The sequence below is a fragment of the Bacillus sp. LQ01 genome, assembly GCF_057624735.1.
Window position 1 is genome coordinate 2247270 of record NZ_JBYEZL010000001.1, and the last position, 57671, is coordinate 2304940.

Annotated in this window: 40 protein-coding genes and 8 pseudogenes (2 of these 48 cut by a window edge); 10 read left to right on the forward strand and 38 right to left on the reverse strand. The window is 32.9% G+C overall.

Going from position 1 to position 57671, the window contains the following annotated elements:
• On the reverse strand, nucleotides 1–509 hold the start of the coding sequence (gene aspA, locus AC22L0_RS11755; RefSeq protein WP_454430105.1) for an aspartate ammonia-lyase. It extends 922 nt beyond the left edge of the window; 509 of the gene's 1431 nt are visible here — the first part of the coding sequence; the start codon lies at nucleotides 507–509; its stop codon lies off the left edge, out of view.
• 53 nt (nucleotides 510–562) lie between these two features.
• Nucleotides 563–1567 (reverse strand): asparaginase, encoded by a 1005-nt coding sequence (ansA, locus tag AC22L0_RS11760; protein WP_000722296.1) that lies wholly within the window; start codon nucleotides 1565–1567, stop codon nucleotides 563–565.
• Nucleotides 1568–1751: 184 nt separating this feature from the next.
• Between ansA and ansR the strand changes: the two genes are divergently transcribed.
• From ansR to AC22L0_RS11775, 3 genes and pseudogenes are all read left to right on the forward strand, one after another.
• Nucleotides 1752–2129 (forward strand): HTH-type transcriptional regulator AnsR, encoded by a 378-nt coding sequence (ansR, locus tag AC22L0_RS11765; RefSeq protein WP_487272270.1) that lies wholly within the window; start codon nucleotides 1752–1754, stop codon nucleotides 2127–2129.
• 66 nt (nucleotides 2130–2195) lie between these two features.
• Nucleotides 2196–2401, forward strand: a pseudogene (locus AC22L0_RS11770) (DUF1304 domain-containing protein); the annotation flags it as partial.
• Nucleotides 2402–2504: 103 nt separating this feature from the next.
• Nucleotides 2505–2591 (forward strand): annotated as a pseudogene (locus AC22L0_RS11775) (IS3 family transposase); the annotation flags it as partial.
• Between the two features lie 125 nt (nucleotides 2592–2716).
• Here AC22L0_RS11775 and AC22L0_RS11780 read toward each other — a convergent pair.
• The 10 genes and pseudogenes from AC22L0_RS11780 to AC22L0_RS11825 form a co-directional block, all read right to left on the reverse strand.
• Nucleotides 2717–2847, reverse strand: a pseudogene (locus AC22L0_RS11780) (excinuclease ABC subunit C); the annotation flags it as partial.
• 146 nt (nucleotides 2848–2993) lie between these two features.
• The gene (locus tag AC22L0_RS11785) at nucleotides 2994–4073 is read right to left on the reverse strand and encodes a Ger(x)C family spore germination protein (protein WP_087965166.1); all 1080 of its coding nucleotides are present in this window, start codon (nucleotides 4071–4073) and stop codon (nucleotides 2994–2996) included.
• Between the two features lie 2 nt (nucleotides 4074–4075).
• Nucleotides 4076–5158 carry a GerAB/ArcD/ProY family transporter gene (locus tag AC22L0_RS11790; RefSeq protein WP_000809694.1) on the reverse strand — a complete coding sequence of 361 codons (1083 nt, stop codon included), beginning with the start codon at nucleotides 5156–5158 and terminating at the stop codon, nucleotides 4076–4078.
• Between the two features lie 20 nt (nucleotides 5159–5178).
• Nucleotides 5179–6678, reverse strand: a complete 1500-nt coding sequence (locus AC22L0_RS11795) for a spore germination protein (protein WP_000802290.1) — start codon at nucleotides 6676–6678, stop codon at nucleotides 5179–5181.
• 360 nt (nucleotides 6679–7038) lie between these two features.
• Nucleotides 7039–9444 (reverse strand): PAS domain S-box protein, encoded by a 2406-nt coding sequence (locus tag AC22L0_RS11800; protein ID WP_087965164.1) that lies wholly within the window; start codon nucleotides 9442–9444, stop codon nucleotides 7039–7041.
• A gap of 693 nt (nucleotides 9445–10137) precedes the next feature.
• The gene (gene hblB / locus AC22L0_RS11805; protein WP_000976141.1) at nucleotides 10138–11538 is read right to left on the reverse strand and encodes a hemolysin BL regulatory component HblB; all 1401 of its coding nucleotides are present in this window, start codon (nucleotides 11536–11538) and stop codon (nucleotides 10138–10140) included.
• A gap of 375 nt (nucleotides 11539–11913) precedes the next feature.
• Nucleotides 11914–13041 (reverse strand): hemolysin BL binding component B, encoded by a 1128-nt coding sequence (gene hblA, locus AC22L0_RS11810; protein WP_487272271.1) that lies wholly within the window; start codon nucleotides 13039–13041, stop codon nucleotides 11914–11916.
• Nucleotides 13042–13077: 36 nt separating this feature from the next.
• On the reverse strand, nucleotides 13078–14298 hold the full coding sequence (hblD, locus tag AC22L0_RS11815) for a hemolytic enterotoxin HBL lytic component L1 (RefSeq protein ID WP_000714435.1): 1221 nt from the start codon (nucleotides 14296–14298) through the stop codon (nucleotides 13078–13080).
• A 61-nt stretch (nucleotides 14299–14359) separates the two neighbouring features.
• Complete coding sequence (gene hblC / locus AC22L0_RS11820) at nucleotides 14360–15679, reverse strand: hemolytic enterotoxin HBL lytic component L2 (RefSeq protein WP_000850227.1); 1320 nt, start codon at nucleotides 15677–15679, stop codon at nucleotides 14360–14362.
• A gap of 1650 nt (nucleotides 15680–17329) precedes the next feature.
• Complete coding sequence (locus tag AC22L0_RS11825) at nucleotides 17330–18559, reverse strand: helix-turn-helix domain-containing protein (protein ID WP_087875534.1); 1230 nt, start codon at nucleotides 18557–18559, stop codon at nucleotides 17330–17332.
• Between the two features lie 429 nt (nucleotides 18560–18988).
• Here AC22L0_RS11825 and AC22L0_RS11830 point away from each other — a divergent pair, with 429 nt between their 5' ends.
• Nucleotides 18989–19117 carry a hypothetical protein gene (locus AC22L0_RS11830; RefSeq protein WP_000939299.1) on the forward strand — a complete coding sequence of 43 codons (129 nt, stop codon included), beginning with the start codon at nucleotides 18989–18991 and terminating at the stop codon, nucleotides 19115–19117.
• A 746-nt stretch (nucleotides 19118–19863) separates the two neighbouring features.
• Here AC22L0_RS11830 and AC22L0_RS11835 read toward each other — a convergent pair.
• The 11 genes and pseudogenes from AC22L0_RS11835 to AC22L0_RS11885 all read right to left on the reverse strand — a co-directional run bounded on the left by AC22L0_RS11835 (nucleotide 19864) and on the right by AC22L0_RS11885 (nucleotide 33331).
• Nucleotides 19864–20094 carry an alpha/beta-type small acid-soluble spore protein gene (locus AC22L0_RS11835; RefSeq protein ID WP_000897397.1) on the reverse strand — a complete coding sequence of 77 codons (231 nt, stop codon included), beginning with the start codon at nucleotides 20092–20094 and terminating at the stop codon, nucleotides 19864–19866.
• 166 nt (nucleotides 20095–20260) lie between these two features.
• Complete coding sequence (locus AC22L0_RS11840) at nucleotides 20261–20902, reverse strand: GIY-YIG nuclease family protein (RefSeq protein ID WP_087965159.1); 642 nt, start codon at nucleotides 20900–20902, stop codon at nucleotides 20261–20263.
• Nucleotides 20903–21067: 165 nt separating this feature from the next.
• Nucleotides 21068–22484, reverse strand: a pseudogene (locus tag AC22L0_RS11845) (amino acid permease).
• A 133-nt stretch (nucleotides 22485–22617) separates the two neighbouring features.
• The gene (proC, locus tag AC22L0_RS11850; RefSeq protein ID WP_048568447.1) at nucleotides 22618–23436 is read right to left on the reverse strand and encodes a pyrroline-5-carboxylate reductase; all 819 of its coding nucleotides are present in this window, start codon (nucleotides 23434–23436) and stop codon (nucleotides 22618–22620) included.
• Between the two features lie 324 nt (nucleotides 23437–23760).
• A complete protein-coding gene (locus tag AC22L0_RS11855) occupies nucleotides 23761–24954 on the reverse strand; it encodes a Ger(x)C family spore germination protein (RefSeq protein WP_000790799.1) in 1194 nt (397 codons plus the stop codon).
• A complete protein-coding gene (locus AC22L0_RS11860) occupies nucleotides 24951–26042 on the reverse strand; it encodes a spore germination protein (RefSeq protein WP_000628929.1) in 1092 nt (363 codons plus the stop codon). The genes AC22L0_RS11855 and AC22L0_RS11860 overlap by 4 nt, the downstream gene beginning before the upstream one ends.
• 26 nt (nucleotides 26043–26068) lie before the next feature.
• Nucleotides 26069–27643, reverse strand: a complete 1575-nt coding sequence (locus AC22L0_RS11865; protein ID WP_000119228.1) for a spore germination protein — start codon at nucleotides 27641–27643, stop codon at nucleotides 26069–26071.
• A 659-nt stretch (nucleotides 27644–28302) separates the two neighbouring features.
• Nucleotides 28303–29247 (reverse strand): response regulator, encoded by a 945-nt coding sequence (locus AC22L0_RS11870; protein ID WP_044584615.1) that lies wholly within the window; start codon nucleotides 29245–29247, stop codon nucleotides 28303–28305.
• A gap of 4 nt (nucleotides 29248–29251) precedes the next feature.
• Complete coding sequence (locus AC22L0_RS11875) at nucleotides 29252–30568, reverse strand: sensor histidine kinase (RefSeq protein WP_000584794.1); 1317 nt, start codon at nucleotides 30566–30568, stop codon at nucleotides 29252–29254.
• A 233-nt stretch (nucleotides 30569–30801) separates the two neighbouring features.
• A complete protein-coding gene (gene glsA, locus AC22L0_RS11880) occupies nucleotides 30802–31782 on the reverse strand; it encodes a glutaminase GlsA (protein ID WP_000588648.1) in 981 nt (326 codons plus the stop codon).
• A 124-nt stretch (nucleotides 31783–31906) separates the two neighbouring features.
• Nucleotides 31907–33331, reverse strand: a complete 1425-nt coding sequence (locus tag AC22L0_RS11885) for an alanine/glycine:cation symporter family protein (RefSeq protein WP_087965153.1) — start codon at nucleotides 33329–33331, stop codon at nucleotides 31907–31909.
• A gap of 958 nt (nucleotides 33332–34289) precedes the next feature.
• Here AC22L0_RS11885 and AC22L0_RS11890 point away from each other — a divergent pair.
• Complete coding sequence (locus tag AC22L0_RS11890) at nucleotides 34290–35441, forward strand: anion transporter (protein ID WP_000659287.1); 1152 nt, start codon at nucleotides 34290–34292, stop codon at nucleotides 35439–35441.
• Nucleotides 35442–35906: 465 nt separating this feature from the next.
• On the opposite strand, the gene AC22L0_RS11895 is transcribed toward AC22L0_RS11890, so the two are convergent.
• The 3 genes from AC22L0_RS11895 to AC22L0_RS11905 form a co-directional block, all read right to left on the reverse strand.
• Nucleotides 35907–37064 carry a serine hydrolase domain-containing protein gene (locus AC22L0_RS11895; RefSeq protein WP_070756674.1) on the reverse strand — a complete coding sequence of 386 codons (1158 nt, stop codon included), beginning with the start codon at nucleotides 37062–37064 and terminating at the stop codon, nucleotides 35907–35909.
• A 386-nt stretch (nucleotides 37065–37450) separates the two neighbouring features.
• A complete protein-coding gene (locus tag AC22L0_RS11900; RefSeq protein WP_087965151.1) occupies nucleotides 37451–39040 on the reverse strand; it encodes a bifunctional metallophosphatase/5'-nucleotidase in 1590 nt (529 codons plus the stop codon).
• Nucleotides 39041–39424: 384 nt separating this feature from the next.
• Nucleotides 39425–40261, reverse strand: coding sequence for a bromoperoxidase (locus AC22L0_RS11905; protein WP_001074330.1), 837 nt, complete (start codon nucleotides 40259–40261; stop codon nucleotides 39425–39427).
• Between the two features lie 502 nt (nucleotides 40262–40763).
• On the opposite strand from AC22L0_RS11905, the gene ycaC reads away from it, so the two are divergent.
• From ycaC to AC22L0_RS11925, 4 genes are all read left to right on the forward strand, one after another.
• A complete protein-coding gene (ycaC, locus tag AC22L0_RS11910; RefSeq protein WP_000131214.1) occupies nucleotides 40764–41408 on the forward strand; it encodes an isochorismate family cysteine hydrolase YcaC in 645 nt (214 codons plus the stop codon).
• Between the two features lie 310 nt (nucleotides 41409–41718).
• Nucleotides 41719–42363, forward strand: a complete 645-nt coding sequence (locus AC22L0_RS11915) for a hydrolase (protein WP_000067163.1) — start codon at nucleotides 41719–41721, stop codon at nucleotides 42361–42363.
• A complete protein-coding gene (locus AC22L0_RS11920; RefSeq protein ID WP_087965149.1) occupies nucleotides 42360–42953 on the forward strand; it encodes an antibiotic biosynthesis monooxygenase in 594 nt (197 codons plus the stop codon). The genes AC22L0_RS11915 and AC22L0_RS11920 overlap by 4 nt, the downstream gene beginning before the upstream one ends.
• 13 nt (nucleotides 42954–42966) lie before the next feature.
• Nucleotides 42967–44802, forward strand: a complete 1836-nt coding sequence (locus AC22L0_RS11925; RefSeq protein WP_061654882.1) for an amidohydrolase — start codon at nucleotides 42967–42969, stop codon at nucleotides 44800–44802.
• Nucleotides 44803–45091: 289 nt separating this feature from the next.
• On the opposite strand, the gene AC22L0_RS11930 is transcribed toward AC22L0_RS11925, so the two are convergent.
• The 3 genes and pseudogenes from AC22L0_RS11930 to AC22L0_RS11940 all read right to left on the reverse strand — a co-directional run.
• A complete protein-coding gene (locus tag AC22L0_RS11930; RefSeq protein WP_000423205.1) occupies nucleotides 45092–45970 on the reverse strand; it encodes a LysR family transcriptional regulator in 879 nt (292 codons plus the stop codon).
• 218 nt (nucleotides 45971–46188) lie between these two features.
• Nucleotides 46189–46551: pseudogene (locus AC22L0_RS11935) on the reverse strand (MarR family transcriptional regulator).
• 389 nt (nucleotides 46552–46940) lie between these two features.
• A pseudogene (locus tag AC22L0_RS11940) lies at nucleotides 46941–47126 on the reverse strand (MFS transporter); the annotation flags it as partial.
• Between AC22L0_RS11940 and AC22L0_RS11945 the strand changes: the two are divergent.
• A pseudogene (locus AC22L0_RS11945) lies at nucleotides 47114–47353 on the forward strand (TetR-like C-terminal domain-containing protein); the annotation flags it as partial. The pseudogenes AC22L0_RS11940 and AC22L0_RS11945 overlap by 13 nt on opposite strands.
• Nucleotides 47354–47772: 419 nt before the next feature.
• On the opposite strand, the gene colA reads toward AC22L0_RS11945, so the two are convergent.
• The 9 genes and pseudogenes from colA to AC22L0_RS11990 all read right to left on the reverse strand — a co-directional run.
• Nucleotides 47773–50655, reverse strand: a complete 2883-nt coding sequence (gene colA / locus AC22L0_RS11950) for a collagenase ColA (RefSeq protein WP_487272272.1) — start codon at nucleotides 50653–50655, stop codon at nucleotides 47773–47775.
• 159 nt (nucleotides 50656–50814) lie between these two features.
• A pseudogene (locus AC22L0_RS11955) lies at nucleotides 50815–50961 on the reverse strand (IS4 family transposase); the annotation flags it as partial.
• Nucleotides 50962–51071: 110 nt separating this feature from the next.
• A complete protein-coding gene (locus tag AC22L0_RS11960; RefSeq protein WP_000483298.1) occupies nucleotides 51072–51872 on the reverse strand; it encodes a hypothetical protein in 801 nt (266 codons plus the stop codon).
• A 120-nt stretch (nucleotides 51873–51992) separates the two neighbouring features.
• Complete coding sequence (locus AC22L0_RS11965) at nucleotides 51993–53372, reverse strand: alpha/beta hydrolase family protein (protein WP_487272273.1); 1380 nt, start codon at nucleotides 53370–53372, stop codon at nucleotides 51993–51995.
• A gap of 438 nt (nucleotides 53373–53810) precedes the next feature.
• Complete coding sequence (locus tag AC22L0_RS11970; RefSeq protein ID WP_249268305.1) at nucleotides 53811–54368, reverse strand: TetR/AcrR family transcriptional regulator; 558 nt, start codon at nucleotides 54366–54368, stop codon at nucleotides 53811–53813.
• A 301-nt stretch (nucleotides 54369–54669) separates the two neighbouring features.
• Nucleotides 54670–55620, reverse strand: a complete 951-nt coding sequence (locus AC22L0_RS11975; protein WP_487272274.1) for a magnesium transporter CorA family protein — start codon at nucleotides 55618–55620, stop codon at nucleotides 54670–54672.
• A gap of 294 nt (nucleotides 55621–55914) precedes the next feature.
• Nucleotides 55915–56940 carry a ParM/StbA family protein gene (locus tag AC22L0_RS11980; RefSeq protein ID WP_087965137.1) on the reverse strand — a complete coding sequence of 342 codons (1026 nt, stop codon included), beginning with the start codon at nucleotides 56938–56940 and terminating at the stop codon, nucleotides 55915–55917.
• Between the two features lie 35 nt (nucleotides 56941–56975).
• Nucleotides 56976–57377 carry a hypothetical protein gene (locus AC22L0_RS11985; protein WP_000683210.1) on the reverse strand — a complete coding sequence of 134 codons (402 nt, stop codon included), beginning with the start codon at nucleotides 57375–57377 and terminating at the stop codon, nucleotides 56976–56978.
• 85 nt (nucleotides 57378–57462) lie between these two features.
• Nucleotides 57463–57671 carry the 3' portion of a YflT domain-containing protein gene (locus AC22L0_RS11990; RefSeq protein ID WP_000549439.1) on the reverse strand. 178 nt of this gene lie beyond the right edge of the window, so 209 of the gene's 387 nt are visible here — the last part of the coding sequence; its start codon lies off the right edge, out of view; it ends in the stop codon at nucleotides 57463–57465.

Consider the following 57671-nt stretch of genomic DNA (forward strand, 5'->3'; position numbering starts at 1 on the left):
ATATAACCCATCGTTTGTAATAAGCCTTCTAATGCATTTAACGTTGCGATATGAATCGCCGTTGGGAATGCATCATTTGTTGATTGGGCCATATTTACATGACTATTTGGACTAATATAATGATAGTCTCCCTTTTCCATTCCTAATAATTCAAGAGCACGATTGGCAATGACTTCATTTGCATTCATGTTCATTGAAGTACCCGCTCCACCCTGAATTGGATCGACGATGAAATGATCGTGCCATTTTCCATCAAGAATTTCTTGAGCAGCTTCTGCGATCGCGCCACCCTTGTTCAATTCCAATCTTCCTACATCTGTATTAGCAAGCGCTGCTGCTTTTTTTACAATTGCGAACGCTCTAATTAAACTTTCATGAATTTTATACCCTGTAATCGGGAAATTTTCAACAGCGCGTAAAGTCTGAATTCCGTAATATGCCTCAATAGGTAATTCCTTTCCTCCCAAAAAATCATTCTCTACTCGCATATTCTTGTTTGTCATTGCCATTTTAATTTCTCCCCCATATTAAATGTAAAACCTAAATAAATCATATGAAGTCATTACCAATCCTTATCAGATTTTATTGTTAAATCGTAGACTAAAGGCTCTTCAATAATTTTTTTAATCTCTTCTAATTTATTAGTTTTCCCAAGCGCCCACATCAATTTTGCTATGATGGCTTCCGTATTCATATCTCCAGACAATATTACTTGATGTTGTGCCACTTTCCGTCCTACTTCATAGAGAAGTATGTCTTCTCCTTCTTCCAGGCATTGAGTAGTAATCACTACAGCAATCCCCATTTCAGTCAACTCTTGAATTTTCGAAAGCAAGTTCCTTCCTTCAAAAGGTAATCCACCGTTTCCAAAACTTTCAATAATAATTCCTTTATACAAATCTTTTAAGCAATCAAATATCTCTGGCTTTGTACCTGGATACAATTTCATAAGAAAAACATCCGTACATAAATTAGTATTTATTGAAAGTTCATTATGGGGGGACGTTGGCTTCCAATGATATTTCACTTCATCTTCATTTACCTCAGCAACATATGGATAATTCACACTTTCAAATGCATCATAACTTTTTGTTCGCATTTTAACTGCTCTCGTCCCAATAATCACCCTACTATCAAAAACAATAAACACACCGCCAACATCCTCACAGGCAAATCTAAGAGCATCAGCTACATTTTTCTTTGCATCTGTCTTTTTAAAACTAATAGGTACTTGTGAGCCTGTTAAAACAACTGGTTTTCTTAAACCTTGCAGCATATAAGATAACGCGGAAGATGTATAAGCTAACGTATCCGTTCCATGTGTAATCACAAACCCGTCATAGTCATCATAGTGATTAAAAACAGCATTAGCTATTTCTTTCCAGTGCTCAGGTTGCATATTGGTACTATCAATATTCATTAAGATTTTGCAATCTATTTCTAAGTTTCGAGAAGACTTCGAAAAATAATTCAATAATTCCTCAGCAGACAATCCTGGAACAAGCCCCTCATTCCCCTCCACAGATGCAATTGTCCCACCAGTTGCAAGTAATAAAATTTTCTTCATACACAACCCCTCCATAAAATAAACAACGATATATCGTTCGCGTAATGCGTATTTATATTTATCATTATAGAACTTAATTTGAATTAATCAAGATTTTGTATTCAATACGCGTACTTTTTTTCTATTCTTGATTCTTTTTCTATGCTATAATTAATTTAATAAAATTAGATGGGGTATGAGACGAATGCTGGAACGTTTATCTAAATTAAGAAAAAATCAAAAATGGTCCTTACAAGAGACAGCAGATCGACTTGGGATTGCGAAAAGCACCTATGCTGGTTATGAAAATGGTTATAGATTACCTTCATTACAATCTTTATCTAAAATAGCCGATTTATTTGATACATCTGTAGATTATATATTAGGTCGAATTGAACATTCACATCAAAACAAAGATGTAATTGATATTACAAGACTCCTAAACGATCCAGATGCAACACTTTTAGTAGATGGAGAATCACTGTCAACAGAAGAGATAATAGATTTTATTGCTTTTGTGAGAAGTAAACGAGAACTAAGTTCCAAGAGAATAGAAAATATTGAACCAACATGTAAAAGTTAATTCAATAAAAAACGAAGACACTGCACTCTTTAAACTTAGAAATACTTAGACAATTAATTTGTAAACGGTTTATATAATGGATTCTTAGCAGCTGGCCTCATTTGGGGACTTATACTTGGAAACAATCCCATTGGTTATATGATTCAATTATTTTTCATCATTTGTGTGGGGTAGCAGCTATTTTCGGAGGTCTCACATCCAATAAATCAATTATCATGAAACAAGGACTTCTCGCTATTTTAGCGTTGCTTGCCCTTTTATCTGTCATATAGAACTAAAGCTTTTCAATAAAGGAACTCACTTTTGAAGAATACGCCATTCTTTCTGTAGATTTATAAGAAAGAATGGCGTTTTTGTATGTCTATTTCTGTATCGAGAGAATTTGAAAGTATAACAGAATTCAAACAAGAATTAGCAAAGTATATAAAGTACTATAATCATGAAAGAATCAAGGAAAAATAAAAGGGAATGAATCCGGTATTGTACTAGGCTCATTCCCTAGAGGCTACTTAACAAACCGACCTTTCTAACTTTCGGGGACACAGTCTAGTTGAAGTGCTACAAGCAACGAATTTACTATTTTAAAGTTAAGTATTTAACCTTGAAGTACTTAATTCTTTTTTCCAGACAAAGCATACATTATATCTTGATGCTTTATTGTCCTCTTATAATTATGTGGTATCGGGAATTTGTTTCGTTGTTCTTTTATTATAATTATGATTACTATAAGTGATAAAGCTACAGGTATAAAAACGATTAACAAAGCATCTTAATGTTTATGAAATTCTTTGTTAATCGTTTCTCTTCTCCCTAATCTCCTGCGAGACTATATTTTTTATTAAAATTTCCCATATCTTATTTGATTTATTCTGTGACACCAGATTGGGTTACTCTTACATCAGCTGTTACACGAAAACGTAAATCTTTATAGGATTCTTCCCATTCTTGACTGTTCCATTTTCTTACGTGAGTTCTACCAAGCTTTCTAAGTCCTATAGGATCTGTGTCTTTTTTAATAAATCTCTTTATCAATGTAGTTGCTTTTTTTTCTATTTCTTTTTCCATAATTTTTTCTAATTTTTTTATTTCTTTAGGATTATCTAGATTTTTTGTTTTTGTAAATTCTTGAATTTCAGCTTTAACTTGAATATGAGCATTTACGAATGGATGCTTACTATTCCCCTCCATCTTATATTTTGTTCTAGCTTTTATATTCTCTATCGTAGCGTAAGTATTTGAAGAACCAGGTAGTTTGAATTGGTATGTACCTTGTTTAAAATTATCTGTCAACAATTTAAATACAAATAAATCTTTAGGGTTCACTTTATCAACCATTTTACATCTTTTAAAAAGTGCTATTCCATCTAACTCCAACACGTTACCTTTTTTAGATATTATCGGTAAATAGGAATCTCTCGCATCATCATTAAGTTGGTTTAAAAACATAAAAAAATTTGTTTTGGGCTGCGTTCCATTGTCCATATTTTGCTCCAGTAAAGAGGATAGATAGGAAGCAATTTCTTTTTCTTTAGAATAGTCCCCCTTTAATAGTGATTCCCCTTTTACATTTGTAATTGCTAAATAAATTGCATTTCCTACACTAGGATTTCGGTTCAAAGTCTCTAAAATTTCCTGCATTCCCTTTTCAATTATTTTTTCATTAAATATAATAACACGCAATTGCCCCAACTCTAGAGGTCCAGAAGATTTTTCGGATGCTCTTGCAAGAACTTCTCTACCAGTCTGGCCTGATGCTGAATAGATTTTTGTTTCACCTTCCCCGCCTCCTTTATAAGCTGAAATCGCAAAGGTTCCTTTTAGCTTACCTTCTGCTTCGGTATCATATGCCGCAACTTGAACTAAGTCAATGTCATCCACAATTTTCGTTTTAGCACAACCTATTAAGAAGACACTTAATATAAGGAAAAGTATCCATCGCTTCATGTTTATCTCCTTAACTTTATTTTAGCCGTTTGAATTAGCCATAGTACAGGTAGGTATACATATATATATACAAAGCCCATTTGACCTGTCCAAGTATTTAATAAGTTAATTTTATTACGATTATTCAAGAAAAATGATAAAACAAAGATGAATAGGATGATAACTGGCAAAACATATTTTTGCTTTATTCCCAGTGCCTCTTTTATACCACGACTTACTCCCCATAATGTAAAGGAAACATTGGGTAATATAAAAAAAGCCCAAACAGAAACAATAATGTATTCAAACCGCTCTATAAAGGGAAATTGTATAATTTTAATCATGCTTAAATATGCCCATATCGCACTCGCTAGTTGTTTTTCACTAAAAAATGCAAGAGTTAAAATCATAAGGTATGTGTAGACAATAGTCGTTACTAAATTTGCATAGTGCGCATATTTTTGAGACGTTTTTGCCTTTTTAATAAATGGGTAGTACAGCAATAACATTTCAAATCCAAAAAAACTAAACATATTTCCTTTCATTCCTTTCATAATTTCTAGGAATGAATGCTGTGCAATTGGAAATAAATTCTGGAAATCTGCATACTGCAAAGGATAAAAAAATGTGAAGATTAGAATGCTTGGGATAACGATTCCAAAGAAGCCGATTCCGGCAACTACACGAAATCCTCCAGTAACAATGTAATAACATAGACCCAAAAAAGCCCCTGCTATAACCCAAGATGAAATTGAAGGAAACATCCAAACATGTACTACTTCGATATAAGTATGTAGTGTTGTTGCACCTAACAATACAATATAGGATAAAAAAATGAAGTTGAGCAATCCACCAATCCATTTTCCAAGTACGTTTTGATTGATTGCAATGATGTCTCCATTACCCTGATTTAAAATCTGATATATGATCCAAATCATAACATTAACAGATATTCCAAAAAGTAGCGTGCTAATCCACGCATCATTTCCAACTAATTTTGCACTAATCCTTTCAAAACCAAGCATACCAACTCCCAACTGTATAGTAATAATTAAAAAAAATACCATATATGGCGAGACTTGATACTCAATTGGGATCTGTTTCATAATGCTCCTCCCTGTTAAATTCAATCATCAAAATCATTTCGTGATATGATTTTATTTTTCTCTACCTCTTCTGGATTAAAGCGAAAACGCTGTTTAGACCTTGAAAAAATAGGACGTCGAAACATCGCTGAGATTGGCATACGTATAATGCTGTCTTTCCAATCTGTAGGACGTGTAGGATAAAAAGGGAACAAATAAGGACGTCTTAATGATTCTGTACGTAATAAGCGTACTAAAAGGAAAGAACTTGTTAAAACAATTCCTAATAAGCCCAATAGGTGTGCAGATATTATAAAAGGAAAACGAATTACTCGAATTGTATTACCAATTCGATATATTGGTGCTGTAAATGAACTAAGAGCTGAAAGTGCAACAATGATAATAAGTACGTTACTTGTAAGACTTGCTTCTACCGATGCTTGTCCAATTACAATACCACCTACGATACCGACAGTTAAACCCACTTTAGTTGGTAAACGTGCCCCTGCTTCTCTCAGTAATTCAATCGTTATTTCTAAAAAAAGTGCTTCAATTAATGGAGGAAAAGGTACTTTACTTCTCGATATGATTAACGTTTCAAGAAGTTCTTTTGGGATAAGCTCGTAATGATATGTTAAGATCGAGACATATAATGGCGTCGTTAAGACAGAAAATATAAAAGCAAAAAGCCTTAATAGACGAAAAAAAGAGGCTATAATCCAAGGCATGGTGTAATCTTCTGTCGTAGAAAAAAAATCAATTAATGTTGTTGGAAGAGTGATGGCATAAGGCGAGCCATCTACAAAAAGTGCAATTTTCCCTTCTGCTAATACAGCTGCCACACGGTCCGGACGTTCTGTATTCAAAAATTGAGGGAATATAGAATTCGGGTTGTCTGCAATTAACTGCATCAAATAAGTACTATCCAAAACATGGTCTGTTTTTATTTGACTTACCCTTTTTATAATTTCTTGTAGATTTTGATCATTTACAATTCCCTCAATAAATACAATCGCAACAGTTGTGTTAGAGAGAGAGCCTACTTTCAATTCCTTCATTTGTAAATAAGGTGTTGGGAGCTTTCTACGTACTAAATTTAAATTTACATCTAAATCTTCGACAAATGCGATTTGCGGACCCACAATATTGTATTCAATTTCAGCTTTTGTAATATCCCTTTTTTCTTTCTTTGACACATTTACTAACAAACAATTTAGTTTATCTGTATCGAACTGAATAAGTATATAGCCATTTAAAATACTATCCTGAATATCTTCAATTTGATTTGTTATTTTTGAATTTTCAAAGGGTAAGACAGACCGAATATCTTGTAATGAATCGCAGCTCTTCTCTTTTATATAAGTTAAAACCTCTTCATGAAATATATTTACATCGATTAAGGTTCTAAAATATGAAATGACTATAGAGGATTTGTTTGAAGCGATCTCCAACGTTATAAAATCTTTAGATTTTTTTAGTAATTGCATTAATTCCTGCAAAGATTTTATAGAGTGAACAGGTACTTTTTCATGTGGTTTCAATTGATAATACCCTTCCTTTCAAAAAGAACCTATATATAGTTTTTAGAAATTTCTATTTTAAAAATGAGGGATATTTATATGTCAATATGCTCATTAAAAATAATGCCTTTTTAACTAACTTAACCAAAATTAGTTAAAAAATGTATTACAAGTAAAAATTTGAAATATCCCCAAGAAAAATTACAATATTAAAAACATCCTTTCTTTTGGTTCTAAAGAAAGGATGTTTTTATAACAGGCTTTTTCAAGTGTCTATTCTATAGGGTACATTTACCAGTGTTCTTCTCTTTATTATTTCATTAAGTAACATTATCATTACATTCTGTATGGTTTCTTAAAAAATTTCAGTAAAAGAACATATTAATTTTGAAGTGTACAAATAGGGAGAGTGACTTCAACTGTAGTTCCCTTATTCACTTCACTCTCAATAAATACCTTTCCCTGATGTGTTTCAATGATTTTATAACAGATCATTAACCCTAAGCCAATCCCCTCTTCTTTAATACTATAAAAAGGTTCTCCAAGGTATGGTATACGTTCTTTTGGAATCCCACACCCTTGATCGATAAAACGAATACTTAATTGATTATTATCAAGTATATTTAATTGAATGAGAATTTCTCCTCCCATCGGCATAGATTCAATTGCATTTTTTAATATATTAACAAATACTTGCTTTAATTGATTTCCTTCACATGAAATCAATGGAATACCAGGGTTAAGATCGATTCTAATTTTTATATTATTCATCATTGCTTGAGGTTGTAGTAGCATTAAAACTTGATCCATTAGCACACTAATATCATTAGGTTTTATTTTTACCACCTGTGGTTTGGCTACCGCCATAAATTCAGTTGTAATACTCTCTATACGCTCAATCTCTGACGATACTATATTTATATAACCTTGATTATTTTCATTTTCCGTTGATTTTAGTAATTGCATGAACCCTTTCATTGCAGTTAATGGATTATTAATCTCATGAGCCATTACAGTCGCTAATTGTCCTACAACAGCAAGTTTTTCAGATTTTCGTAATAATTCTTCTGTTTTTAGCCGTTCAGTGATATCACGAGAAATACTTAGGAAAACTTTTTTACCATTTAAGTTAAAAACACGAACACTAAACTCAGTTGTTATTACTTTTCCTGTTGGAAAAACATATTCATCTTGCAAAGTGAAGGAAGTTTGTCCCTTTTTAATTTTTTCTAATAACCTTACGATTATTTGAGAATCTTGTGGTACTATATTTGAAAATGATAATGAGAGCAACTCTTCTCTACTATATCCAAATCTTCTACACCCAACAGGGTTTACCTCAATAAATCGACTTGGAGCATTATCTTCATTCAGCTCTACTACATATACCGCATCAGTTGCTTGTTCAATTAGTGCACGGTACTTCATTTCACTATCTCTTAATTGCTGGTGTAATCGATGTCGTTCTCTTTCTGCTTGTTTTCTTTCAGAGATGTCTCTACATATTGCTGATAAAGCTATCACATTTCCTCTTACATCTAGTATAGGAGAAACTGTCAGACTGACATCAAGAAGACTCCCATCGCTCCTTTGTCTAACAGTTTCTAATCTAGTAACCACAGATTCGCCTGTTAGAATTTTCTGAATATTTTTAAGCGATTCTTCCATTAAAAAATCTGGTACACAAGGTAATCTCTTACCTATGATTTCTTGTGATGACCACCCAAATATCTTTTCATAAGCTTTATTCGCTTGTAAAATATGCCCTTCTCGATCAGAAATGGTAATAGCATCTAGATTGTGCTTTATAAATGATTCCAATAATTCTTTGGTAGCGCTTAATTCTGATTCTACCTTTTTCCTTTCGGTTATATCAACTGTAGAACCAACAACTTCAATAACTTGTCCATTTCGTTTAATCGGCCTAAGCGCAATAAGAATAATAGTTTTATCATTTGGCCAAGGTAATTCAAATATAATTTCTTTTCCTTCCCATGCCTGAAGATAGTACTTCATCAATTGTGGAACTAAATGTGGAGGAACAATAGAAGCATCAATAGTACGTAAGCTTTTTCCTACCACCTGTTCAGAATAAAATCCGTTTTGATAATAAAACTGTCCATCACATAAAGTGTGTATAAAGTGCTTACCCACTTTTTTAAATTTAAAAATTCCTCCTTGAAGCTCATGTACGGTATCTGCAAGTTCTTGCTTCGATTTTTTTAATTCTCGATTCATTTTAGATAAGTCCTGTGTTAAATAATACAATCTCTGGTAGGCTTCCATAAGAAATAGCCCAATTAAAAGCCCTAACGCTATATATAATAAGCCTCCTGTGTAAAGTAATGTAGTATTAAATAATACGCCAACTAACCACTTTATTCCAATAAAAACAGAAAAATATAACGATGCACTTTTAAAAGGATGTAGTTTTTTAAAATAAGTTTTAAAGGTAGAAAATAGAATCCCCATACCTAAATAAGCAATCACAGGAGGTTCCCAGTACCCTCCTGTGTAAAAGATACGCATTACAATTATGCTAATTAACGTAATCCAACCAGCAATACGACCAAAGTAAATAAAAGATAGAATAAGAGGAACAACTCGAAGATCGTAGGAAAATCCCATGTATGGAAAAGAAAAGAACATTAACGTAACTGCAATAATCCCTCCATAGAGCTTTTCAAAATATCGACTAGAATTAATTGTAAACACTTGAATAAATATTGCTGCGCTAACTAATAAAGAAAAAATAGAAAGGTTGATGAAATAATCTTTAATAATCATGTAATGTCCCTCCTTGCATTAAGTGTATTCGACAAAAAAGCTAAAAATCCTACAAATTGTATAAACAGTTCAAATGCATAAATTTTAAACTAGGATAAAATCTAGAAAAGTAAATAAGGGGCACAGCAGATGAGATATTTTAATGAAAAATAGTTCAAAAAAGATAATAGTAACCGTTGACTACTATTATCTTTTTTCTTTAATTTATCGTAATATGTCTGAAACTCTAAGGGACGTGGTATGTCATTTCATCAAACAATGATTATATGCTGAGTGATGAATATAGAAATTTCAGCAGTAATTTTTGAAAAATAACATAAAAAACAAAACTATCTTTAAAAATGGAAAAAAACTATATAAATGTCAACTAATCTATGTACAAAAACGTTCACTTAATTTTGCATAAAATCACTCAACTTAGGAAGCTAAGTAGTTCTTCAAGGTCGATAAGAACACCTGTAGATGCTTCAGGATAACTACATAATTGTATGAGTAATGTACTTGAAACCTTTCGGTAAAACCATACACATAAGACAACTAACTCCTTGGTTCAATATTTACTTTTTCGCTGAACAAATTCTTTTTCTTGAGCAAATTATTCTAGGATATAAGGAGATATATGCCATTGCAATTTTTCAATTAACTTGGTGTCTAGTTTATTCTCCAGCTCCAATTACTTCGTTACTTTCAGATTCAGTTCATTATATTTTGTACTTTGTCTTTATACACAACATATTCTTTACCATCCACTACTGCTACTACCGCAAATTCATCATTTGGATTGAATGAAAGCCAATCAGCCCACATGTTAGTATTAGCCCCTCCACTCCACATATTATGAACAGTGTTTTTAGTTAAATTCATAACTTTATAAGACGCATTTGGCGCATTTGTTCCAGTCTTTATTTCAAAAGTGTATGCGTTATGAATTTTTTTATAAAAGTAGAAAACGTTTGATGGACGAAGCTGATTCAAAAAATCCTGTTCTTTTTTCTCTGCAATTTTTATCCCTTCTTGCAAAGTGACAACATCTGTTTTTAATGTTTTCCAACTGTTTTTCGCTGCATTCAAGCTAGGGGTTAAGAATTTATATTTATTTTGATCAGCTTTTTGATCAGCTTTATCAATATGTCCCAGTACACCCGAATATTGAGAATCTAAATCCTCCCATTGCGTAGACATATAAGTAAGAGCAGTGATAGCACTATCAAGCATACTATGCATATCACTAATATTATGAAATGCAACTCCAACTACACGATTCAATGTTATTTTATAATCTACAGTCTGACGCAATTTTGCTAATTCAGGTTCTAGCCAACCTAACTTACCTCTTGCATCACCTATCATTATGCCACCAGCAATCAAGGTTGGAATAAAGGGGATTTTCACCATGTCTAAGCCCTTAGATTCTATGTCTTTCTGATATTTTACTTGTCCTAAAAGGTCCTCTAGACGCTTTTGGTCAGCCTCCACATCAGCACCTTGGTTTTTTAAAATCGATTGCAATGTCTCTTTATGACTTCCAAATGTTCTAACATCTTCTCCAATAGCATTTTTTAATTGAATTAATTCTTCTTTTAATGCTTTTGCAGACTTTTGATTTTGTTGAATTCCTCCCTGTAAATCTGTAATCCCTTTTTTTAAAGTATCTCCATTTCCAGTATTGATCGCCTCTACTAAGGTTTCATAATAATTTTCAAATTTTGTATCGTATTCTATAATGCCTGTCAATGTATCAAAAAGCTGTTTTTTTACTTGTGTATTCCATGTAACAGCATGTGCTCTTGCATTCTTTTGATCTTGTACAATTTTACTAGGTAAATCTGCATTTCCATTAATAGTTATTCCTTCAAAACTCACATCTGGATTATTAATTAGCAAATAAGAATATTCATTCATAGCTTTTGCAAATAAACCAGCATCTTGCAAAGCTTTTTTCATCTGTTCTTCATTTGCTGAAAGAGACATATTTTCAGTGTTCGTTTGTTCAATTTCAATTGCAAAAGTTTCTAGTGGTATGACTGCATAAGTAGTTGTTATAGTTAAAAACGCTGATACAGCGAGTAGTTTATGAGGGATTTTTTTCATCATTTCGTATTCCTCCTATATAAGGTATGGTTTCAAGTTCTAATCTTATTAAAAAGCGATGTCTTTCAAAATGAGTTCTACATCTTTTATCAGTATCGTTTGAACTTTCTTTAGCAGCCTTCAAATCATTAAGTATTAAAGAAAATGTATATAATCTGCTTCAAATTAACCGATTCTGTTGCAAATTTTAAAAAAGCAATTAAACTACAAGGTTATTTTTTATTCGAATCATACTTATATATAATTGAAAGGCGAAGTCTTTAATGAGACTCCGCCTTTCTGTTATATAAGGATTTATTAATTATTACTTTTCTGTTTAACAGTGTAATCATAGACTTTCTATGTTTTAGTTCACTTTACAACAGAATTAATATTTCCCTATTTTTGTGGAGTAACAGTTTCCACTTTTAATTCCTTTATTCCTTCTTTTAATGTAACAGCATCTGTTCGTAATGTTTTCCAACTGTCTTTCGCTGCATTTAAATTAGGTTTTAAGAATTTAAATTTATTTTGATCGGCTTTTTGAGCTGCATTCTCAATATGCCCTAGAACGCCCGAATATTGAGAATCTAAATCATGCCACTGTGTGGACATATAAGTAAGAGCGTTAATAGCATCATCAAGCGCCTTGTGCATTTCATTAATATTACTGTAAGCAACTCCAACTACACGATTTAAGGTTACTTTATAATCCACGGTCTGACGTAATTCTGCTAATAAAGGCTCTAACTTACCTAAATTATCCCTTGCTACTCCCACTATGATACCGCCAATTATTGGTAGACCCAAAATAGCACCCTTCATTACATTAAACCCATCAGATTCTAATTGTTTATAATAGTTTACTGATTCTAATACTTCTTCTAGACGCTTTTGATCGGCATCAACATCTGCACCTTGATTTTTTAAAATTGACTGCAAGAGCTCTTTATTACTTCCAAATGCTCTAACATCGTGTCCAATAGAGTCTCTTAATTTAGTTAATTCTTCTATTAGTTGTTGTGCATACTTTTGGTTTTGTTGAATTTCACCTCGTAAATCTGTAATCCCTTCTTTTAAAGTTTCTCCATCCCCTGTATTAATCGCCTCTATCATTGTTTCATAATAATTATCAAATGTTGTATCGTATTCAACAATACCATTCAATGTATCTAAAAGCTGTTTTTTTACTTTCGTATCCCAAGTAACGGCATGTGCCCTTGCATTCTTTTGATCTTGTACGATTCTACCAGGTAAATCTACATACCCATTAATGGTAATTCCCTCAAAATTCACATCAGGATTCTTAATTAACATATAAGAATAGGCATTCATAGATTTTGCAAATAATCCAGCCTTTTGCAAGGTCTCTTTCATTCTCGCTTCATTTGCAGAAAGTGCTGTATCTTCATTGTTCGTTTGTTCAATTTCACTTGCAAAAGTTGTTACTGGTGAAACTACATTAGCAGTTGTAATAGTTAATAACGTCGATACAGCGAGTAATTTGTAAGGGATTTTTTTTATCATTTCATTTTCCTCCAATTTAGGTTTTAAATTTCAGTTCTACTCCTGTTTAAAAGCAATATCTTTTGAAATGAATTCTGCATCTTTATGAATATCATTCCAACTTTCTTTAGCGGCTTTTAAATCATCTGGTATTAAAGAGAATTTGTGGTCTTGCATAGAATCGATATTATCCAATAAATCTGTATAATTTGCACCCATTGTATTCCATTGCTTTTGAATATTTGTTAGAGACAATATCGCTTGATCTACAGTCTGATATAGATATGCCAATGTTTCTTTCGCGTTAGTAAGCGAAAGAACTGCTTGATTAGCACGATCTGCTTTCATACTTAATTCTCCGATTTTGTTAGAAATTTCATTATAGGAGTCCATATGCTTAGATGCTGTGACACCAGCCGCTGTTCCTAGACCGATACCAGCTGCACCAAGAGCCGAGAGTCCACCAACAACAGCCGGTGTTGCTGTACCGCCAGTTACAACAATAACTACCGCTCCTCCAATAGCTGCAATAACTAAAATAGCTGCTCCCAATCCACCACCAATTGACCATGCTAATACATCATCAAAATGTTTTTTCTGAGTAGAACGAAGTTGCTCAATTTCAGCTTGAAGTTGTGGAATCGTTGCCTGTTGACCTGCTAATATTGCAGTTAATCCACCTTTCCCATCCGGACCACCAACATTATTTTTAAAATCTGTAGAATTTTGATATAGTTTCCCTTTGAAGTCTTGTAGCATCTTAATCACATCTGTAACTTCTTTTGAATTTGTATTGATTGTAGTAATTAAATCATTTATACCCTCTTTTAGACCTGCCTTATCTTTCTTTTGTACAGTTTCTACTAATGTGTCGTAATAATTTTGAAATTGTTCATCGTAATTTACAATATTACGAGCAGTTTTTTGAATCTGTGGCTTCGCTGTATCTAACCAGTAATTCGCATTGATTCGTGACAGCTCTTGATTAAGGTGAATATTTTTGAGCAACTCTCCCCCCTCTGAGCCTAAATCGATATTAGATAAATTTACATTTGGTTGCTTAATCATTGTTTTTGCGTATAAATCCATTACTAGAATATGAGACCCTGTTTCAGCTAATGCTTTCTTCAGTCCTTCGGGGCCTAATGCATAATTGCCTACTTTTTGTTCTTGAGCGGTCGTTTCTTGTGCAAATGCATGAATAGTGTTACCGGTAGTAGCAGTTATAACTGTTGCTAATGTAGCTAAAGTTAATACTTTGAATGGAAATTTTTTCATGACTATTCTCCTTCTTTCGCTAAATGCTTATAATCTTTATGAATTACCAAAAAACGCAATATTAAAATTTATATACTTGTTCTTCAAGGTAACTTATTACATTTTTTAATTGTCTTAATGTATCTTTTTGAGACTGCTCGTTAGTTGTATCAACATTAGTGGATAATTTTGTAATACTATTTTTTATTAGATTTAAATCTTCTTTATAGCGCTTTAGTAGATCCAGTTCTACATCTACTTGATTTGCAAACGTATGCAAATCATTTTGTGTAAGAAGAAGCATTGATTTTTGTAAATCAGCTATTGATAATTTCGTTGTTAAATCATATATTTTTTGATTTTGTTTCTCTAAATCATCTAAATATGCTCGCTGTTCTGCTGTTAATTTATTTACTTCAGCAAAAACGCCAAATGTTTTCTTAATCTTTTCGGTATCAATGACCTTCATCAGGTCATACTCTTGTGTTTTTGCTGCGGCTGCGGCTGCTATTTCACCTTGTTTGCTTTTCTCAATTGCTTCACGAGCTGCTTTTTTTGCTGCTTCAATCTCTAGAGCAGTTTTACCTTGTTCTGTCGCTTCTTGCGCCGCTTTTTTCTCCGCTTCTAAAATAGAGTTGTTAATTTCTTTTCCTTTGTTATACGCTGCCACCCCTGCTTGAGCAGCCGGTTCAATAATTTCTTTTGAAAGACTATAAACTTCTTTGAATATAGCAAATCCCTGTTCATTTAAAGCCCCTGGTATTAATGCAATTTGCTGTAAATCATTTTGAATTGCTTTTTTGGTATTTAATATTTCATTTTTTAACTGATCTATTTTTCCTGTTCCATCTGTACTTAGTATGCCTTGCGCAGTTGCCACATTAGTATCAAAATCTTTTAATTTTTTATCAAGCTGTAATTTAAGATCTGTTAATTCATTGATTTGTCGTTGCGCATTTTCTTGATTCGTCATAGCCATTTCTTGAAGTACTTCAAGTCTATCCGAAAACCCTTCTCTATCTTCTTTATTGTCTACAAACGATTTTAATGTCGGGTAATAACTATTAAATTTTGTTACAAATCCTTTACTTTTTGAATTTAATAGAATTAACTGTGGATAGAGTTCCGATGACCATTCCTTCATATCTTGTTTGATTAGGAATTGATTGGTATTTAAAGCTGGGACTTCCTCTAGCTGTACATTAGGACTCATTAAAGATTGATCAATATACGTTTGGACTAATTTGGAATGCGCACCTAATTTTCGTAATGATGAAGAAATATCCATGTTTTCTTGTTGAGTTTCTGCTTGAACGATTGGTGTTGCGAGAGTATTGATAGGAATAGTTGCTCCAGTTACAATGGATGTTATTAAAAATCCTGTCATTATTTTAGTTTTCATTCCGTACACTCCTTTACCATTGTTTTTATAACTTAATTCATATAACTTGTACGACCGCTCTCTTTGTAAACTGGATAAGAAGGAGAAATCTTTCAGATACGTTAATATCGTTGTTTTTTACTTCTAATAGGATATAAGGATTTTATTTATCTCTCATTTCGATACTCTATTTTTTAAAATATAAATAACAAAAATTTATTAACTATATTTGAATCAGGCACCTTATGAGTAGTAAATTATTAATTCTTTCCTAAAGTTGCGGTTTAACTTACAGAATCGTGAGGATCAATAAACCAATGCTTACAGTTAATCTTGTCATAACATTGTTTAATTTCAATTTGATAATATCCCTCTTAGTTTTGTCAGCAAACTCCTTACTAGACAACAAAAGATGAAATTATACTGTACATTGCTTATACTTTTATTGCGGAATAACTTCACTTTTGTTACGCAGAAACTTAGAACACGTTTATTACCAATTTGATTCTTGACCTCTTGTAAACGAATTGACTATTTAGAAAATTATTAAAGACATAATGTTACTTACAACTTCACTATAATTCCTATTAGCGTAACCTTCTCCTTTCTGTCTGGTCATACCAGTTATGTTGTTCATTAAAACATTAAATTTTTAATGCGTAAATAGAAAAATTTTGTCGATTAAGCTCGATAATTTACTGTTAAATAAAAATATGAACCGAAAAAAATTATATAAATATAGTTATTTGTAAATTTCATTTCTGTAATTGTAATGATTACAAATTAATGTGTATACGGTTAAAAATAACTATTTTAGCTCAGCCAAGAAATTTTATTTTAGAAAAAATACTTATAGAATAATATAATAGGTCTTTTTATACTTTTTTACCTTTATTTAGTTATGTATAATTGCATAAAATGTAGATATATTTAGTAATATATGTTATATTGTTGATTTTTTACAAAACATCCTAATATCATTATTAATAAATATCTAATATGAAGATATTAGTCTATAAACTTATCTTCGTTATAAACGTAGGTTTTAAATTACAAAAAAGCTGCAAAGCTTCCTTGGAACACTTTGCAGCCTTCTGTATTTTTATTCCCTTTAGCAAAATAACGGTTAGTGTATTTTTTCAAATTAACAATATGGTACAAAGATTTCCATTGAGCTTTTACTCACATATGTGTTTATAAAGTCTTCAAGAGCTATTTGTTTGAGCTGACATCAGACTAGTTTATCTGATTCAGAACTATACCGATAAAGTGCAACTTTAATCAGTGGGGGTTTTGTTCATCCCCACTGATTATTAGCCCACACCAATCGGGCTTTTACGGGCAGCCCGCCCCCCACCTAACTTCTTTGCTTTCGCTGAATTTTTAGATGGAGGTCTTACTGCCCGGCAAATAGCGGGATAAATTCAGCACATGATTGTTATTAAAAAAATAGATATACTTTGTTTCTCCATTATTTTTCTAACTCCTAAAAATTGAAACTGTTCCGCTAACAAGATAATATCTGGTTAATCTCATACGTCTATTTGAATACAAGTTCTTTTTCTAGACAAATCACAAACTCTTTCTAGAGTAATAAGTCCAGTATTTTCATCTTTTGGGATACTTACACCCATGTTTAAGTCTTTACATTGGAGACAGCAAATAACAAGCTTATATTATTGTATATTTTTCACGGTACTGCCTAGGAGTCATGCTAGTGATTTTTTTGAAAACTCTTATAAAATAACTTTGGTCATTAAAGTTAAGCCAAGCACAGATATCTGATAACGAATAAGTAGTGAGGGTTAATAATTTCTTTGCTTCTTCCACTCGTTCCCTTTGAATATATTCGCTTAAAGTAATTCCCATTTCTTTTTTAAATAGTTTAGACAGATAAGTAGGCGTAATTTCTAAATGATTAGCAAGTTCATTCAGAGATATTCCATCGTAAACATTTTTATTAATATGTTTTATACATGTAGTAACCGCGTAAGAATACTTTTTTGCATTGTATTCTTTCACACGATCTGCAAAGGTACGTAAAGCGTCCCCTGATAATCGCTTTACAGATGCTACATTATCTAATTGTTCTAGGGTTTGTATATATAAAATACTATGGGCAAAAGCAATATCTGGTGGCAGATTTCCTTCTATTGCATATCGAGTGGCTAAGGTAATCGCAATAATTCCAAGGTTTTTTTGATTCCTGAGCGGATCCTCTACTAGCATAAGTTCAACATCTTCTTGCGAAACCGCATACATATACTGTATTAACTTTTTTTTATTTCCTTCTTTGATAGTCGAAAAGAAATCATTTACTAATGCCATATTGTGCGTTTTAGGTTTATTTTGTCGACGTTTTAAAATATATAAATCAGGTTTCACATTTTTATTAGGAGTTTCCTCTAGTACTTTATTTTTTTCCAAGACAATATCTACATCTAACTTTTCATTGAAAATCATGTAATGTAATAAAATTCCCATATCAATTAATGTAGTTTTTTTAATCTCAGATAAACACTGATAATAGGCAAGTCTTTCTTGAATGTTATCATTTGATTTAAATTCTTTCTGAAATTTTATGATCATATCATCTGAATCTTTTGAATGTATAGTAGGACCGATTATAATAGTCCCTTTAATATCATCATGATTTTCTATATGAATTAGAACAAAATTTTCAAGATAGTTGTTGCTTCGAAAAAGTGGCAAGTTACAGGGATCGTTTTCTTGATAAATATCACTAAGATGTTCTTCTTTTGAAGAATAAAAAGGACTACAAACATTATCAGATGTAGAATGATATAAAATTTTTCTGTCTGCAGATAAAATATGTACAGGGGCATTAAATGCTTTATGTGCAAGATCACACAAGTGTTGTATATCGATAGAAGTATTCATTACATTCTCCTTTATAGATCCATAAAATATATTTTGTTATATATAATTCACGACAAATAATACTATAAAATATCAAATTAGTACAATTCACAACAAAATATTACTATATCTTTTTTATAAAAATCATATATTATTTAATTGTAGTTAGCATCTAAATATCAGAGTAGATAAGTAAAGGAAATACACTAAGTTCTTTTCTTAATTCTACAAAATATAATTATTGAACTTGAGAAAACAGTGAAGTACTTCAAAATACAGTGGTAGTCAATGCGAGGACCAAGCTGGAAAAAGATTTAAAATAAAGCGAAAGTAACAGGAGATACTGTACCACCGTAAGAAACAACAGTCAAAGTTCCAATTCAATCATTTATACAAATTGAATTCAAAAAATAAATACTGCTAATTTAAATGTGAAACTGAAAAACTATTTTGCTCCAAATTTTAGAAAAAGATAATAAAGAAGTTGTGAAATTGGAAACAGATGAAAGCGATACGGCTATTTTTGAAGCACTATGCTTTGAAAAGTACAAGGTGGAGGAAATTCAAGTACTCAATTAAATATTTAATTGAGAGAAAGGTCTTTTCATCAACTAAAAATAAAAAACGAATGGAATATTCAAAAACATGACACTATATTACTGGTCGTAACAATAGTTTTACTTTCCACAAAAGAGGAAAAATATATAGACTTTACAAATACTAAGAATAGCAAACTAGATAGTTTTATTACCGCATCACATAAAGTGAAACTTTAATCAGTGGGGGTTTTGTTCATCCCCCACTGATTATTAGCTCTCACCAATCGGGCTTTTACGGGCAGCCCGCCCCCCACCTAACTTCTTTGCTTCCGCTGAATTTTGAGGTGGAGGTCTTACTGCCCGGCAAATAGCGGGATAAACTTATTATTAATTTCCAAATACAATAGTTGTTAATCAACAAAAAAACTTCAATAATTAAGGTGCACAGTAAATTGACCTCAAAACAGTAATTACTACAATATCAGTTTTTACTTATTCTATAAAAAAGAAATATCACTTAATAATTATTACTTTATATCAATTTAGACATAAAACATTTTATTATATCGGCTTAAGTATTATGAAATTAAAATTACAAATAACACCAAAACTCTTTTAAGGGCCCATACATCGTTCGTATCGGGTTGATTATCTTTTGATACCTATGTCATTAATACAACTAAAAAAGTTTATTACAAAGGAATCTGAGAGGTTTTTTCGATTTCAAAATTTATTTTTTTGTAAATTAAAGGAAAAATAATCCATATACATATACGGATTATTTTCTTAGTGTACTCTGTATTGACCTGTTAACTGTTTTTCAGCCATTCGAACTAAGCGTTTTGTAATCTCTCCACCGATCCGAACCATTTGCAGATGATGTGATGTATCAGGTCCCAGTGTGACTCCTAGTTCAAAAGCAATTTCATACTTCATTTGCTCAATAGTACTTGTAGTAGCAGAAATAAGAATTTCATTTGTATTACTTTCGCATCTTTGAATATTTATAAATAACATGTACCTAATTATGCTATTTATGCATGAGCAACCTAATTTATTCCAGTATTTTTATAGGAACCCTTTCCCTCCCCTTATTCCACCAATTAAATTTGAAACACAAATGTACATTGCATTTCAATATAACAATAAAAGCTACAAAAGCAACGAATTTACTATTTTAAAGTTAAGTGTTTAACCTTGAAGTACTTAAATTCTTTTTTCCAGATAAAGCATACATTATATCTTGATGTTTTATTGTCCTCTTATAATTATGTGGTATCGGGAATTTATTTCGGTGTTCTTTTATTATAATTAAAGTTTGAAGTTCTATGTTCAATACTTTTGCGAGGACATGATAGTTATATCCATTGTTTAACAGAGAAATTATGTCATAAAACATAGTTTTTCCACCCACTAATTTTACTAATTTATTCTTTAACTCATCCCCTTTTTCTTTAGCTTCATCAATTTCTAACAACATAAATTTTTTATTTGTCTGCTTAATGTATTGAGTATACAACTCTGGGAATTCTTTTTGTACTTCTTTGTTTAATACTGGTTTATATTTAATCATATAAGTAACTTGTAACAATGAGCGTTTTAACAAACTATCTTCAATGAGATACGCTACTTTATTAAATAAATGGACATATTCCTCAATATTGGAATAACTATTAAAATGAGCTAATACTCTACTTTTTATACTAAAAGCCTTGCCTACATAAATAATATTGTCATTATAATCTTTAATGAAATAAATACCACTGTCAGATTTTTTCAATTTATTATCTAATTCTTCTATACTCATAAAATGCAATTCACTCATACTTCTCTCTCCTTAGCAGTTTTAAATCGTAAAAAACAAGCAAGGTTTCTAAAAAAGTACTTAGCTGCCCTAGCATCTCTTATTTTATCTCTTGCTAAATGTCAAAAAACTGTTTCTATGTTCCTCAACTATCAATATGATTATTAATAAAATTTTCTATCGTTATTATCTCGCAATTTTATCATGTAATTTCGAGATCGTTTCCTCATTTAAATTACTGTGTTTTATCGAATAAAGGAAATATATTACTACCCCAATAGTAATCCAAATACTAAAGTACACCCATGTCCTTAACGGTAAATTTAGCATTAAAAAACACACAGCATACAATTGCAACGCATGGTAATACAGGTACAAAAGGTACCATAAATCCACGTTTTAAATTTGGGTGTGATTTACGTAGAATAATAACTGATAGACAAACTAACGCAAACGTCACCAAACTACCGATATTAACTAAATTAACTAATTCTTTCAAATCAATAAACCTAGCTATTATAGAGCTCCCTATTCCTGCCAATCCAGTTATAAAAGTGGGTGCTCCAGTTTTCTTATTAACTTTCGCAAATGATTTCGGTAACAATCCATCACGACTCATTGCAAAGAATACTCGTGTTGCCGCATACATATTGGAAAAAATAACAGCCATAAGGCCAATTACAGCACCTGCAGCAATTGCACCAGCGACTTTTCCTTGTCCTACAACTTCCATTACATAAGCCATCGCCTCAGGAACATTTAATTCTTTATAGGAAACCATTCCTGTCATAACAAGACATACCATAACATAAATAATTGTACATATGATTAATGATGCAATAATACCGATCGGAAGATTACGTTTCGGATCTTTTACTTCTTCTGCTGAAGTTGCTAATATATCAAAACCCGTAAAAGCGAATAAAATAGCTGCTCCACCCGTAAAAACTCCACTTAAACCGTATGGTGCAATTGGTATCCAGTTCATTGGTTTTACATAGAATATACCAACCGTAATAAACAACAAAATCATTCCAATTTTAATCAATACCATTGTATTATTGATTCGTTTACTTTCCCTCGTACCACGGGATAACATCCATGCTAATATCAATGTAATGATTACTGCTGGTAGATTCACAATACCACCATGCGAAGGAATCGTTACTAGAGCTTTAGGTATCTCTAATCCAAATCCCTTTATTAAATTGTGGAAATAGCCTGTCCATCCAGCAGCGACAGCCGCTGTTGCCACGATATATATTAATAGCAATGACCAACCTACTAGATGAGCAACAAACTCACCAATTGTTGCATATGAGTATGTATATACACTACCAGACGCCGGGAGTGTATAAGCAATTTCCGCGTAACATAATGCTATAAATCCACATATAATTGCTGCAAGTATAAATGAAAAAACAACTGCTGGGCCAGCATTTCTTGCTGCTACTAATCCAGTTAACACAAGAACGCCCGTTCCAACTATCGAGCCTACCCCTAACATAATTAAATCAAATGCTCCTAATGTTTTCGTTAAAGTCTTGCTTTGATTATGCTCTAACAATTGTGTAACGGATTTCTTTTTTAGTAAATTACTCATATTTTCTGTATCCCCTTTAAAATAAGGTTTATTCTTCTCGTTAGTGTTGTATATAAATTTACTTAGTTATTAACTAGCCTCATAATATTTCTTTTACATTAAATAGATTTAAAATATTATATAAATTCGCTTCTCACTTACTAGTTAAACTAGACATTTCCATAGATTTTTGCGTACAACGTTTCATAGCTGAAATGATAGCTGTTCTTAAACCTTTTTCTTCTAGCGTTACTACAGCCTCTATCGTCGTTCCACCTGGAGAACAAACCATATCCTTCAATTCACCTGGATGTATTCCTGTTTCCAATACCATTTTTGCAGAACCTAATACAGCCTGAGCAGCAAATTTATAAGCTTGTTTTCTCGACATACCGCCAAGTACAGCAGCATCTGCCATGGCTTCTATAAACATATACACATATGCTGGAGAAGAACCACTAATAGATGTAACAACATCCATTAGTTTTTCATTTATAACCTCCGTCTGGCCGAAAATATTAAATATGTTCAGTACCTCTTTTATATCTTTTTCTGTAACCATTTCATTAAAACATAACGCAGACATTCCTTCTCCAACAAGTGCCGGTGTATTAGGCATTACTCTAACAACTTTTAACTTTCTACCAAATTCATTCTCAGTGCTCTTAATACTTTTTCCTGCAGCAATAGTTACAACGATTACATCATTTTTTATTTGATCTTTTATTTGGTTAATTACCGATGAGTATAAATCTGGTTTGATTGATAAAATTAAAATGTCAGCGCTGTTAGCGACTTCATTGTTGTTAGTAGTTATAGTTATGCCATATTCATTACTAGCATTTTTTAAATTAATAACATTTAAATCTGAACAAATTATTTGATCTGGAGAAACTATATTTTTTTTAATCATCCCACCTATCATAGCAATACCCATGTTTCCACATCCGATGAATCCTATTTGTTTATTCATAATAATTTGCTCTTGCTCCTTCTACTCTAAATTTTATTGATTTTGAAATTATTATTCTAAATAAGGGCTATTACAATTACTTGGTTTATCAATAGAATTTCAAAATTCTCCTTCCTATATAGAGCTTACATATACCTCTAATAACTTCTTTGCTTTCGCTGAATTTTGAGGTGTGGGTCTTACTGCCCGGCAAATAGCGGGATAAAATCATTTCTTTAATCTATAATAAGAAGGACATAAAAAAACAAAAAGTTACAAAAATTTTCAAATTAAAACTTTTATAACTTTTTGTTTTGATGTAAATATAATTTCAATTAATGTATCTCACCGTTTTAAACTTGACGCTCCATAATCTTGTATAGTTACATTTATATGATATTTAATCGGTACTTTACTAAATGTTTGATCCCAATCTTTTTTGACTTTCTCCCATGTTCTCGGGTGTTTAATTCTTAATTGGTTGCCAAAACCCGCAATATCGACTTGGTATTCTTTTTGTATTTTTTTTGTAACATGATGTACTAAGTGCTTTACTTCTTTTTCAATAGCTTTTTCTTCCCTTTTTAAAAATTCATTTTCAAAATCTTTTCCTGATTGCATCCAATTTTCAGACAAACGCCCTTCTGATTCAATGTTTACATCAAAGGAAATATTATTTCCGTTAACATGTGGTATGATTTTGCTTTTTATTGACTTTATTTCGTATATAATGAGTTTCTTTGATTCTTTATCAAAAGTTTTTACCACACCACCATTCCTTTTTCCATTTATCCATACTACTCCTTCCAATTCCTGTTCATTTAAAAAGCCCATCAACTTTTTTGTCTTCCCTTTAATTACAGCAGCTCCTGCAAATTTTGTTTCCCCTTTTATCGAGATTACATTTTGCAAAAGAAAACTGGACCCTGACCGCATCTTTCCTTCCAATTTAGCGAGCGAGACAGGAGGTAAAATCCTTGTTGTTCTATTTCTATTATCTGCAATTCCAGACAAACGAAATGCTGGGATTTCTCCTTTTTTGTTTGATTCCAGTACCTCCTTCGCTAGACCCTTGCTAATTAAGAGCATACAGCTAAGCCGAACTTCATTGTCACGGAGATACTGTTCAAGTAATTGTTCTAAACTGAATGTACGTACAAGACTATCACTAATAACAATGTTTTTTAAATGTGGGCTGAACATTGTGCTCTCTCTTTTCAATGAAAACTCACGAACAATTTGATGAATGGAATCACCGGTCTCAGAAACATTTATATAACGTTTTTGTTGTCCATTTCCTTTACTTTGTGCTTGCGAACTAACAATTTGATAAGTAGCTGTTATAAGATTTCTTTTAGGATAACCTCCTTCCTCATCCTCTTTCTCAATTGTTGAATCCTTCCCTTTATCTAGTGCTATACCTGCAGTTAAACTCAACTCTTCTACTTCTTTACTGCTCCAACATCCTGTTAAAAATAGAAGCAAAAGCGTCCATAACAAAGCCAAATAGAACCGCATATAATTAAATTTATTTTTCACACTACTCCTCCTTTTAATCGCGTAATAATAAGAAGAAGCAGTGGCAGTAAACCAAATAAAAATAAAGCAGCATTACCGAGCATATCCCCCAATTTAAGCAAGTCATTTATATTTTTCGAAGTCATAGCAATGATGTAAATGATTGGAATCAAAGCAAAAATAAACGGATGAATTCCCTTTTTAAAGAGTTGTGCTAATCCTAATGCAGCTGCATAATAACTAATCGTATAGGTAGCAAATATTTGCATAATCCATATTACAAGCAATAAAGATTCAAAACGTTCAAATATCAATCCAGAAATTTCAAAACTGCGCATAAGATCAATTGTCGGCCATGTTCTTGTTACAACCCCATCAATTGATAATGCACCAATGACCATTACAACAGTTATTACATAAAAGATTAACGGAATAGAAATTCCAACTAAAATAGCTTTTACTGCTTTATTTCGTTGTTCCATAAATACCAAAAGAATTAACATAATTTCAGGACCTGTATATGCGAGAGACGTTGTTTTTATCCCATCTAACACTGGTTTAATCCCCAAACCCAATACGGGACGGAGATTATCTATCTCGAATATTCCGATGCTCATAAAGGAAATGATTAAAAAAATAAAAACAGTAATAGGAAATATTATTTCAAACATCCGTGCAATTGAATTAATACCACTCATAATCAAATAGAGACCTATCCACATAAAAGGCATAACAATAGCCCATGTGGGGGTTCCTTCGAGCAAAAAAAAGCTTATTACTTCTGCCATTGAACGAATTTGAAATGCTGAAGTTGTAAGAAAATACCCTATAATAAGAAAACTAAGCAACCTGCCTATCCATTTCCCTACAATATCTTGACTGTATTGGTAAAATGTTTTTTCTGGAAACTGCTGACTTAATTTGACCATAATTACTCCTGAAACCATTGCCAGTATTCCACCTAATATCACACTTAGCCATACATCTGGTGTTTTCACTTTTTCCACAGATGCTCTGGGCAAAGTGAGGATTCCTGTCCCAAGTATGTAATTTACAATAATAACAACTGCTTGCGAAGTTGTTATTCGGTCTTTAAGTTTAGTAATCACTGAAGGCCACTTCCTTTCGTCATCAGCTACCTTTTGCGGATATTTTTTTTGGTATGCATTATTTTTGGTCGACGTCTCATTATTTTTAATGGCATGCGAACCATAAAATCTTTCCAGTCACTAAATCGATATGGAACAGCAGGACTGGTATAAGGAACGCCAAAACTTTTCAGTTTCACTAAATGACTGCAAAGTAAAAGAAAGAAGAGAATAACTCCATACAAGCCAAATATCGCAGCACAAAACATAGCTATAAAACGAAGAATGCGTAACGTAATTCCCACACTATATTGCGGAATAGTAAAAGAAGAAATAGCTGTTACCGCAACAACGATAACCATTATTGGACTAACAATTCCTGCTTCTACGGCAGCCTGACCAATTATTAAACCACCCACAATTCCCATTGCAGGCCCAATCGGTTTAGGCAGACGTAAACCTGCTTCTCGCAAAACTTCGATAGCTACTTCCATAATTAACGCTTCTATTAAAGCGGGAAAAGGAACTCCTTCTCGCGATCCGATAATAGAAATAGCGAGCTTAGTGGGAATTAATCCTGGATGAAATGAAATAAAAGAAATATATAGTGCTGGGGCAAATAATGAAACAAAAGCTGTCATGAAGCGTAATAAGCGGAGAAGCGTACCAGGAAGCCACCTTTCATAATAATCTTCTGGTGATTGCAGCAGCATACTAAATGTAACTGGAGCAATTAAAACAAATGGTGTTCCATCTAACAAAATAGCTACTCGACCTTCCATTAAAGCACTAATAACACGATCAGGTCGTTCTGTATTTTGAATCTGCGGAAAAGGACTGAGATAATTATCTTCAATAAGTTGCTCTATATAACCAGATTCGAGTACACTGTCTATGTCAATTTTCTGAATTCTGTTTTTTATTTCATCCACCAATTCTGTACTAGCAAGATCTTTAATAAATGCGACAACTAACTCTTTCTTTGCACGTTCTCCTACTGGTAGCTTTACTAATGATAAGTTCTCATCCGCACAGTGTCGTCGCAAAAGTGAGGTATTATCACTCAATACTTCAGTAAAACCGACCCGTGGCCCTCTGACTAATGCCTCCGATACTGGTTCTTCAATATTTCGTTTATTTGCTTTTGTTGTACCAAGAATAAACACATCTGCTAAACCATCAATTAAAAGAGCTGTTGAACCTATCAATACTTTGGGTATTAAATCTTTTATGTAATGGACTTCTGCTACTTCACTAATTGTAAGAACTTTATTTTTAATATATTCTTTTGAAACAGTCCCCTCCACATAAGAAGATTCATTTTTATATTCATCAGAAAAATCATCCATTAGTAATTTCATAATATGTTTGTCAATTATCTCTTTATCTGATAGACCATCAACAAAAACGATCCCAGCTTGAATATCTGTGCGTCCAATATTAAACTTCCGAAAGCGAACATCAGAATTATGTCCGATTTGTTGCTTTATAAGTTCTAAGTTAGAGGCAAAATCATTTGTGAAATGAACGTTTGCATTTTGAGATGGTTTATGCTCTTGTTTCGTTTTACTTTGAATATTATTTTTTTTCACTTGTTTGTCTCTTGACTTCCACCAACTCATTCTTCCCACTCTTTCTCTGACATACGAACCCAATGAAAAAATCTTGAGATAGTATACGGAATTAAAAACAAGATAAAAGCTTGTACAAAGACTTTCCAATCTGGAAGATAAGAAGTAATTATGTTCCACATTTTTATCACCCAATTTATATACTCTGCTAGGATTGAGATTTCTAAAAAACGATATGTACTTAATAAAAAATAACTATAAGATTAAAGAGCAGAAAAGCGAGACATTATGCTTATTTAGTACAAATAACCTAATTAGTATAAAAACATTTCTGACCTAAAATACCATTTCCAATTATAATTTGTTAAATATTATCTCCTTTTCCCTTATTTATATGCCCGCATTTGAATTTCAAATAATATAAGGATCAATGATATTTCCTCTTAAAGAAAAAAAGATGCTAGAAGATAGCATCTTTTTTTAAATTCAACTTACTATGTAGTTATATTTTATTTTGGAAATACTCGTTTTTTTAATGAATATTAATGTTTAAAAAAATAAAAAATACATATTCTTTTGTTCTAAGTTCATGCACTTCTACCAAATCGATACGGAATTTTCTGATTTTAAAACTAATATGAAATAAAGGAGAATAAAAAGAAAAATTATTATCAATCTATCAATTGAAAATAATACTTAACAAGAGTTTATCATCTTAACTCCAAGTGTATTCGTTTTGCTTCAAAATAAAGAACTTGAATAAATTTTTTCGTATCAATACGAGCAGGTAATGTTGGTTCATTATTCAATTCTGTCATCTTTCTCCTTACGGTAGTAAAATCAAAAAATCTAGAAGCATAATTTTCGAACTTCGGGTTTAAAAAATCAGTAAGTCCAAGGGATGCTAAATGGTTTAATGATTGATAAATTGCTCTCCGAATCCGTTGTTTGGAAGCTTCTATGAACCTTTTTAATTCGGCATCTTCAGCTGAATCCCCAAGTTTTTTTTGAGCCAAATTCATAAAAATCTCTTTTAGTGAGGGAAAGCCTTGTTCCAACGTGTTATCTTGTTCATATTTATATAAATAATCTAGCATATCCATTAAATCTTTACTTCCACTTTCACTGGCTATTCCTAATTCAGACAAAAGAAAATGAATGGAATTTTGAAAATGATTAAAAGTATTTAAATGTTTTTCATTACGGTATTTTTCTTGCGTACTTGAATTACTATCCAATTTTAGTACCATATTAAGCGATTCTTGAATGTTTTTTATCGATTTTTCCAAACGAATTCGTTCAATGACTTTCCGAACAACTGTTAATACTTCAATCCGGTTAATTGGCTTAATAATATAGTATTCAACACCAAGCGAATAAGCTTCAGCAATTAATTCTTTTGATTCTACTTGAGAGACCATGATGATTTTCCCTTTAAACGAAGGTTTTATTTGACGGATTGTTTTTATTCCATCTTGAATCGGCATTAACAAATCGATAAATAAAATGTCTATATTTTTAAGGATTAGCATTTGTTGCTCTAAAGATAAACCATCCTCAGCTTCTCCTATAACCTCCCCAAGGTCTTCATCCTCGATAATTTGAGCCAACATTGAGCGAACCGCTTTTTCATCATCTACTATATAAAAATACATAGAATCACCCTTTCGAAATTATATGATCAATCCCTAATCTAATTATAAAAATTGATCCTTTTCCTTCGGTTCTGTCCTCAAGCGTAACATCACCTTCAAGTTGTTCGACCATTTCTTTAACATACGATAATCCGATACCTGTCGATGGGTTGCCTAAATCATCATATTTAGAAGTAAACCCAGGCTCAAAAATTGAATCTTTATATTTTGAAGAAATACCAGGACCATTATCGCCTATTTGAAATTCAACAAAATGGTGGTCTTTATTAATGTCAATTGTGATGGTTCCCATACCTTGGATAGCTTCTACAGCGTTTGTAACGATATTATTTATAATAGATAAGATTGTGTAAATATGATAATGAGAATGCACACCATCAATTTTATACACAAATTGGATGTCTTTCTCTAGCAACCGTGCATATTTCGTATTTGCCCGTATAATGATATTTACTAGTTCATGTACAGACATATAATCTGTAAAACTTTCATCAGAAATTAGTTTTGAAAGTCCAGCAAAAATACGTTGGTTATCCTTTTTAACGTCATGGACCTCACCAGCAATTTGTAATGCCTGTTGCCTTAAATCCCCAAACTGAAAATCCATCTGTTTGTGCTCAAAAGAGTCTAAGGTTTTATATAAATCATAGGATTTTTTTGTTATATTCTCAGCATCTTGTAATGTTTTTTTTAAATGAACAGCATCTTCATATAAATTAGAGATAAGCATGAGCATGTGTTCATTTTGCTTCTTTATATGTCTCTCCCTTGATTGCGCTTCATACAATTTCATCATATTGAAAAAGCTTAGAACTATAAAACTATGGGAACATGCGATAACAATAATCTCATTTATTGCCTCGGATGTGATCGATGTTTTTAATACGAAATATTGAATCATTAATTCCACACAGTCTGACAGTATTTCAATCATGCAACCAATAAAACCAATCATTAGTGGTTGATGATAAAAACGTTTGATTTTTGCTAAATGAAAGAGATACGAATAAGTAAAATAAAAGAAAAAACTAGGATAGTGAGTATGAAAAGCGGCTAGCCAATCCATATTTCCCTTTATAATGACATCCATTGAGATACGAAATACTACAACGACTATCGCTGTTAAAAAACCCGGTAAAAATGCTGGAATTCGTCGAAACAATAACAAAAAAAAGAAAAATGTTGGTGCGCCAAAGCTCATTCTAAATGTTTCATTTAAAGGAAATGACTTTATTTCACCTACTAAGGGTACTGTAAGTATCATTAAAACGAGAATATAGATGTCTTTTTTTACTAAATTACTAAGATTCAAAATAATCACTTCTCACTTTCGCCTAACAGTCAGTATACAAACCTATTTGCATTAATACAATACTTACTCTATTTTTTTCAAAAACTGATAAATAAGATATAAACGAAAGCATTATAGATTGTGAGTATTCATTACACCCTTCTACTTTAGAAAGATACTTTATAACTCAAAAATGTTCAGACACAATATAAGGTCTGAACACTTTTGGACTCGCTCTAACACCAAAATATCTGTGCTCCTTTTTAAAATATACTTAAATCCCATTCTTTTGCAATATGTTCTAACAACATAATTCCTGGTAAACTATTCCCATATTCATCAATGGCTGGTCCGTAAATACCAATACCACATCCATCTTGGAACGATAAATCCTTCCTAGATTTTGAGGGAACAAGTGTCATAATTCCACCGGATACCCCACTCTTAGCTGGTAATCCAATGAAAGCAGCAAATTTTCCAGAAGCATTGTACATTCCACAAGTTAGCATTAAAGCTTTTGTTAACCTAGCTACTTCTTTAGGGAGCACTTGTTCTTTGCGAATAGGATGATATCCATCATGTGCTAGTATAAGCCCTATTAAGGCAATATCTTCTGTATTTATTTCAATCGAACATTGTTTTAGGTAAACCTCTAGTGTCTCCTCCACATCTGATTCTAGAAAACCATTCTCCTTTAAATAGTATGCTAATGCTCTATTACGATGAGCCGTTTCCCATTCTGATTGAAATACTATTTCATTAATAGCGGGACGCTTCTCTATCATTTTTTCAATTAATACGTATAGAGATTCTAATTTTTCTTGCACCGATGTCCCTGGCAAAAGTGAAGCTATCGTAATCGCTCCAGCATTGATCATAGGATTAAAAGGTTTTCCTGGTTTATGTATCTCTAAACGAATAATTGAATTAAAGGCATCTCCAGTTGGCTCTACGTCAACTCGTTCTAATACATAAGAAATACCGCGACTTAAACAAGCGGCTATAAAACCGATTACTTTTGATATACTTTGTAATGTGAAAGGTATCTCCCAATCTCCTGATTTTATCATTGTTCCATCTGGCTTTACTATACAAATACCTAACTGCGATACATTTATTTCCCCCAGAGCGGGAATATAACTGGCGCTTCGTCCCTTAGCTGCATACGCTCGATAATGAGCTACCCATTGATCTAAGCAAACTTTTTCTTGACCCTCAACTTGAACGCTAGAATCCTTTATCATTTAATCATATTCCCCCGTACTATTAACTTTATATAGAATGATTTTTTCTTTACTATAATCAATAATATTTGCACTAGAACCAAGAAAAATATTCAGACATATTGCAGTCTGAATATCCTTCTTATTACACACTTTTCTTTTTTGAAGTTTTCTCATAACTATCCCAACATTCAATATTTTCAAGCCCTTTAATGTTTTCTTTATAAAAAACAGGATCTTTACCAGCTTTTTTCTGGTTTATATAATCTTGTAACGCCGCAAATGCTACTTTTGAAAGTAAGGTAATAGCAATTAAATTAATAATAACCATAAAGCCCATAAATAAGTCCGCTAAATCCCATACAATTTGAATCTTTGCAACAGAACCAAATACAATCATAGCCAACACACTTATTCTGTATATCATTAACCACACTTTACTTGTATGTAAGAAGCGAATATTTGTTTCACCATAATAATAGTTGCCAATTAACGCACCAAATCCAAATAAAAAAACAAAGATAGCAAGACAACCCGATGCCCAAGGACCTATGTGTTCACTTAATGCTGCTTGTGTAAGTGCAATACCATTTAACCCCGATTGTTTATATGCATCAGACAGCAAAATAATAAAGGCAGTGCTAGTACAAATGATCAGTGTATCCGTTAATACACCAAATGCTTGAATCAGTCCTTGTTTCACCGGATGACTTGTTGTTGCTGTTGCGGCAACGTTTGGTGCACTTCCCATACCAGCTTCATTTGAGAATAAACCGCGTTTAACTCCATTCATAAGTGCTGCACCAATTGAACCGCCTGCTATTTGTTTAAAACCAAATGCGTTTTGAACAATAAGAGAAAGAACTTCCGGCATTTTTGATATGTTGGTAACTACAACAAATAATGCAACTCCAATGTATAATACTGCTAAAAATACCACCTTGTATTCAGCCATTTTTGCAATACGTTGTACACCACCAAAAATAATCGCAGCGAAAGCAATGGCCATGATTATCCCAACTGTTAGACGATCTGTACCAAATGAGTTTTGAAAAGCAATTGTAACTGTATTTGATTGTACTGAATTGAATACAAGACCAAAAGTAATTGTGATTAAAATAGAGAATAATACTCCCATCCAACGTTTATTCAACCCTTTTTCCATATAATAGGATGGACCACCGCGGAAACCAGTTTTATCTTTTACTTTATATATCTGTGCTAATGTGCTTTCGACAAAACTGGAGGCCGAGCTAATAATAGAAATAATCCACATCCAAAATACAGCTCCAGGACCACCTAATGCAATTGCAATCGCAATTCCTGTGATATTCCCTGTTCCAACGCGGGCTGCCATACCAATACAAAACGCTTGAAAAGGAGAGATTTGATCTTTAGAACCACTTTTCCCCTCCATTAATACACGGACCATTTCTTTTAACATTCGAAACTGTACAAAATTCAATTTAAATGTAAAATAAATTCCGCAAATAACAAGCATAATAATTAACAATTTAGACCATAAAAAATCATTTGTTGATCCGACTAACTCTACAAAAAATCTTTCCATATTATCACTCCATACCAAAAATTTATCTATCATAATCTATATAAAATCACCTATATTCCTTGGCATAAATACCTCATTCATATTCAAATACAACAAGGATAAAAATTTTCTATATTAATAGAATTGGCCTTTTTAAACAAACATCGCAACACGCAACCGCAAAACTGAATTTTCTAAAATTTACCATTTATACACACGATGCTCTATCCCCTTCTGCAAAACTAATATTCTTATCCACTAATGTTGTTGTACTATTATGTTTGTTTCGTTTACCGGTGATTTACATTTAAATCATAATAATCAATAGTGATTAACTGGTTTTTTGTTAATTTTCTTAAGAACATGGAAATATCTCCTTTCTTACTACTAATCTCAAAAATAGGCTAGGTAAAAATTTCACGAAAAATCTATAAAGCGCTTTCAATCTTTAACTAAGAGAAGCTTGTCTTTAATTTATAATTAAAAGTACAGAATGTTACGAAAAAGTACAGATTTTTATAAAAACAAAAAAATATTTTAAGATTTTTCATCTAAAAAAACAGTGAGATTTTGTGAATTTTATACAGTATCCAAACGTCGCAGATTTTGTTCTATCTATCCTTTGACAAGCCTCTATTTTCTTCATAAAAACATGCATATTTTTTCTCTTTTAGAAGTTCATATAAATTATTTGAAATCAAGAATCAACGGAATATTATAAGAATATTTAAAAAATAAAACATTTAATTTATTTATGGTATCATACAAAAAACATTTGTTTTCTCAATTAATCCCCCTAGTTGGATTCGTCTATATTGCACATATTTACAACATGAAAGACACTAAGAAAAAAGGATTTTGTTGAAGGGATGAAACATTACAAAACTCTTATTTAGGACCTTATGTCATCCTCTTTTCTAGCAATATCGAGTTATCCCAAAAACGTATATTTACTAACATAGATTACAGGTGGTGTATTGTGAAAGAAATAGTATTCGTTCAAAATAAAAAAAGACTCCTTATGAAATTCGAATTTTTAAAAAAGGATTTAGTACTTACCATTTCACTGATACTAGCAATTGTAAGCTGCTTAATACATTCGCCAAAGATCGAATATATTAACTTTGAAGTGTTAATTAGCTTATTTAATCTAATGGTGGCCATTAAGGCCTTGGAACAGCTAAAGATATTAGACAAACTTGCCGTTGCGATTTTAAATAAATGCAATAACAGCAGGTCAATATCTATTATTCTAATTTTGTTATGCTTTATTTGCTCCATGTTTGTAACAAATGATGTTGCTCTCCTCACTTTTGTACCAATAACACTTGTCATTAGTAAAAAAACACAAATGAACATGATGGATACAATCATCCTGCAGACAATTGCGGCAAACATCGGTAGTAGCTTGATGCCTATGGGAAACCCACAAAATTTATACCTATATTCTTACTATGGAATTAAGCTCATCCCATTTTTAGGTTCAATCCTGCTTTTAGCTGTACTTGGAATTAGTTTGTTATTTATATTTACTCAAAAACTTCAAAAAACAGATTTGAAAATAGAACTACCTGTTATTACCGTGAAAAATCGAAAAAAAGCTACCGTCTGGATTTTGATACTTATTACTATCATTGCATCTATTTTTGGTGTTATTAATTATTACATTGCGCTAATAGTCACACTGATAGCAGCATTTACGTTAGATAGAAACTTACTATTTAAGATTGATTACTTTCTTCTAATAACCTTTGTCTGTTTTTTTATTTTTATCGGAAACATTTCCCATTCCGATGCACTGGGGACATTTGCTCGCGCTAATTTAAGAGGAGATACTTCAGTCTTCTTTAGTTCCATATTTTTGAGTCAATTGATTAGCAATTTTCCTACTTCAATTCTTCTATCAAACTTTACTTCTGATTGGAAAGCTTTATTACTAGGAGTAAATATTGGAGGGCTTGGAACAATTATCGCATCTTTAGCCAGTGTAATCTCCTATAAACTATTCATTCAGGCCAATGTTAAAGAGAGTAAGGCATATTTAATTAAATTTAGCATTTACAACTTTTCATTTTTAATCATACTTACATGTATACAATACTTTATCTTTAAATTTCTAAAAATTTTTTAAAAAATTGATTCCTTTAGAAAAACCCAAATATCTCAATTTAATGCTGAGATATTTGGGTTTTAATATAGGTATGTTTAAAGAGCTACAACAAAGTTACCATCAATTTAATATTTTGAGATGTTCCCAAAGCGAAAACCTTTTAGCTTTTACGTTATTTAATAGAGTTTGGTTCATTTTTTATGCACTCAGTTATATAATAAATGACTGAATTTATAGGGTAATAACTTTCAATTAATAATAGAAAGTTATTACAATGTTATTTCATTTTTGAAGTCCTCTTCACAAAATCCTTAATGTCCCTCAAATTTTTCCCACTAATATTATCTTTGATGGTTAAATTTAGTTCAATTTCTAATTTTGCAAATACTGCTCCTACACAATTATAGATACTTAATCCCTCTAAACTCTTTCAAGCGGTAATCCATTCCGATAGAAATTACAAATGACAAAATTTATCCGTTTTTCCTACTTGCTAAATTCAGCAAGTAAAATGTTTTTAAAAACTTCTGGGTTATTAAGGTTTAAACTGTTCGAATTGATAGCGAGTGTATGTTTACCTCCAAGTGTTCCACCAGCAAAAGTGGAAAACCCTGGAACGGCCCCCCTGTGTCCCCATACCGAGACACCGTTCGGAAGCTTAATTTCAAGTATTCCAAGACCATATCCGGTTCCCTCTCTATTTGTAGGAACTGTAGTAAGCATTTGTTTTAACTGCTGTTCCTTCAGTAATTTGCCACCTAGTAAGCAAGAGAAGAATTTGTTTAAGTCGTCAGCAGTAGAAATCATATCTCCATCCGAGCTACCTGGGTTAATATAAGTAACATCTTTTAGCTCACTCGCTCCGTCTAGTTGCAAATAGCCACGGGCATGCTTGGTGCCTGGAATCACGCTTGAATTACCAGGTAAAAATGTATTTGACAAATCAAGCGGTTCAATAATCCGATTTTCAACCTCTTCCGCATAGCTGTTTCCTGTTACTTTTTCAATAAGGATTCCTAGTATTACATATCCTGTATTTGAATAAGACCAACCCTTTCCTGGGGCAAAGTCTGGGGGAAGTGAAATCCCCATCTTTACAAATTCTTCAGCCGTATACGATTTTTTTATATCCGTAATATCAAAGTCTTTTGAATTTATATAGTCAGCAATACCACTTGTATGATTCAATATTTGCCGGATCGTAATCTGGTTACCATCATATCCGTTTCCTTGAATAACACCAGGTAACCATTTTTCAATGGAGTCGTCTAGATTCAAACGGTTCTCTCCAGATAATTGAAGTAGAACTGTTGCAATGAACGTTTTCGTCACACTGCCAATGCGAAAGCGAAAATCTGCTTGCATTGGTTTCTTAGTTTTCAGATCCGCTACCCCAGCACTATAACTCCAAGTTTTATCCCCCTTAGAAATTTTAGCGAGTATTCCTGGGTATCCAAGTTGCAGTTCATCTCGCATTGCTTTCTTAACGGAAGTACGATCGCTTTGCGTACTTGTTTGTAACGAACTAGATACATTTTGCGTAGATTCTGCTTTTACAACTGATGTTGGTGTTATGTATAACAGGGAACTTCCACCTATTAAAAGTGCTAGACTTGCACATGTAATTTTACTGCGTGTTTTCATAAAAAATTCCTCTCTTCTATTAAAATTGTATAGATAGTTGATAGCAGTGTCATATACGAGCCACACAGCTATCCATTCTCTCAATGATGAAAAGGCAACAATACATTTGCAATCATTGTACTCATTATTTTCACAAAACACTCTTGTTACTAATTGTTATATATATGCCGTACTTATCCCCCCTTCACGCCTCCTTATATTTTTATCCTACACAATGAAAATCTCTTTTTCCTTACCTATCCCTTACAAATTCCTTACATTCAAAATCACTTGTACACTAGGGTTGAAGTAGCATCTGTGCCCGAAAACGCAAAAAAAATAGATTACCTGCACACGAAAAAGTATAGTGCACAGGTAATCTATTTGTTTTTAAGATTAACAAAAACCTAATTTATCTTTTGAATTCTTCCATCAATAATAGACTGAATTGGTTCTTTTGATTTTTTTATATAATCTACTAATGCTTCAAAATCAGTTGGTCCTGTTTCAGCATCTTTACCGTTTTTAAAAGATACAAATCCATCTCCCCCTGAAGCTAAAAATGCGTTAGCAACGACGCTGTAAGTTTTAGAAGGAATAATTTCTTCTCCATTCGTTAAGCGAATACTTGTTACTTTTTCTCCATTGGGCTTGTTCGCATCCCAAGTGTATTGGATTCCTGAAATTTGAAGCATTCTTGTTATGTCTTTTTGCCATTGTTGATTTAAAATATCACGAATGTCTTGACCTGTTAAATTTACTTTTATTAATTGATTTCCGAATGGTTGAATACCATATATCTCTCCCCATGTAATATCACCAGCATCTAAGTCATTACGAATACCACCAGGATTCATAAGTGCAATTTGGGATTGCATTGTTGTACGCTGGGCATCAGCAACTAAATTTCCAAGAGTAGATTCACCAGCCGTATTGAGTTTGCGATCTAGTGGCGCAATAGACTTACCTACAACTTCATTAACAAGAGGTGCGATTTTTGCTTGATATTTCTCCATCTTCTTCTTTATTTTTTTATCAGGCTCTATGCCTTCATGATAAGTTGTAACAATTTCTGCTTTTTTCTCAACAATATCTTGTGTTTTACGATCAATCTTTACATCAACATCAGCAAAAGCCATACCATATGAATTTGCTTGTACGACAAGTTTATTATTAACAGTTCCATTTACATAAGTGTGGCTATGGCCACCAAAAATAACATCGACTTCTGGATCAGTCTCATTTGCTAATCGGACGATATCACCATTTGTTACGCCGTTCCCATCTGTTATACCTCCGTTATGTGCAAGAACAACGATAGATTTAACGCCTAGTTTTTTTAATTGCTTTACGGATTTGTTAATAGCTTCAACTTCATCTGTAATTTCTACATTCTTTAGCATAGTAGGCATAACAAGGTTAGGAACATCCGTTGTTACGACTCCGATAAATCCAACAGGAACTCCTTGTACCTTTTTTATAGTGAATGGTGGTAAAAATAAACGACCGGTGGATTTATTATAGAAATTTGCAGCAACATATGGGAATTTTGCTCCTTTAAAATTCCCTGTTTTCTCATGGTATCCACCATAAATAAGGCGGTTCATTTCTTCAACACCTTCATCAAATTCATGATTCCCTATCGTTCCAACATCGAATTTCAAATCATTTAGAAATTCAATCGTAGGTTCGTCTTGTAATAATGCTGAAACAGGAGTACTTGCTCCAACAACATCTCCAGCATGTACCTTTAATGTATTCGGATTTTGTTTTTCACGATCACGTAAATAAGCCCCTAAGTACTCAATTCCCCCTGCATCTTTATTGTTAATTTTTTTTACAGTGTCTAGTTGCCCATGAAAATCGTTAATACCGAGCATTTGTACATCTATGTAGCGGTTTAATTCTGTACTTGCTTGGGCTGAAGGCATAGCAAATACACTAGTAAAAGTAACTGTACTTAATGCTAAAGCAACTGGAATGATTTTTTTCAACATAAAATTTCTCTCCCCTAATTAAAATCTGACATAATACGATGTTATTTTAATATATTAAGAGAATTATTTCTATAAAAATTCAACTAATTATAAAAATTAATAAGATTTTATTGTTTTCTGACAAAACATTTCTTTATTTTGAGGATTATTCAAAATATTATCTTGATAGTAATATAACAATACTTCTAAGAAATCTAAAAAACTCTAATCAATATATTTTAGCTGTTAAGAAGAGTATTCAATCCAAAATTAATGGAGATTTATCAACCTAACATCTCAATATCACCATTAAAAAGATGCTCCTGGATTTATCCAAGAGCATCTTTTATAAAGCTTTATTTTAACTTGTTTATAATTTATTAATTAACAATTATATAGTTGTAATTAGTCCTTTAAAAATGATAGGAGTGCTTCATTAAATTCTTTGGCATGCGTTGCATTTAGCCCATGTGGACCACCCTTTATTAACGTTACTTTAGAATTAGGAATTGCTTCATGTGTTAATTTCCCACTATATTCATATGGTACAGTTGCATCAGAATCACCGTGAATAATAAGAGTAGGTATATTAAACTTCTCCAAGTCTTTTCTAAAATCTGTCTTACTAAAGGCGGTAATACAATCAAGTGTTCCTTTAGGTGATGCACTGGCTGCTATATCCCAATTATATAAACGGAATGGCTCACTAACTAAATCTGTTCGATTACCAGCTGCGAAAAATCCCTTAGTAAATTCATCAAGAAATGCAAGGCGGTCATTAATCACACCACTTTTGAACGCTTCAATTGTTGCATCATCTAATGCCCCTTCAGGATGATCCTCTGATTTGTATAAATATGGAGGTACTGCTCCAGCAAAAACAGCCTTTTCAATACGATCTGTTCCATACGTACTAATATACCGGGCTACTTCGCCTCCACCCATAGAAAAACCAACAAGTGTGACATTTTGAAGCTCTAAATGTTCTAATAGTTGATGTAAATCAGAAGTAAAGGTATCATATTCATACCCTTCCCACGGCTGAGATGATTTTCCAAATCCTCGACGATCATATGTTATAACTCTGTATCCAGCCTCAACAAGAGCGGGAACTTGGTATTCCCAAGATCGACCACTTAACGGCCAACCATGAATTAGTACAACTGGTTTTCCTGTGCCATAATCCTCATAATATATCTCAATTGGTTCTTGATTTTCGGTTCCTACAGTAATTTTAGCCATGCTTCTACCTCCAAAAAATATTCTAATATGTATCCTTTTCTTCAATAATCCGGATGAATGTCATAACCTATTCATGCACGTTTATGTTGTGAACTCTAAGTATGAAACTCTATTGTTCCAATGCATTCATTTTCTCCTTTTGGAACAATCCCCCCTCTAATACCTTTTTCATCAAAAAATAATTACTGAACATTACTCCTATTCAATTGTAATAACAAAAATAGGTGACTATCAATATTGTTCTATCTATAGGATGTATAGGTAAAACCAATCTATTTTATAGTGAAAACAACTATAGTTACGACCTATACGAATTATAGATAATTTAGAATTGATTAACGAATCAGTTTTCAAATACTATAAAATTGTATAGCACTTCATGTTCTGTGAATGCTGCTATAACCAATATTATTGGTCAGCTTAGTTATAAACGAAGAAACTTATGATAGTATCCGACTATTTAAACTTTCTTCGATTACTTAATTTTTAGGAGGAATACATAATGACTGATCTCTATTCTCGTATTAACAAAGATGATGCTGTTGTGCTTTTAGTAGATCATCAAACTGGTCTTATGTCCGGACTAGTACGTGACTATGGTGTTGATGAATTCAAGAACAATGTTTTAGCTCTTGCTCATACTGCTAAGTTTTTTGATTTACCAGTTATTTTAACAACAAGTTTCGAAAACGGGCCTAATGGACCTTTAATGCAAGAATTGGTTGATCTCTTTCCTCATGCACCAAAAATAGCTCGACCTGGACAAATTAACGCATGGGATAATGATGATTTTGTAAAAGCAATCGAAGAAACTGGAAAAAAACAACTTATCATCGCAGGCGTAGTTACGGACGTTTGTGTTGCTTTCCCGGCACTTTCCGCTATAAAAGCTGGATATGAAGTATTTGCTGTTACGGATGCTTCAGGAACTTTCAGTAAACAAGTTGCAGATGCTGCCAATACTCGTATGGCACATAGTGGTGTGCAACTTATGAACTGGTTTAGCGTAGCTTGCGAATTACAACGCGATTGGCGCAACGATGTCGAAGGTTTTGGCAATTTGCTTGCTAGCAATCTTCCAGGCTATCAAAATATAATTGGAAGCTATAGGGGAGCTCAGCGAGATCTTAGTAAACAAAATGCATAAAGTGAAACTTTAATCAGTGGGGGTTTTGTTCATCCCCCACTGATTATTAGTTGAACCAATCGGGCTTTTACAGGCAGTTGATCCCCCACCTAACTTCTTTGCTTCCGCTGAATTTTGAGGTGGGGGTCTTACTGCCCGTTAATGCGGGATAAATGTATTTCAAAGAAATAGCTTTAAATCACTTTCAAAAAAATGGATAGTATACATTTAGTGCTGATTAAATCAGCACTCTCTTTTAATTTAAAAGGTATAGCAAAAATTTTATTTTTACGATTACAATTTTAAACAATTAAAAAAGGAGCGTTTTATTATGAGTAATTTAGAATTGTTAAATCCGGAGAACAGCGCATTAATTTTGATTGATTTTCAACCTCAAATGACTTTTGGAGTTGCAAGTATTGATAGACAAACATTGATTAATAACGTTATGCTACTTGCTAAATCAGCAAAAACTTTTAACGTACCTACTATTCTTACTACAGTTGAGACACGCAGCTTTTCTGGTTATTTTTGGCCACAAATTCTTGATATATTCCCAAACCATGAAATTATAGAACGCAGTTCAATGAACTCTTGGGAAGATCCAAAATTTGTTGAAGCAGTTAAAGCAACAGGTAGAAAGAAATTAATATTTGCAGCACTTTGGACTGAAGTTTGCCTTGCATTCCCTGTGCTTGAAGCAATGAAAGCTGGCTATGAAGTGTATGCAGTTGATGATGCTTCAGGTGGTACTAGTCTGACAGCACATAACGCTGCTATGCGTCGTGTAGAACAAGCTGGTGCAATTCCAGTGACAGCAATTCAAGTTTTACTTGAATACCAACGTGACTGGGCACACAAAGACACTTATGATGCTGTAATGGAAATTGTAAAGGAGCACACTGGCGCTTATGGTCAAGGAGTAGAATACGCATATACTATGGTGCACGGCGCGCTTCCAAGCAGGAAAATATGAAACAAGAAGGAGTAGCTGTCGAAGAGACTTATACAGGGAACACGATGGATGCTGCTGATCCAGTAACAACGATTGTTACATGGGAAATTCAAGAAGGTAGAGAAAAGCAGTTTGAAACATGGAGACATGAAATTGAGGCTGCCGCTACTAAATTCCCAGGGCATTTAGGTGTAAATCTAATAGTCCCAAATAACGAATCGAGAGAGTATACTGTTATTTTTCGCTTTGATACGTATGAGCATCTACGTGCTTGGCAAGAATCAGACATTCGCCGGGATTTGTTAAAAACGGCAGAACAATTTCAAGTTACTAATCCGAGTTACAAAACTGAAAGTAGTTTGGCTTATTGGTTTGTTACTCCGAAAACGCCAGTTCCACCTCCAAAATGGAAAATGTCTATCGTTACCCTTCTGGGTGTATGGCCTCTTAGCATGTTAGTTCCTAAAGTGATAGGACCTATTATAAAACATATAAATCCTATTATGTCGGCCTTTTTTGTTTCAGTATGTATAGTGTCCTTGCTATCATGGGTAGTCATGCCGATTTTCGGTAAATTATTTCATCCATGGTTACAAAATAATAGAAAGTAGACGAGGTGTGAACATGACTTTACCGGATATGATCTTATATAACGGAAAAATTACTACCCTTGACCCTTCTCAGCCTGAGGTATCTGCTATCGCCATAACTGATGGTTTAGTCACTGCAGTAGGTGGAGATGAGCTTCTTAATAGTGCCACGGAAAAAACAAAGAAAATAGACCTTAAAAGAAAGAGAGCTATTCCAGGCCTGAATGACTCTCATATACACGTTATTCGTGGTGGTCTACATTATAATATGGAATTACGTTGGGAAGGCGTGCCATCACTTTTTATTGCTCTAGAAATGCTCAAAGAACAGGCAAGGCGTACACCTGCTCCTCAGTGGGTAAGGGTAGTTGGAGGTTGGTCTGAATTTCAATTTAAAGAGAGACGGTTGCCAACTTTGGAAGAAATTAATGCCGTTTCTGAAGACACTCCTGTCTTTGTGCTACATCTTTACGATAGAGCACTTGTAAATCGTGCTGGGCTGCATGCACTGGGATATACAAAAGATACACCAGACCCTCCAGGCTGCTTAATTGAGCGGGATAAACGAGGTAATCCAACAGGCCTTTTAATTGCGAATCCTAACGCTTCTATTCTTTATTCAAGTTTGGGTAAAGCACCAGCACTTAATTTTGACGACCAGATTAATTCAACTCGCCATTTTATGCGCGAATTAAATAGATTAGGTATTACAAGTGCTATTGACGCAGGTGGTGGATTCCAAAATTATCCTGATGATTACAAAGTTGTTGAACATTTAGCCGAGAAGGAACAATTAACTTTGCGTATTGCTTATAATCTATTTACGCAAAATCCAAATCATGAATATGAAGACTTTGCTTCATGGGCAAAAATTGTTTCTCCAGGTCAAGGAACTGATAAGTATAAAATGAATGGTGCCGGAGAGATGTTAGTATTCTCAGCAGCCGATTTTGAAAAATTTCAAATGCCACGGCCTGAACTAGCTACGATGATGGAAGCTGACTTAAAGAAAGTAATTTCTCTATTGGTGGAAAACCGTTGGCCCTTCCGTTTACATGCAACTTATGATGAGTCAATCACACGTTTCTTAAATGTATTCGAGGAAGTTAACAGTGAAATTCCTTTTAATGGTCTACGATGGTGGTTTGATCATGCAGAAACAATCTCAGATCGTAGCATGGAACGTGTTAAGGCTTTAAATGGCGGTATTGCCATCCAAGACCGCATGGCTTTTCAAGGTGAATACTTTGTTGATTTATACGGAAAGGAAGCTGCAAAGCGTACTCCTCCGATTTATCGTATGTTAGACCTTGGTATACCTGTTGGCGCCGGTAGTGATGCAACTAGAGTTTCCAGCTATAACCCTTGGGTCGCTCTTTATTGGATGGTTGCCGGAAAAACCATTGGTGGACTTTCGATATACGATGAAAAAAATAAACTGGATAGAAAAGTAGCCCTGGAATTATATTCAAAAGGAAGTGCGTGGTTCTCTGGTGATGAAGGTAAAAAAGGAACCCTTGCAGTAGGTCAGTTTGCTGATCTTGCTGTATTGTCTGCTGACTACTTTACTGTGCCAGAAGAAGAAATCAAGAACCTTGAATCATTACTCACAATTATGGGCGGACAGGTTGTGTATGGAAATGATGAATTTAAAAATTTATCACCTGAATTGCCGCCAGCATCACCTGACTGGTCACCGACGGGCGTTTATGGTTATGGCGGTGCTAACCTAGCCAACACTATACTTTCTCACGATGCCCATGATAACAAGTTACATAGTTGCAGTAACCCTCTCCATCAACACACTCATACCGTAATAGGAAAAGATGGAACTAAATGGGGTATTGGTTGTACTTGCTTTGCTTTCTAAATCAAAACCACCGGTATAATGCCGGTGGTTTTCTTTCTGCAATAAGGATATGTAGATTCGAAATAGCATTGTATATCTCTATTGGAATCTATTACTATTTAATAGGACAAAAGAGTTGATAGCTTAAACTTGATTTGTTTTTTACATCCTTCTCTCCGTGCAAAGTCTACCCCTTTCCCTTAAGTAAAAGTCACAAATCGATCACACCACACATATAAATCCACTGCCCTTTGACTTTAATATAGATCTTAATTTTTCAATTGTTACATTAGAATCATTATTATTTCTATTACACTGATACTTTTTGCGAATCATTTAACTTCTGCATAAAGATACGTGCTGCAAAACTTAAAAATTTATCATCAAAGTGAATAAGATTAATATCTTGGCTTGGTGTTGGATCAGTAATACGAACTATGCTCAAAGTATCATTATTAACAAAGTTAACCAGTGAACGAGGTATTATGGCAACCCCATGTCCATTGTATACAAGGCTCAATAGAGAAATAGAAGATTTTGTTTCTATATTTGCTTCAGATAAAGATAACCCTAAACTCTCACAATATATTTTAATAGATTCACGACAACTACATGAAACCATTATTCTACTCAGCCCTACTAATTCTCGAAAAGAAACAAATGATTTTTCATTCAAAGGATGATTTTTTGGAATGACAAGGACGAGCTCTTCACTATACAAAAGGGTGTTTGTTAATGTGTCTGGAATTTGAGCACTACGTGTAATCCCAAAATCAATATTTTTGTCAACGATTTGATTTACGGCAACTTCGGATTCTACAATTTTCACTACGATGTTGGGATAATGTTGTTGAAACTTCATAATATAAGGTGTTAAATAAGTAAGGTCCTCTAATAGACCTCCTATAGTAATCACACCTCTTTTTACACCCTTTAATTCAAAAATTTCATTATAAACGTCATCAAATTGTTGCATGATAAATTTTCCTTTATCAAATAGCAGCTTACCCGCTTCTGTCATTTTGATACCTCTTCCAACTCGATGAAACAAAGGTGTATCAAGTTCACCTTCTAACACACGTATTTGTTGACTTAAAGTCGGCTGTGAAATACCTAGAACTTCCGCAGCTTTAGTAAAACTATTATTATTACAAACTTGAATAAAATACTCTAAATGACGTAACTCCATTCTTGATACCCACTCTCCGCTTTATGAAAGATTTATAATGAAAAGGACGATATGTATACGTGAACATAACAACTTTATTTCCTACTATATTAATTGCAATTACATAATTTCTTTATTTTGTACTACAATACATTTACTACTATTTATTAATTTTCCCTCCTATTTATTTAATTTATATTTAATTAGGATATTACTAAACAGAAATAACATCTAAAAACTTACACTTTCTGTGCGTAATATCCTAACTTTTTCAACTGTTTACTTATCATTTTTTCTCAATATAGTCCAAACTACCAAATATTTGCCGAATCCCCTCTCTATGCTGTGGAAAAATTAGTGTCACCAATTCAATACCTTCTGAAATAATTGATGCATACGTGATACAAAAACTTACAAGTAATATTTTGTCCTCAATTTTTTTATAGGCCGATCAGCTTTACTGTATAGTAGCTCAAGCACTGCAAATTCAGTTGCATTAAGTCCATAAATTTTTAGATCCTTTTCATACGTTTAGTGATTGGCTGTAATTCCCTTGATAATATAACAAATAACTTTAAAGATAAGCTCTCATAATTACCAATCCTTTACAAGTTATCTTGAATTCGAGATTTATTATATTATCGTCGAAATATTATGTCAATAATTCATTTTAGCGTTATCAAGCCACTTATAATTTATTTCTCAACATAAGACATATAGAATCGTTAGAAAATAACTGTTAATATATAGATATCTCAATTACGTTATTTTTTAGAGGGCTTGTTGTCTAGCGCAAGCTCTCTTTTTTCATAGTCTAAATGGAATTCGGACACATTTTATATGGTGAGTTTTGCCCTCTTTTAGCGATAGAGACAAAAAATCTGGTTGTGATGTAAAAACTTCAAAATAACCGCAAATAATCTATAAAAATCAGACATATTAATGAATATGCATTCAAGCGAATCCGATCTGTTTAAATTTGATTATTGAACTATTTCTCTGTGGCAAAATAAAGCAGCGCTATGGTCGGAAAAGCGATTCCGATCCACAATGCTACACTCCATCCTCCGAAAAAGGATCCAACAGCAACACCCAAAAAGAAAATAGACATGAATAATCCATTTAAGCGACTACGAACTTCTGGTTGCAAAGAGAAAATCAAACGTTGACTTAAAACTGAAAGAGGAATATCGCACTCGATGTTTCCAGCCCCGTCGACTGCAAGCAAAGCAACTTCTAGAGAAGGGAATTCAAAGAGGAGAATTGAAAGAAAACCTTGATATTGAATTATCCATCGATCTCATTTACGGACCAATTTTTTATCGGTTGCTAGTAACCGGTGATAAGTTGGATGATTCCTATGTACATCACTTGGTAACAAGCGCATTCGATGGAATACGATAAACATGAATAACATTCGAAAAAAGAATTAAATGGGCCTTCCTCCTATACGAATAAAATTTCGCTTAACTTAATAAATAAAATATCTAATTATTTAAGCTGATGTATATGAGTCGGTCCCCCACATACATCAGCTTAAGAGTTGAGAATTACCCTAAATGAATGAACATGCAAAAAAATTTATTCTGGGGATTTTACGATATTTTATTTAATCGAAATGTGACATAACTCCTAATATTAGTCTTATTAAGACGCAAGCTCCCTCTCTTCTATTTTTTAATTGAATATTTTAGGTTTATAATGATTTATTTTTAAAGATAATTACCTAATTTATTAACTTATTTTAGAGTAAAAAATAGGAGAAGTCTATCGTGACAGACTCCTCCTAAAAAACAACCGTTATATACATATTGAAAATAAATTTATTTTATTAATAATGAATATTCACCAGTGTTATCATCAAATTTATACACATTCAAATAATATTTCCCTGGTTTCGCTACGAATTTTCCCTTTATAGCATTTCCTTCATCTTCACCACAAGCTACGTAATTTTGCATGTCTGATTCATGATAAAGTACCCATGTCATCCCAATGTTTTGTTCATTTACCACAGAAATATCTACTTCTTTTGGAACTGTAACATCAAACGTATAAACATCTGTTTGATCAGGAGCGATCAGATTTCCTTTTACAAGCTTATTAAACGGGAGTACCTTTTCCTCTTCAAGGGATCCACCTGTTTGCGGATCTTGTTTTACAGTAACTTTGGTTTGTTCTTTACTTTCTTTTCCTCTACTATCTTTCACTGTTAGTTCCACAGTATATGCTCCTTTTTCTCCATATACATGGGTAGGGCTGACTTCTGTACTTGTTGTACCATCTCCAAAGTTCCATAGATAAGAAATAATTTTTCCATTTTCACTTTCTGTACCATCACTATGGAATTGAATTCCTTCATTTACTATCCCGCTATATGGTCCATTCATATTTACTATAGTCGTTGTTTTTTCTTTTTCCTCTGTTGCAACACCATGGAAAACAATATCATATTCAAATTGATTGGCTGCATTCACACGATAGTTAACAAAATAGGCTGTAACTGTTTTATAGCCGCTCCATCCTGTTTGAGACAACTGCTCCAAGGTTTGATTGACTTGTTTACTCATTGTTTTCCAGTCTTCAGACTCACCTTTTGATGTACTACCTATGTACTTGCCTTCTACAGTAAATGTGTTAAAAAATTGAGACTCATGTTTTGTGATTTTTGCATCTTTTATATTAGTTACATCGACAATTTCTTTCTTCACTTCAGCTAACGGCTTAGGTGCATGTTGTATTAAGTAATCATTTGTTACTTGTGGTACATTGTATTTATCTTGATTATCAATCAACTGCTGCATATACGTTTGATATTCTATATTCAGCTGTGCATCTTTACTTAATGCTTCACGATACGCGTCATAATTTTTCACATCGTTTGCACGGATTAAATCCTGAATCTTATCAAAGGTTTCAAAGTGGTGATTATATAGATAAGACTGTAGTGCAAAGGAATAATTATAAAAATCCCATGATCCATATTTTGCGAACAAAGTTTGCTTTGCAGTATAACGGCTTGCCGGATCAGATGATAAGCCACTTATAATACTTTTACGTGGAACAACATTATTTGTACGTGTAGATCCTGCAAAGAATTCTGCATTCCCTTCTTGGAACCAAGTTAAGCGTTCATTTTGATATAGTTCTCCACTCCCAAATAAACCAGGAACCTCGTATCTTCCTTGTAAATAATGAGTGAATTCGTGACGGAATAACTCTTCTAGACTATAAATACTCTGTTTTGGTGTACGCTCATATGTAAAGAAAGTACCCTTCTCTTCAATATAAATACCGCCGTTGTTCGTTTCATATCCATATAATTGTCTATTTAATTGATAATCATCTGGATTATTATAAATTACAATTGTCAGCACATCATCTGCGTTACCTGGTTCTAGTGCTTTATCATTTCCAATTACACGGTGATATTGTGCCTTTACTTCTTTGGCTGCCCAATATAACCTTTTAATTTTCTCTTCTGTTACTTTATCGCCTGTCTTAAAAACAATAGATCCATCATCAAATGTATATGTTTTAGGTAAGTATTGTAACTTCCCTTCTTCACGTATTTTCTGTAAATCTACTGTATTTCCATCATAATCTTTTCCACCGTAGTTTGTTTTGATTTGCTCTACCGCTATAAAATAAGGTCCACTTAGGCGAGGATACATATTCATCGCTTGTGTAATAACTTCCAATCCTTTGTTTGGATTGCTATGAAATTTCCCTAAACGTCCTGCATAATAAATCCCATTATTAATTAGCCAACTATTCTCAGTTGTTAAATTCCGTATGAGAGCAATTCTACTAACCTCATTTATAAAGTTATCTATCTTTCCATACCACATTGTTGCATTAGGCTTTTTATTCGTTTCCTGCAAATAAGATTGTATATCATAATCAATACCTTTTACGATTTCATATACAGCTTGTTCTTTCATATAATCATTAGCATACATAGAAAGGTTATCATTAAACTGTTTTAAAATATTTGCCGCATACTGTACTGTTTCAGCATCACTAGAAGCATTACTAATTAATTTCCCATACGCAACTACTACTCTATCTTGCTCAGCTGTACCTAATGTAAAGTTTGGATTTTTTGCAATAGCTTTTAATGCTGGTAAACATTTGTCATGGAAGCTTCTCTCATTTAAGTAACCTACTTCATTATTAAAATATCCCACATAAAAAGCAGAACGTAATATCTCAACAAAAGTTTCAATTCCCATTGAGTCCTCTTTCGTAAAAGATTTCCCTCGTCGTCCTAATTCATTAATGATAACGTTCATACGTTCTCTATTTTGATAAAAAGCTTTCGTATCTTGATTGAATTGAAATAAGTCTGTAATTTGATTCCATGAAACTCTTGATAGCGTATCAATGAATTGACTATCAGGCATTTTATTCAGTTCTGCCAGAGTATAGCTTTGCTTTAATTGCCTGTCATTATGTTTCATCACCGAAGTTGGCCTTTGTGAAAAATCACCTACTTTTAAACGCTCTTCAAAAGTTAAAGTTCCATCCGCTTTTGTAGCATGTGCAATTTCATCTTTTGAAGTTTCTGTTCCAATTGGTTTCATCTGCAACAGATTATAGGGTGCTTTTTCTTCAGCTGATATCTGTGTTTGAATACTTCCAAATGATAATGCCATCGTACTCATACCGATTATCAGTTGAGTAAATTTTAAATTTTTGTTCATTACATTTCCTCCATTTATATATTCCACACAAAAATATAACATTTTATTTTAATAAATCATCATAAAATGTATTATTACATATTGTTTAATATGTATTTCTGTATAAATTAATATTAAACAAAGCATTATTGAATCTCTTTCTTTTTCCATACATACTCATAAATTGAGTAAACTTTTTGTTTGGAATTTACAGGTTCGTTGCACGAAACCAGACTCTCTGGCAAGATTTCTTAAGATGTTCGGGGATAAATAACATTGAATTTCTTGAGCAAATAGTTGTAGTTCATCAGATACAAAAATAGACATAAAAAACGCTATCCTTTCCTATGATTCTAGAGAAAGAATAGCGTTTTTTTACTCGTTCAGTACTTAGTAGGTATAACTTTTTATATTTCAAATGACTTTTCTCTCTAAAATTATTTTTCATACAAATTTTCAGATTCTAAAAAATCTATAAATTTCTTATAATGTGTCACTGTTCTTTCTAAAGCAATCATTAAAACAAATATAAAATAAATTGCTTGAATTCCATTCATATAATTAAAGAGTGATTCAAATATATATACAATACTTGCAATCATAGAACAAAACCATAAATAAAATTTCATTTTCAGTTTTTTAATTTTTTGCTTAGTTGTCTTACAAGGCTGGCCATGAACTCTTATAAACAAATAAATTGCTGTATGCAAAATAATAATTGAAAATTGGAAACTTCGATTGTCCTCTGAACTAAATTCAGAGAAACCTATTTCTAATGAATGTAATACTATCCAAATAGAAAACAAAGATAGCACGAAGACATATAAAAAACCAAATAATAATTCAAAAATAAATAACCAAGGTTTATTTAATATTGAGTAAAATGGATTTAGATATTTTATGGTTAATAAAAATTTCTTCACTAAATCAGTAATAATAATTGATGTATTAGTTATATTCATATAGAAAAGTAATGTTATTGGAACCAATAACATTATAGCAATGCCCCAAATGGTAATCTTAATACCGGATAAAAAGAAAACAGCTCCAAAAATTACAACTGAAAAAATAAAAGTTGATATTGGAACAAACATTAAAAATATAAGAGTTCTTATTAAGATTAACTCCCCTAAAAAATCTTTTATTATGAAAACATGTATTTTTTCCTCCTTGTAATTCTTCACAGTTTCAACTATTTCTTTCTCGGATAAAAGAAAATACTTCAATCTATTAAACATAAAAAAACTCCTTTATATTAATTTAAAAAAGATTGCCCTCTGTATGCTACAGAGGGCAATCTTTCTTGATGATTAAAATATATACCCAACTGTTAGCAAATATATTAAAAGACATTGTCATTAATTCACTTTAAATTTCACTTCTGGGTATTTGGAGTCCAATTTTTCAAGCGCAGAGCTATCGTCTACCTGTTTCACATATCGATCAAAAAAAGCGAGACTGAATTCGTTTATAATACGGTGAACGTATCTTGGATCTTCATCTAAGCTTCGTAACAAAGGAGAGAACAAATGAAAATCAGTGAAACTCGTATGATTGGTATGGGGAATAACCATTGACATGCCACCACCTGCAAGTGCATGGTCACTACGAACTTTTCCCTCTAAAAAATCTTTCGTGGAATCATCACTAGTCTCTGCATTCATAATCAAAAACGGTTTTCCAACTATAGATTTCGGAACATTTTCCCCATATAATGTACCATCCATATTGATGGCTGCTTTGACACGGGAGTCTTCCACTAACACTTGCGCAGCTGTAGCTCCACCATAAGAATGTCCAAACATTCCAATTCGGGATGTATCCATTCTTCCTGTAAAGCGATTATCTTTATCGCTTTGGTTAAGCTTCTCTATTTGATTAAGTACAAAAACAACATCTTCCTTCCATAATTTGATATGGCGATCTCGTTCGGCAAAATCAGTTAAATTGATCGACTGTACAAAAGCGGTTCTGCCATCTGGAAAGACGGTAGCTGCAGCATCATAGGTATGATCAATTCCTACGACGATGTAACCTTGGCTGGCCAACTCCTCCACCTCAAACGTGTTTTGATTGCGAAAACCGCTTAAACCATGGGAAAAGAGTAGGACCGGATAACGTTCCTCTGAATCTGACAATTGAGCTTCCATGAATGCATTCGACTTCATCAAGCCTAGATGATGAAACGCGAATGCTGGAATAGACAATGATTTTTCCAACCCCTTGGCAATCTCATCCGAGTTATGGATATAAGGTGCGCGATTCATCTCTCCTTTTTCTTTTGCAGGATACCAAACCTGAACCATCAGCTCGCGCCGGCCGTTCAAATCTTTCATATAAGGTTCTTCTCGATTATAATCAATCCAATGATAAAGTGTAGTACCAACCTTGAAGGGACCGCTCGTTTTTTCAAATAAAACTACCGGCATGAGGGAAGGAAGCATGACCGCAATAGTCAAATAAATGACCAGTAGCGCTGTCTTGACTGTGAATGCCCCACAACTTTTAACGTTCTTTTTTGATTCAGCAAATAGATAGCAGCTTGTTAAAATAAATGGGGACAAATAAGCAGGAATCATCTGCCAGCGATACCCTTCTACGATAAGCTGCACCACAACCACACAAAAGGCAACTGTTAGAATGAAGACAGACCATTGTTTTATTTTCTCACTAAAAAACAATATACAGCCTAGAATACTAAAATTCACAATGATTATAACAGTCTCAAAAAAATCCATTTACATTCCTCCTATACCCGTATTTTATCTTCAAGGACATCCCAGCCAAATTGAAAAAACAATTTAAAATTACAAACTTTTCGTTTCCATCTCTGATTATCTTAATTCGTACCTTCAGTACCAAAAAATTATTTTCGGTACTCATTTTATATTATACCGAAATCTTCCAGACTGTAAAGTATAATTACCCTTAAGTAAAATCGACATAAAGTGAAACTTTAATCAGTGGGATTTTCTTCATCCCCCACTGATTATCAGCCCTCACCAATCGGACTTTTATGGGCAGTTGATCTCCCACCTAAATTCTTTGCTTTCACTGAATTTTGAGGTAGGAATCTTACTGCCCATCAAAGCGGGATAAAAATAAAAAATGAGCGGGGCTACGTTAACCTGTATGGTTATTGTGACCCTACTCATTTTTTTATGTAGAAGTACTATTTAATCCTTACTTGTGATTCCATGCAATATGATATCGGCCATCATTGCAAGTGACTCTTGTAGAGTAATTTGGTTAGAGGCTATACTCCCCTGTTCAAAAATTGATTTCATTAACGTTTTGAGTGTTTGGATTAGTACTGGAATGTCCAATGAACGTAAAACACCGCTATTGATGCCCTCTTCAACTAGCCCAGTAATTACCTCCCATTCTTCATTTATGCCTTGTTCTATTTTTGCCCACTGCTCTGGATGGTAACGTCGCAGTTCAATCAGTAAACGTACGAAGCTGTGCTGAAAATCCTTAGGCACAATTAAAAGAATCCCTTTTAATTTTTCCGGTATGGTCAAATTCGAATTATCGATAATTTCCCGAAAACGTATTTGGGCTTCTTCATTTATTTGCTCAACTACATAACCAATAAGCTCGTCCTTAGATGGAAAATGCTCGTAAAGCGTACTTTTGCTTACACCTAGATCACGAGCTAAATCACTCATTGTGAATTTTATTCCCCTTACATGAAAAAGCGCAATAGCAGTTTTGGCAATCCGATCTTTCATCATTTATTCACCTCATACCAAAATAGTAAAGTTATTATCTCTCCAGTACTATAATAGTACTTCGAGTACAAGAATAGTTTAACTTTTTATTTCTTGAAGGTCAAACGTGATGAAGATGATGACATTTCACCTCATAGCCTTTAAATGAAAATATTATGTTTTTTATGGAAACCAAGTTTATTTTTATCATTGCGGAGACATCAAAACTTTAACTTGATGGGGATATGGCACTACCTCTATTAATAAATATTACTAACCATATATCTATGGTTCATACCTATCATATTTTTTATAAACAGGATCAATTAGATTTAAAAAAAGATTTCTTTTTCTTTACTCGTAATAAATCACCTGTCCACCCTTTGAATCGCATATACATATACATACCCCCTGTTGTGAAAATAATAAATAAGAGAGCAATTAAATAGCTATATTTCCATTCAAGTTCAGGCATGTATTTAAAATTCATACCCCATAATGCTCCTAAGGCTGTCAAAGGCGTACTTACAGCAGTTAATACAGTAAGAGCTTTCATAATTTCATTCCCACGATGAGAAGAAACAACTTCTTGTAAATGAATCATCGTGTCTAATTCTTCTTGGTACTCTTTAACGAGTTGTAATCCACGCTCTAATTTTACGTGCGTTTGTTTATAACAAAGGGTGTTTGTTAGTTTTTCTAACCAAGCTTCTTTTAGGCCTTGTAACACTTCTTGTATTAAGCGAAACACATGTGTGTTCATAAATAATTCATGACGAATATGATAAATCCTTTCTAAAACTGCTATGTTATTATGATGATAAAAATCCCATAACACATTTCTGAAATTGTTTTCAAAATAGTCAACCTTTCGTAAATAGTGAGATATAAATATCGATAAGATGGCACATAGTCCTTCAGCGGAACTATTACAATTTTTTATACCTATAGGGAAATTATGTATTAATTCTTGAAAATCCTCTTCCTCTTTTTCTTGGACCGTTATCAGTATCCCATGAGCTACGAAATAATGAAGAAATTTTTGAATTTTGGCGTCCTTTTTATCTTGATCATATAAAAACGAACCATATACACAAGTTTGACTTGGTGATAACGTATAAACATATAATCCATTTTCACAAGGAGAACTTATTTTCTTTACAAATTGAGAGAAATAAAATGTTACATCACGGGGGATTATAGAAGAAAATTCTTCAAACTCACTAGTTTTCACATGATACCAACTCCATTTCGTCATTTTTATGCATTCCATATTATTCTTCCTTTCTAAATAGTTTTATGTTTGATCGAATCATATCCGTAATATGAAATTTGTATGTAGGTATCCATATCTTGGAGGAAAAGTTTTTAAATCATCTAAATTACAAAATAAATGCATAGGAGGTCTTATTCTTTAAAAAGGAAGACCCCCTATATATTAGTTATTTTTATTCTCAATTTTAAACATTTCCTCTATACAAGCACTTTTTATCTTTTCTTATTTATATTTGGAAAAGAAGCCACACAATTTGGCACGTCTATTCAACGAACTCCATTTCGGTCGTCATTATAATTTGGATTTATATGCAGATTGATTGGTGATGTCCTCAAATACTTGACTTCCAATAATATAGTATCCATGAAGCGCGGCCTCTTTTGAAGCGTCTACCATACGGAAAGAAACAATTTCACCTTGCATTTTTTCAATTTGTTTTTTGTGGAGATCTACTATTCCTCCTGTCCAAATAATAGTATCATACTGGTCTAACTTAAATTGTTTTTGTAATACACGCATGATGTCTTGGAAATGTGTATCCAACTCTTTTTGAATTAAAATATCCACCTGACTTGTCTCATAATTTTCTTCTTTATCTCCATATCCTTTTTCTAATATTTTTGGCATGTCATTAATATGCAATTGATTACTTTCACCCGCATGATTCTGCAGGATATTCTTAATATTTTTCAAAGGCTTGCTACATCCTAGTTCCGTCTCATAATGATTTAAAATGACATTCTGTTTCATATCTGTCATTTCTAATGTACGAAATCCACCATCAATAATTAAGATGCGATCTTGTTCCTGAATGATTCCCTCTTTTAAGAAATAGGCATGTAAAGCGATCGGTTGCTGAAGAATCAAAGCATTTTCAACCGTAATATTAATAAATTTCCCATCAATTTGTACGGAAGTTTCTTTTTTTAGTGCACGTTGTAATTGCTCATGCTGACTACCAAAACAAGTGACTGGAAGCCCGGTAACAACTAAAGGTAACACGACATTTTCTTTATAATCCTTTGCAATGCAACCAAATATTTGTTGTTTAAACTCTTCGCTTTCATAATAATTTTCTATTTCTTCGTCAAATGGAGGAAGAAATGAAGCGTCAGATTGATGTGCTTCATTTCCCATGTAGTATGCAAAGTCTAAGTCTATAAAACTTACCTTTGTTAAATCTTCACTTTCAGCATGATTAGGTACAGGAGCTAGTGTGGCAGCTTCACTCTTAATCGTCACCTCAGAATCTACATCCTGTCGATATGCCCGCTTAGTAAAACCAATTCCTACATCAATTGCATACAGAGATTTCATACTTTTTTCCTCACTTTCTCTTTTTAGAATTAAATCTAAGCACTCTCTTCTTTCCCTTCTTTCACATATTTCTTTTCATTTTCCGTTTTTTCTCCGTCTAGGTTCTTACTATTTTGTTTTATTTCATTATCCTTTTCATCTTTTTTCTTTTTGTTATTTTCGTTTTCTGTTAAATCTTTAATAGTAGAAATGACAACCGGTGTGGCTGTAAGCAGTTGTGGTAATGTTTGTTTTGCAACATTAGCTGCAGTTACAGAGAATTGTTTACTTGTCTCGGTTACCTTCTCTAATGTTTCCTTTATGTTTCCTTCTTGTAGTTTGTCTTTTACGCTTTTTCCTTTTGTTTGTATAGCTTTCCGATTTTCTTTTTTTAACAGAGATACTATGACTCCGGTCGTAATCCCAATCACAGCATATTTAAATATTGTATGTTTCATTTTTCTCACCCTTCTCTACTTTTATTTTCTTCCATGCTACAACCTAAAATAATTAACTTATCTATTTATCAGATATTGCAATCTATTAGAGAGAATGATAGTTTTGCGGCTGCCTATCACTCGCCGTTAGTGTTTCATCTGTTACTAGAAGTAAAATTCTCCCTTGATCTAGTTTTTCTTCATATAAGTTAGCTTCCTCCTTCGACAACCCCATTTCCTCCATTTGATTTCGGAGCTCGTCCCCTTTTTTGGAGAAAAAGTTGATAATACTTGTGCCCAACCCTTGTTCTTTTA

Excerpts from the sequence above, each read along its gene's own strand:
- ansA (WP_000722296.1), bottom strand. The coding sequence starts at position 1,567 with ATGAAGAAAATTTTATTACTTGCAACTGGTGGGACAATTGCATCTGTG.
- ansR (WP_487272270.1), top strand. The coding sequence starts at position 1,752 with ATGCTGGAACGTTTATCTAAATTAAGAAAAAATCAAAAATGGTCCTTA.
- AC22L0_RS11785 (WP_087965166.1), bottom strand. The coding sequence starts at position 4,073 with ATGAAGCGATGGATACTTTTCCTTATATTAAGTGTCTTCTTAATAGGT.
- AC22L0_RS11790 (WP_000809694.1), bottom strand. The coding sequence starts at position 5,158 with ATGAAACAGATCCCAATTGAGTATCAAGTCTCGCCATATATGGTATTT.
- AC22L0_RS11800 (WP_087965164.1), bottom strand. The coding sequence starts at position 9,444 with ATGATTATTAAAGATTATTTCATCAACCTTTCTATTTTTTCTTTATTA.
- hblB (WP_000976141.1), bottom strand. The coding sequence starts at position 11,538 with ATGATGAAAAAAATCCCTCATAAACTACTCGCTGTATCAGCGTTTTTA.
- hblA (WP_487272271.1), bottom strand. The coding sequence starts at position 13,041 with ATGATAAAAAAAATCCCTTACAAATTACTCGCTGTATCGACGTTATTA.
- hblD (WP_000714435.1), bottom strand. The coding sequence starts at position 14,298 with ATGAAAAAATTTCCATTCAAAGTATTAACTTTAGCTACATTAGCAACA.
- hblC (WP_000850227.1), bottom strand. The coding sequence starts at position 15,679 with ATGAAAACTAAAATAATGACAGGATTTTTAATAACATCCATTGTAACT.
- AC22L0_RS11825 (WP_087875534.1), bottom strand. The coding sequence starts at position 18,559 with ATGAATACTTCTATCGATATACAACACTTGTGTGATCTTGCACATAAA.
- AC22L0_RS11835 (WP_000897397.1), bottom strand. The coding sequence starts at position 20,094 with ATGTTATTTATAAATATTCAAAGATGCGAAAGTAATACAAATGAAATT.
- AC22L0_RS11840 (WP_087965159.1), bottom strand. The coding sequence starts at position 20,902 with ATGAGTGAATTGCATTTTATGAGTATAGAAGAATTAGATAATAAATTG.
- proC (WP_048568447.1), bottom strand. The coding sequence starts at position 23,436 with ATGAATAAACAAATAGGATTCATCGGATGTGGAAACATGGGTATTGCT.
- AC22L0_RS11865 (WP_000119228.1), bottom strand. The coding sequence starts at position 27,643 with ATGAGTTGGTGGAAGTCAAGAGACAAACAAGTGAAAAAAAATAATATT.
- AC22L0_RS11870 (WP_044584615.1), bottom strand. The coding sequence starts at position 29,247 with ATGTATTTTTATATAGTAGATGATGAAAAAGCGGTTCGCTCAATGTTG.
- glsA (WP_000588648.1), bottom strand. The coding sequence starts at position 31,782 with ATGATAAAGGATTCTAGCGTTCAAGTTGAGGGTCAAGAAAAAGTTTGC.
- AC22L0_RS11885 (WP_087965153.1), bottom strand. The coding sequence starts at position 33,331 with ATGGAAAGATTTTTTGTAGAGTTAGTCGGATCAACAAATGATTTTTTA.
- AC22L0_RS11895 (WP_070756674.1), bottom strand. The coding sequence starts at position 37,064 with ATGAAAACACGCAGTAAAATTACATGTGCAAGTCTAGCACTTTTAATA.
- AC22L0_RS11900 (WP_087965151.1), bottom strand. The coding sequence starts at position 39,040 with ATGTTGAAAAAAATCATTCCAGTTGCTTTAGCATTAAGTACAGTTACT.
- AC22L0_RS11905 (WP_001074330.1), bottom strand. The coding sequence starts at position 40,261 with ATGGCTAAAATTACTGTAGGAACCGAAAATCAAGAACCAATTGAGATA.
- ycaC (WP_000131214.1), top strand. The coding sequence starts at position 40,764 with ATGACTGATCTCTATTCTCGTATTAACAAAGATGATGCTGTTGTGCTT.
- AC22L0_RS11915 (WP_000067163.1), top strand. The coding sequence starts at position 41,719 with ATGAGTAATTTAGAATTGTTAAATCCGGAGAACAGCGCATTAATTTTG.
- AC22L0_RS11920 (WP_087965149.1), top strand. The coding sequence starts at position 42,360 with ATGAAACAAGAAGGAGTAGCTGTCGAAGAGACTTATACAGGGAACACG.
- AC22L0_RS11925 (WP_061654882.1), top strand. The coding sequence starts at position 42,967 with ATGACTTTACCGGATATGATCTTATATAACGGAAAAATTACTACCCTT.
- AC22L0_RS11930 (WP_000423205.1), bottom strand. The coding sequence starts at position 45,970 with ATGGAGTTACGTCATTTAGAGTATTTTATTCAAGTTTGTAATAATAAT.
- colA (WP_487272272.1), bottom strand. The coding sequence starts at position 50,655 with ATGAACAAAAATTTAAAATTTACTCAACTGATAATCGGTATGAGTACG.
- AC22L0_RS11960 (WP_000483298.1), bottom strand. The coding sequence starts at position 51,872 with ATGTTTAATAGATTGAAGTATTTTCTTTTATCCGAGAAAGAAATAGTT.
- AC22L0_RS11965 (WP_487272273.1), bottom strand. The coding sequence starts at position 53,372 with ATGGATTTTTTTGAGACTGTTATAATCATTGTGAATTTTAGTATTCTA.
- AC22L0_RS11970 (WP_249268305.1), bottom strand. The coding sequence starts at position 54,368 with ATGAAAGATCGGATTGCCAAAACTGCTATTGCGCTTTTTCATGTAAGG.
- AC22L0_RS11975 (WP_487272274.1), bottom strand. The coding sequence starts at position 55,620 with ATGGAATGCATAAAAATGACGAAATGGAGTTGGTATCATGTGAAAACT.
- AC22L0_RS11980 (WP_087965137.1), bottom strand. The coding sequence starts at position 56,940 with ATGAAATCTCTGTATGCAATTGATGTAGGAATTGGTTTTACTAAGCGG.
- AC22L0_RS11985 (WP_000683210.1), bottom strand. The coding sequence starts at position 57,377 with ATGAAACATACAATATTTAAATATGCTGTGATTGGGATTACGACCGGA.